This window comes from Aequorivita sp. CIP111184 (genome assembly GCF_900489465.1).
Taxonomy (GTDB): domain Bacteria; phylum Bacteroidota; class Bacteroidia; order Flavobacteriales; family Flavobacteriaceae; genus Aequorivita.
Genome location: NZ_UEFQ01000016.1, coordinates 115344 through 173014 on the forward strand (window position 1 = coordinate 115344; position 57671 = coordinate 173014).

Below are 57671 nucleotides of genomic sequence, written 5' to 3' on the forward strand. Positions count from 1 at the left end.
CTAAAACCTTGGCCGGAACGTACTTCACGCATTTGTGTGCCCCAATCGCCAACAATTTTTACCCTAGCACCAATTCCGTTTTTATTGCTTTCAACGCCTTCTAAACCTACTTTTACCCAGTTGTTGGAGTTGCCATCATTTATGTATAGGTTTCCATCGTTAACTACATCTAAAAAGCCATCATTATTAAAATCTCCAATTCCCCCTTCGTCAAAACTTAAGTCTTGGCCAGTAAAGGTCATGTCGCCATTATTTAGGTAAAGCTCTTTTGACATTTCGGAAAAAATATCTACAAAACCATCATTGTTGAAATCGGCAGATTGGTTTTCCCAAGCACCAAGATCGGTTGGGTTTATTCCTGATCCTGCAATAACATCAGTAAACATTCCTGTTCCATCATTTTCCATCAAACGATTTTGGAAATCGTGATTTACAATGAAAGCATCAAAATCGCCATCATTATCAAAGTCCTCAAATACGGTTGACCAGGATTGTGCATTGTCTCGCATTCCAATATCAAGACCATTTTCAGTAAAAGTGCCATCGCCATTATTGGTGTACATCGCATTGTCACGATTTTCATCACCAGGTAGCGCTCCACCACGACATTTGGTTAAATACATATCAATATCGCCATCATTATCGTAATCTACCCAAATGGCGGCGTAATTCCCTGGGCGGTCTAAAGTTACAATTAGCGTTTGGTCCAAAATCATATTTTGGCCTCCACCGTTTCGGTAGGGATGACTAAGATCAACATCGTGACACACAAAAGCATCGAGCAAGCCGTCATTGTTTATATCGGCAAGGGTTGATCTTTGCGAAAAGATATAGTCTGGTTTTGGCACTTCGGTATAGGCGGTTCCATCCGAATTCGCGAATAAAAAAGAAACACGAGAATTGTTTCCAAGAAGAAGGTCATTAAACCCATTGCCATCAATATCACCGGCGGCTACACTCCAGTCAGGAACATTTTGTATTGGCGTTGTAATAAATACAGAATTGAATGTATGGTCTGTAAGCTGATAATCTATTCCGACCCCATTTTCGGAAATACGTACATAATCATCAAGATAATCGCCGTTCATATCAACAGCAACTTCAGAATAGTCTGGGTAATTACCAATAAGGCCGCTTTGATTTGTGAATGTTACTTGGGCAATTAGGGATGCACTAAATAAAATGGTGCATAAGGAAAGTAATTTATTTATCATAATATCAATAATTTGGACTTTAAAAATAAAGCAAAATAATTGATAAATAAGGAGATAGAAGGAAAAAAATTAACCTTCTTTTAACTGGACACCACGTATTTTTTTGAAAAGATCTGAAGAATATACAAAATTGGTTACGTCTTCATTGTCAGTTTTAAAAATTTCTTGATTGTCACCCTGCCAAACCAATTTACCGTTTTTGAGCAAAACAACTTTTTCTCCAATCTCCATCACCGAGTTCATATCGTGGGTTACTACAACTGTTGTAATATCATATTCGTGGGTTATTTCCTGAATGAGGGTATCAATTAATGTTGCGGTTTTTGGATCAAGTCCAGAATTAGGTTCATCACAAAAAAGAAATTTAGGTTTGTTTACAATTGCCCTTGCAATGGAAACCCGCTTTTGCATACCACCAGAAATTTCAGCAGGGAATTTCTTATTTACATTTTCAAGATTTACCCGTTTCAGTACTTCGTTAACGCGAGCCACCATATCTGCTTTTTTCTGTTTGGTGAACATTCGTAATGGAAACATTACATTTTCTTCAATATTCATGGAATCAAACAATGCTCCGCCCTGAAATAGCATTCCAATTTCTTCACGAAGTTTGCGCTGTTCTTCGTCGTCCATATTTTGAATGGCCTTATCTTCGTAATATATTTTCCCCTGGTCTGGTTTAAAAAGCCCGATGAGACATTTGAGCAAAACGGTTTTTCCACTTCCACTTTGACCAATAATAAGGTTCGTTTTTCCTTTGTCAAATTCAGTAGTAATTCCTTTTAGGATTTCTTCATCTCCAAAACTTTTATGTACGTTTTCTACTTTTATCATGTGCTTAAAAGGAGTTGGGTTATAATATAATTTGCAGAGATAATCAACACACTCGTCCATACAAAAGAATTTGTGCTAGCCTTGCCCACTTCTAGCGCGCCACCTTTCATATAAAATCCTTGCCAAGAAGGAACGGTTGCCAAAATGAAGGCAAATACAAACGTTTTAAAGAATGCGTAAAATAGCTGATAGGGTATAAAACTATCCTGTAAGCCCGAAATAAAAGCTGTAGAACTAGAAAAACCTCCATAAACGCCAGCCACCCAGCCTCCTAAAATACCTAGAAACATTGCAATAACAATCACAAAAGGATAGAACATTAATGCAACTATTTTTGGAAAAACCAAGTAGTTTAGCGAATTGATTCCCATAACTTCTAGGGCGTCAATTTGTTCTGTAACCCGCATAGAGCCTATGCTGGAGGTAATAAAAGATCCAACTTTACCCGCCATAATTATTGAAATAAAGGTAGGGGCAAATTCCAATATAACCGATTGCCGTGTGGCAAAACCAATAAGGCTTTTCGGAATTAATGGATTGTTCATATTCAGAGCGGTTTGTATTGCTACAACACCTCCAACAAAGAAGGATATAAAAGCAACAATGCCCAAGGAACTAATAATAAGGTCGTTGATTTCCTTAAAAATGAGGTGTTTTAAAACAGATGTTTTGGTAAAACTACCAAACACCTTTTTAAGCATCAAAAAATAGGAACCAATATCTTGTAAATACTTCATAAAAAAGATAGCTACGGCTAAAGTACTAAAATTAGCGCAAGGTTTTTTTAAAAAGCTTTTTTTAGCTTTTATTTACCAAAAAGAGTCATCATTTTATGATAAATCTCGGTGCTTTCAAAAATTCCATTGAAAAAGGAAGCGCCAGGTCCTTCTGCAAAAACAGGAACCATCGTGCCTGAATGTCCGGGGGTAGAAAAACTAGGCTTAATTTTGTTGTAATCGTTACCATCTGAAGAAAGGGTATACCCACCCGTTTCGTGATCTGCAGTAACTATTACGAGCGTTTCGCCATTTTGTTTTGCAAAATCTAAAGCCACGCCCAAGGTTTTATCAAAATCCAAGAGTTCTTGAATCAGGTAATCGGCATCATTATTATGACCGCCCCAGTCTATTTGGCTTCCTTCAACCATTAGAAAAAACCCTTTTTCGTTTTTTGATAGTTTTTCCAAAGCTAGCTTTGTTGCATTTGGAAGAAAATCGCCGCGACCTTCGCTCATTTTTGGCATTCCATCATCTGCAAGCAGAATGATTTCATTGTTTTCACTTGGGGTGTTAGGAAGTTTGTCTGTAATTATATCATATCCTTTGGCTTTCATTTCTGCCAAAAGATCCTTTCCGTCTTTTCTGTTATTGAAAAATTTCAATCCTCCACCCGCAAAAAAGTTCACTCCGCTATTTGGGGCAAAAGTTGTAATATCTTCATAAAGACTTCTAGATTTTACATGCGCATAAAAACTTGCCGGCGTGGCGTGTTGAAGTGAAGATGTTGCAATAATCCCCGTAGCCAAGCCTCTTTTTGATAATTGCTCTACAATAGTTGGAAGGGGAATGGTGTCCATATTAACCGCAATGGCACCATTATAAGTTTTTTCGCCAGTAGAGAAAACGGTGGCTCCAGCAGCAGAATCAGTAATCAAATCGCTAGCGGAAGAAGTTTTGCTCAAACCAATAGTATGAAACCGTTCAAAGTTTGGTTTACCATCTTTGTAATAAATAGCTGTAGAAACTTGGCTAAGGCCCATTCCATCACCAATTAAAAGAATTATATTTTTAGGTTTTTTTACTTCGGAAGGAGCTGTGGAAATCGTATTTTCTTTAACTTGAACAGAAACACAGGAAGTTGAAATGAGTGAAAAGGAAAAAAGAAGAATGGGGAAGAAAAACTTGATTTTCATTGTAAAATTTTATTTGCAAAAATAAAGAACCTATATGCTTTTAAGTGTTAAGAAGACGTTGTGATTTAGGATTAAGTTCACAAAAAAAATTAATTTCAAATTATCCAACGCCAATTTTCTTTTTAATATTTTGCCACCGCAGTTTTCTTATGAATTTTCCTTCGCTTTCAGAAACTATAAAATCAATCTTTTCTTTTTTCGCTTTTGAATATCCTTTCAATGAATCCATAAAAAATTGAAGACTATTTTTCTTAGAAGAGAGTTTGGCGGAAGCAATTGTTGTGAGCCAAAAACCATAACGCATTTTGTAAAAAGCCTCGCCGTATCTGTATCGCGCAGCTTTCGCATAAAATTTCCCCGTGGGTTTTAAATGCTTTACATGAAGAGAATTATCTGTTATTATTTTCCAACCATGATATTGGGCGAGGGTTTCATCAACTGTGTCCCATCCTATTGCATTTTTTAAGCCATTTATTTGTTCAAAACATTTTTTTCTATATGCTTTTAAGGCTCCTCGAATGTGGTCTTTATTTGTAAGATTCTCCAAAATGTATTCCCCATCTTTTTCTATGTAGCAAAACCCTCCCACCATTCCCACAGAAGGATCATCTTGAAAAATTGCATCAATTTTTTCTAAATAGTTCTTCGGAAAAATTAAGTCGGCATCGTATTTACATATAATGTCGAAATTAGTATCGAGCTTCTCAAAACCATTGTAAAAAGCATTTATAACTTTGCTTCCGGGCTCATGCATTGCCTTCGAAATGTGAAGAACACCTTCAATAAAAGAGTATTTTTCTGAAAACTGATCAATTATTTTTTGTGTGCCATCTGTTGAGGCATCGTTTACAACAATTATTTTTTTGGGAAGAAAGGTTTGTTCCACCAAAGACTGCAAAGTTTTTGAAAGATAAGTTTCTTCGTTATGAGCTGGAATGACTATGTAGATATTCAAAGGAAAACTTGATTTAAATAAAAGTTTCTGCTTTTCGGTTTGGTCCACTAGGTTCAATTATGATTTAGTTAAATGGAAAAGATATTGTTTTTTAGGGACACCGAATCTTATTCTCCCCATTTCATTAAAATAATCTGAGGAGCTTACGGTTTTAACCTTAAATCCTGCATCTATAAAGCGATTTTCAATATCTGTCCCGTAATATCTAACATGGTCCCATTGCCCAAAATGTTGCTTACGCTCTTTAGGAGTCGTGATTGAATTATCTTCATAAGTAGGAGCATCATTTTCTAAAATGGGCACACTGATAATGGCCGTTCCATCTTTTTTTAAAACTTTGAATAAATTGGCAATTGCAACTTTATCATCTGTTATATGTTCTAAAACATGGTTGCATATAATAAAATCATATTGTTCCGCCAGTAGTCCGGTATTTAATAAATCAAAGTCTTTGGTTAAGGAAAGATAATCGTAACCTGGCTCAAATTTATCTACGGGGAAATATTGAATATTTTTTTTCTCTTTTAATTTTTCATAGAAACAATATTCTGGTGAAATATGTAATAGTTTTATTCCTTCTTCTGTAAATAATTTGGTGCGGGAAGCGATATAATGCCAAATAAATCTATGGCGCTCTCTTGCACCTAAATCAAGCGAAAGCAATAATTTTCCATCTTTTATGAATGTTCTGTATTTTTTATCATTTACCGGACAAAAGTATTTCTTATTAAACTTTAACCCGACCACAACTTGTGTGAAATATAATAACCAACGCCTTAATTTTCTCAGAATAAACCTCCATTTTTTTGGGGTATATTTCTTAATAATGGAAACAAATTTTCTATACATTTATTAATACGTTACTGAATGCATTTTATGAAGTGCTGTTTTTAATTTCTTCCCGAAATATGCATATTTAAAAAAAGTATGTGTTATAATCTTGTAGCATAAACCAAATAATAGCGTGGCGTAATCCTTCTGAGAATAGGTCGAATTCCCATCTTTTTTACTGGATTTGTAAATTTTTCACTTTTCACAATCCGCCAGCCTGCTTTTTCGAGTAGCCAATCAAATTGCCAATCCTCAAATTCGTGATAATGGCGATCCCATTTGTCTGTTTTGCTTCGATACGCTGAAGCAAACCATAATTTTAATGGAATGGAAGCGACCAATTTTTTGGCTCGAATATCATTCAAAACATTGAAGGGCGAAACCAAATGCTCAAAGATTTCAAAGGCGGTAACCACATCAAAATCCTCAGTTTTTACAACGTCGGTTTCAAGATCAAGATCTTCGCCTTTTGTATTAGTAACTTTATAGCCTTCTTTAATAATTATTTCAGAAAAAGGATTGGTAACGCCTAGATCGAGAATTTTTTCATCTTTGGAAATGACGTCGTTTAGAAAACTTAGGGTGTGCTTGTATCTTTTTTTCGGAAACTTGCCTTCGTACATATTTTTAATTCAGAATTCAGAATTTACAATTCTGAATTAATTTAAACCCTATAAACTATCGAATTAATATTCATGCCTGCGCCAACGCTTGCAAAAATAACCACATCACCTTTTTGGATGGAATGACCTTTTAACTCGCCATTCAATACCAAATCATAAAGTGTTGGAACAGTTGCCACACTACTATTTCCCAGTTTGTCAATGCTCATTGGCATAATATTTTCAGGAGCAGACTTGCCGTAAAGTTTATAAAAACGGTTGACGATAGCTTCATCCATTTTTTCGTTTGCTTGGTGGATAAATATTTTTTTCACTTCATCAATGCCTACCTCGCTTTTATCCAAGCATGTTTTCATCGCGTCCGGCACATTATTTAAAGCAAATTCATAAATCTTTCTACCGTACATTTTTATATAGCGACGATTGTCTTTAATCTCTAAATTGTTGCTTTCGCCAAAAAAGATGAAATGTGCTTCTTCAAAAGCATAGGTCGCACTAAAATGATTGAGAATGCCTCCATCTTCATCACTTACTTCAACCACAGCTGCGCCAGCGCCATCGCTATAAATCATAGAATCACGATCGTGCGGATCAACCACTCGCGAAAGAGCTTCTGCGCCAATCACCAAGCATTTTTTTGCCATTCCTGCTTTTATAAAAGCATAGGCTTGGATCATTCCCTCAATCCATCCTGGACAGCCAAAAAGCACATCATAACCCACACAGGTAGGATTTTGAATCTTTAGGTTGTGTTTAACACGGGTGGCAATACTGGGTACGGTATCACTTTGTACGGAACCGTCTTTTACATCACCGTAATTATGGGCAACAATAATATAATTTAACTCTTCTTTATTGATTCCAGAATTTTTAATAGCGTTTTCTGCTGCAAAAGAAGCTATATCTGAAGTAGCTAGTGTTTTTGGAATATACCGCCTTTCGTGAATGCCGGTAATAGCCTTAAACTTTTCAATAATAACCTCGTTTTCGTTGCCAAAACGGGTTCCATCTTCATTGTAAAAATGATGCTTGCCGAAGTGTTCGTTCTTTGCAATTTCACTCGGAATATAACTGCCTATACCGGTTATTTTGACATTCATGTTTTGAAAAATTTTATTAAAAATAAACAAAAGAGTTATTCTAATGACTCATAAAACACACAAATAATTTCTTTTTGAACTATTCTGAAATTAATTATTGTCTTTTTGATTTATTGCTATTTTTTCCTTTTTATTTTAGGATTTTCATAATTTTTAAAATCCTCATCATTTAAAAAACATTAAGCTTCCATGTAAGCTTCAATCGGATTGCAGGTGCAAATAAGGTTTCTGTCTCCATATGCATCGTCCACTCTTCTAATTGAAGGCCAGAATTTATTGTCTGAAATATATTCCATTGGAAATGCCGCCTTTTGTCTGCTATAAGGAAAATTCCAAGAATCTGCGGTCAACATTTGCAATGTGTGTGGCGAATTTTTCAAAACATTGTTTGGCTCATCTTTATCGGCATCTTCAATTTCTTTTCTTATAGAAATCATCGCGTCACAAAATTGGTCCAAAGACATCTTGCTTTCACTTTCCGTAGGTTCAATCATCAGCGTTCCTGCAATTGGAAAAGAAACCGTTGGCGCGTGGAAACCGTAGTCCATCAATCGTTTTGCGATGTCTGTTACTTCAATTCCTTTCACTTTAAACGGTCGGCAATCCACGATCATTTCATGTGCTGCCCTGCCGCGTTCGCCTGCGTAAAGCACTTCGTAATGGCCGTTCAATCTTTCTTTGATGTAATTGGCGTTCAGAATTGCAAATTGTGTTGCTTTCTTTAGGCCGTTAACGCCAAGCATACAGATATAGGCATAACTTATAAGACAAACCAATGAGCTCCCGTAAGGTGCCCCTGAAACTGCTGTAATAGCTTTTTCACCACCTGTATGAATTACTGGGTTTGAAGGCAAAAATGGAACCAACTGTTTTGCAACACAAATTGGGCCAACCCCCGGTCCACCACCTCCGTGAGGAATGGCGAAAGTTTTGTGAAGGTTCAAGTGGCAAACATCAGCGCCAATTGCTCCAGGATTGGTTAATCCAACCTGTGCATTCATGTTTGCGCCATCCATATAGACTTGGCCTCCATTTTCGTGAATGATACTGGTAATTTCACGAATTGCTGATTCATATACTCCGTGTGTTGATGGATAAGTAACCATCAAGCACGAAAGATTGTCTTTGTATTTTATTGCTTTTTCACGTAAATCATCTACATCAATGTTTCCTTCATCGTTAGCTTTGGTAACCACAACTTGCATTCCAGCCATAACGGCACTTGCAGGGTTTGTTCCGTGTGCTGAAGAAGGGATCAAACAAATATTTCTGTGGTTTTCACCGCGTGATTCGTGATAGGCGCGGATAACCATTAAACCGGCGTATTCACCTTGCGCACCACTGTTTGGTTGAAGTGAAGTTCCAGCGAATCCAGTAATTTCAGTAAGTTGTTTTTCAAGTTTCTTCAAAACAATTTGATAGCCTTCAGCTTGTTCCACCGGAACGAACGGATGCACATTGCCCCACATTGGATCGCTCAAAGGAAGCATCTCCGCAGCAGCATTCAATTTCATCGTGCAAGAACCTAACGAAATCATGGAATGGTTCAACGAAAGATCTTTACGCTCTAATTTTTTGATATAGCGCATCAAATCGGTTTCACTGTGGTATTTATTGAAAACTTCTTGTTGTAAAAATTCCGTTTTACGGGCAACTTCTTTTGGAATTTTATTGCCAGTTTCCAGTTCAGCAATCTTTTGAAAATCTTTTTTAATTGCTTCGGAAAAGATGGCGACTATTTTATTCAGATCTTTTACGGTAGTAGTTTCGTTTATTGATATGGAAACTGTTTCGGCATTTGGATAGTAGAAATTTACTTCTTTCGCTTCCGCCAAAAACTTGATTTTAGTAGCATCAGCCTTTATTGCTATGGTGTCAAAAAAGGTTTCGTTTATCTGCTCAAAGCCCAATTTTTCCAAAGCATTTGCAAGGGTTACAGCGCCGTTGTGTACTTTTCTAGCAATATATTTTAATCCTTCAGGACCGTGATAAACAGCGTACATACCAGCCATGACCGCTAATAAAACCTGAGCGGTACAAATGTTTGAAGTGGCTTTGTCGCGCTTAATGTGCTGTTCTCTTGTTTGAAGCGCCATTCGCAAAGCACGATTGCCGTCGGTATCTTTTGTAACTCCGATGATACGTCCTGGAATGCTTCGTTTATATTCGTCTTTTGTGGCGAAGAAAGCGGCGTGCGGTCCTCCATAACCCAATGGAATTCCAAAACGCTGCGTAGTCCCTACAACTACATCAACCCCAAATTGACCTGGAGATTCAAGCATTACAAGGCTCAAAATGTCTGCGGCAACTGCAACCTTTATTTGGTTCTCGTTCGCTTTTTCAATGAAACCTTTATAGTTGTAAACTTTACCAGTTCTGCTTGGGTATTGAACTATCGCTCCAAAGAATCCTTCTGAAAAGTCAAACTCTTCGTGATTGCCCACAACCAATTCGATTCCCAAAGGAATTGAACGTGTTTCAAGAACTGAAAGAGTTTGAGGCAACACTTCGTCTGAAACAAAAAATTTAGTTGCGTTATTTTTTTTCTTTTCCTTTTCGCGTACGTTGTATAAAAGAGCCATTGCTTCTGCTGCAGCGGTTGATTCGTCCAAAAGGGAAGCATTTGCAAGCTCCATTCCAGTTAAATCGCTTATCACAGTTTGAAAATTGAGCAATGCTTCAAGTCTGCCTTGAGCAATCTCTGCTTGATAAGGTGTGTAGGCAGTATACCATCCCGGAGTTTCAAGAATATTTCTTTGGATTACGGGAGGCGTAATGGACTGATGATAGCCCAAGCCAATGTATGTTTTAAAAAGCTTATTTTTTGTGGAAAGTTCGGTAATGTGCTCAAGATATTCCTGCTCACTCATTGCCGTATCCAGATCGAGTGCTTTTTTCAGCAGAATATCGTCTGGAACGGTTTCATAAATAAGTTGGTCAAGAGAGCTTGCGCCAATGGTTTTAAGCATTTCAGGAAGGTCATTTTCCCGGGGACCGATATGCCTTAAAGCAAAAGAATCTGTATTCATTAATTTGCGGTTGAAATTTAGGTGGCAAAATTACAATATTTAACCTAAAATAGTTCGCTTTTAAGTGCCTGATAAATTAAATTTTTCAACTAAATATTGAGGTTATCAACACTTTAATTATTTTTGGTATTATGAAGGTTTTAAGAGGGGTATTTGCTTTTTATATAAATAGTAGTATTCACGTTGCTTTGGCCGTGTTAGCCTTTTTGGCAATTACAGTTATGGAATACAATTTAACGATCCCCATTGAACTATGGGCATTCGTTTTTCTCGGGGCTTTAACGGGGTATAATTTTGTGAAATATGCCAAAGTTGCGGGTTTGCACCATCGACGCCTGACTAATTCCTTAAAAACCATTCAGGTTTTTTCTGCATTGTGTTTCGTTTTATTGGGGATAATTGCTTTTCAACTTTCCATTACTACTCTTTTGGCTGCAGCAGGTTTTGGATTGACAACTTTTTTTTATGCAGTTCCTTTTATAAAAAGTAAAAATTTAAGAAGACTTTCCGGTGTAAAGATTTTTGTGGTGGCTTTTGTTTGGGCTGGTGTTACGGTAATCGTTCCTGTAGTTGCTTCTGAAGTTTGTTTTTCTGGGGATTTAATGCTTACTTTTTTGCAACGTGTTTTAATAGTTATCGCCCTTATTCTGCCTTTTGAAATTCGCGATGTACCATATGATGCGCAAAATCTAAATACCGTGCCGCATAAAGTGGGTGTTAAAGCCACTAAACTGATTGGAGAAGGGGTGTTGTTGCTCTGTTTGGTTTTCGAATTTTTTAAGGAAGACTATCAAGTTTCTTATATTATAAGCTTGTTGTCTTTTTGTGTGGTGTTGGGGTGGCTTATTGTTGTTTCAAAAACCCAGCAGTCACGTTATTTTGCTTCCTTTTGGGTAGAAGGGCTCCCTATATTTTGGTTAGCGCTTTTCATTCTTTTTGAAAATCTTTAGGATTGTGGACTGTTATCTATTTCTTGCCGAAGTCTAGTTTTCAATTGCTGCTTTTCTTCAGGTCGAAGCGTTTTGATGTTGGCAGATTTTATAGTCTTGGTTAGCTTGCTGTTTCGTTTTGCATGGCCACGGCACAGTTTACACATAAGTATGTGCAACTTCAGCATCAACTTTTCGAGGAAGCTGGCTTCGTTATATTGACTTTTGTCGCACACGTGCACAGCTTTATCACACTCTAAAAAAAACTTCATATATTTTAATTAAACCAATTTTTCTCCAAACACTCAACCATTGATTTGCGTGCTCGATGAATTATTACCCAAAGGTTAGACGGCGTAATGTTGTATTCTTTACAAAGAGCATCGGTATCAAAATTTTCAATGGTTTTCTTTTTAAAGATAGTTGCCTGCTTTTCGCTCAATTTATCCAAACATTCTAGAATGGCAAGTCCCAACTCCTTGTTTTCCATTTTGTCCTCAGCATTCTTGTCAAAAGGGTCCGCAGCGTTTTCTTCCAACCAATCGCCTTCACTATCCTCGTCTCGATAGGAAATATGTACCTCGGCTTTTCCTTTTTTGGAATTTATCTTTCGGTAATAATCGATTATTTTTCGCTTTAAGATAGAAATAAGCCAAGTGCGCTCCGAAGCTTCACCCTTAAAGTTTTTTTTCGATTTTAGCCCTGCCAAAAAAGTTTCAGAAATTAGGTCTTGGGCAACAATATGGTCGTTTACCCGTACAATGGTATAATTGTAGAGGTAATCTGCATATTTTTCAACCCATTGGTCGGGATTCAGTAGTTCCAAAAGAATAATTTTTAGCCTATTTCAAAAATAGGGAAGTTTCTATAAACATATACGATAATGCCTGCCATTTAGTTTGATATACAAACCGCAAGTTCGTAAAGCAATAGAATTTAAAGAATTGAGGTGTTGCGTTTTCCTTCAAAAAATAAGTAGAAACAACAGATAAAATATATCTATTTTTTGAACTTATAAAAGCCCAGCTCTTTTTAAAAGCGCTTCTGGATCAGGTTTCTGTCCTCGAAATTTAATATAAAGTTCCATCGGGTCTATTGTTCCTCCTTGTGAAAGCACAAAGTTTTTAAACTTATCGGCAACTGTTTTATTGAAAATTCCTTCCATTTGAAAATATGCAAAGGCATCCGCATCCAGCACTTCTGCCCATTTATAGCTATAATATCCCGCTGAATAGCCACCTTGGAAAATATGCGAAAACGAAGTGCTCATGCAATTCTCTTTCACATCTGGATAAAGCTGTGTATCCTCAAAAGCTGCAACTTCAAAAGCTTTTACATCCTTGATTCCTGAAGGATCTTGGCCGTGCCAAGCCATATCCAACATTCCAAAACTTAATTGTCTAAGTGTTTGCATTCCTTCGTTGAACGTAGCGGAATCTTTTATCTTTTCAATGTATTCCATGGGGATTACTTCCCCCGTTTTGTAATGTGTCGCGAAGAGTTCTAAGGTTTCTTTTTCATAGCACCAATTCTCCAAAATCTGACTAGGCAATTCCACAAAATCCCAATAAACACTTGTTCCTGATAGGCTAGGATAGTGAGTGTTTGCAAGCATTCCGTGAAGTGCGTGACCGAATTCGTGGAAAAGAGTTGTAACCTCGTTAAAAGTTAAAAGTGAAGGCTTGCTCGTAGTTGGTTTGGTAAAATTGCAAACAATGGAAATATGCGGACGCTCGTTTTTGCCATCCTTTAGTTGTTGTGGTTTATAAGATGTCATCCACGCGCCATTTCGTTTTCCTGCGCGAGGGTGGAAATCTGCATAAAAGATTGCAACCAATTCGCCTTCGTCATCTTTTACTTCATATGTTTTTACATCGGCGTGGTATTTGTCGATGTTTTGTACTTCTTCAAAATGAAGGCTGTATAGTTTTTCGGCCACGGTGAAAACGCCATTTATAACGTTTTTTAATTCGAAGTATGGCTTCAGCTTTTCGTCATCCAGATTGAAAAGCTTTTGTTTTAGTTTTTCAGAATAATAAGCGCCATCCCATTTCTCCAAATGGTCAATGCCGTCCAATTCTTTTGCGAAAGTTGTTAACTCATTAAATTCTTTTTGAGCGGCGGGTTTTGCTTTTTCAAGCAATTCATTCAAAAAAGACTTTACTTTTTCGGGTGTTTCCGCCATACGCTCTTCAAGTACAAAGTGTGCATGGCTTTTATAGCCCAACAAATTTGCTCGTTTATGTCGAAGGTTGGCAATCTGTAAAACATTTTGTTGGTTGTCCAATGCGTCATTATGAAACCCTTTTGCGCCAAAGGCTATTGCCTTTTTTTTTCGAAGCTCGCGATTGTCGGCATAGGTTAAAAATGGTACGTAGCTTGGGTAATCCAATGTGAAAACCCAGCCCTCTTTTCCTTTTTCATCAGCGGTTTGTGCAGCAGCTTCAATTACGCCTTCGGGCAGGCCGGAAAGATCTTTTTCGTCGGTAATGTGAAGCTCAAATTTGTTGGTTTCGGCCAAAACGTTTTCACCGAAAGTGAGACTTAACTTTGAAAGTTCGGTATCAATCTTTCGCAGTTCTGTTTTCTTTTCTTCGGAAAGGTTAGCGCCATTTCTAGAAAAGGCTTTGTATTTTTTATCGAGCAGCATCTGCTGTTCTTCGGAAAGATTTAAAGTGTCTTTTTGATTATAAACCGTTTTTACCCTTTCAAATAAAGCTTCATTCAATAACATATCATTGCTGAATTCCGTAAGCATAGGCGAAACTTCCTGTGCTATTTTTTGGATTTCGTCATTGGTTTCAGCGCTATTTAAATTGAAGAAAATGCTTGTTGCGCGTTCTAAAAGTTCGCCAGTATTTTCCAAAACTTCAACTGTGTTTTTGAAAGTTGGTTTTTCAGAATTTGAAGTAATTGCATCAATTTCCGCTTTTGTTTCCTCAATCAGCTTGCTGATTGCGGGCAGGAAATGTGCGTTTTCTATTTTCGAAAAGGGAGCGGTTTTGTATTTTTTTAAAAGAGGATTGTTCATAGAAAGTTTAAATGTAAAATTCTAAATGTAAAATTTTCAAGTAAAAAGTATTCTTAATAGATGGATATTAACTTTAGCCTTTATTATTTTTCGGTTTTGTGGTTTTTCATTTGTTTGGCACCTTCTTCCACCTTTGTTTTAAGACTTTCTTTATAAGCAATAATTTTGTCCAAAACAGCTTTATCTGAAGAGCCTATAATTTGTGCAGCTAAGATACCTGCGTTTTTTGCGCCATTTAATGCAACCGTGGCAACGGGAACGCCGCCCGGCATTTGGAGGATTGAAAGGATGCTATCCCAACCATCAATGGAGTTGCTGGATTTTACGGGAACGCCAATAACTGGCAATGGTGACAACGAAGCAATCATCCCTGGAAGATGTGCCGCCCCGCCTGCTCCTGCTATTATTACTGAAATACCGCGTTTGTGTGCGTTTTTCCCATAATCAAAAAGTTTGTCGGGGGTGCGGTGGGCAGAAACGATATCCACTTCCACTTCAATATTGAATTCTTTTAGAATATCTGCTGCGTCCTGCATTACTGGCAGGTCGCTGGTGCTTCCCATTATTATTGCTACTTTGCTCATTGGTTTTAGGTTTCAAGTTTCAGGAAATTGTATGAAATTTAATATACCTGATTATTCTTTCATTAAATTCATAACGACGTTTATCATCATTTCTTTTTCTGCGGGATTGCTTTCCGCAATCATCAAAGTTAAGGCTACTAATGTATTATTGACGATTTTTTTTGTTCCATCTTCATTGTAAAGAAAGTGGTTTTTTGCTAAATACCAAATAAATAACCAAGCAGCTATCCTTTTGTTACCGTCAGTAAATGAATGGTTTTTTACAACTAAATATAGGAGGTTGGCAGCTTTTTCTTCCAAACTTGGATAGAGGTCATTGCCGTCAAAAGTTTGATCTATTACAGCAATGGAACTTTTAAAAGATTGATCTTTTTCATTGCCAAATAAACTTGAGCCGCCAAATTTTAACCTTAATTGTTCGATAGCCTTTTTCGCTTCAACATAATCAATGCTGAATAATACAGTTTTGTCTGTACCTGTTTTTAAGAGTTTTTGATGGTCGAAATCATCTAATATATCGAGCGCTCTTGAATAATCGGCAAGCACTTCCATCAAACCCTGTGCTTCGTCTGTATTTGAGATTTGTTTCGAGGCTCTGTTTACTAGATGAATGGTCTGTTGAAGTTGTTTTAGGCGTTTTTCGTTTAAAGTGTAACCTTTTATTAAATGCTCTTTTAACGTTTTTGTTGCCCAAATTCGAAATTCCGTAGCAACTTTTGATTTTACCCTGTAGCCTACAGAAATAATTACGTCCAAATTATAATGCTTAACCTTATAAGTTTTACCATCTGCAGCAGTATGTGCAAAATCTGCACATACTGAACTTTTATTTAATTCCTTTTCTTTGAATATGTTACTAAGGTGCCTACTTACAACCGTTCTGTCTCTTTTAAAGAATTCAGCAATTTGTTGCTCAGAAGCCCAAAATGTATCTTCGTTTTCGTCAAACAGCACCTGAAACTCCGCAGATTTATCATCGGATTTATAAACGACAATTTCACTTGTAGATATCTTATTGTGAAGTTTCATTATTGCTTTTGAACTACCGAGGTTTTACGGTAAATTACCAGTTTAAATATCAAAAATTCGAACTTGTACATTTTTTGCAATAGTTCATTTTTATTGCGAAATAACTTCAATCGTCTTCTTAACCTCCTCTGCAATTTTTCTCGCTTTGCTGAGGTCTTTGTTTACTATAGTTACGTGGCCCATTTTTCTAAAAGGGCGGGTTTCTTTTTTACCGTATATGTGCGGCGTTACGCCTTCCATCTTTAGAATTTTTTCAATGTTTTTATAGACTACCGGTCCTGTGTGTCCTTCTGCGCCAACTAAATTAACCATAATGCCGCCAACTTTACTGTCTGTATTGCCCAAAGGCAAATCTAATATGGCTCTTATTTGCTGTTCAAACTGGTTGGTGTAGCTGGCTTCTATGCTGTAGTGACCGCTATTATGAGGTCTTGGGGCTACTTCGTTTACTAATATTTCGTCATCTTCGGTTTGAAACATTTCTACGGCTAAAAGGCCTACGTGCTTAAATGCTTCGGAGACTTTAGTGGCTACAGCTCTTGCTTTGGCTGCAACGGCTTCGTCAATACGTGCTGGGCAGATTACGTATTCCACTTGATTGGCTTCGGGGTGGAATTCCATTTCCACAACTGGATAGGTAGTTACCTCTCCTGAAGGGTTGCGGGCAACAATTACCGCCAACTCGTTTTTAAAGGGAATCAATTTTTCTGCAATGCAAGCGCCTTCTGACAATGGAATCACATCTTCGGCTGCACGAATAATACTTACGCCTTTCCCGTCATAACCGCCGGTGCAACTTTTCCATACAAAGGGAAAGTGTAGTTCTTTGCGGACAATAGCTTCGTTTAAATCGTTTTTATCTTTAAAAACCTTAAAAGGTGAAGTAGGTATTTGATGGTCTTTGTAAAACTGTTTCTGCACGCCTTTATCCTGAATATTTCTGAGCGTCGCGGCACTGGGATATACTTTTATGCCTTCGCTTTCTAGCTTCTCCAAGGCTTCAATATTTACACCTTCAATCTCAAAAGTGAGGACGTCTACCTTTTTTCCGAAGTTATAAACAGTTTCAAAATCCATTAAATCGCCTTGCTCAAAAGTATCTGCTGAAATTCTGCAAGGAGCTTCGGCGCTTGGGTCTAGAACGCTGGTGCGGATGTCCCATTTGCGAGTTTCATAGAGCATCATTTTGCCCAATTGTCCTCCGCCGAGGATGCCAAGGGTGAAGTTGGTGGAGAAATAGTTCATTGCGGTTGTCAGTTATCTGTTATCAGTTTTCGCTTTTCGCTTTTTGTGAATGCAAAGATAGTAAAAGTGAGTAGGTGAGTTTGGGAATGGTTAAGTAAGTTTTTTTTGTTCGGGTTGAGTGAATTGCTTGTGAGGTTGTCCCTAAAATTGCTTTCTATTTTTGAAAATTACTTGTAGTAATCATTCAGTTAGGCTTATTGATTCTTAGCTTTTCATAATAATTTAGAATTCAAATAGTCTGAAAATGATATAAGAATATAACCTTTAATTGATTAATAACTATATTTAATGTTTTAACAAAGAAGTATTTATGATTACCGATTTTCTAATAAAATTAGTGCCTTTTACTTGCGAGGAACTCAATGACATTCTTCCTTATTTTGAAAAAGAAAACGTCAAAAAGAATGAGCTGTTAATAAAAGAAGGGCAAATGTGTAGTAAATTATATTTTGTAGGTCAGGGTATAGGAAGAAGTTATTACCTTACTAAAGACGGTAAGGATGTAACGCAATGGTTTTTTGGTGTTGATAATTTTATGTCGAGCGTAGACAGCTTTTTTCAACAAAGTCCAAGCTTTTATTATTTGGAGGTTTTAGAAGATTCTGTTTTGTATAGTATAACAAAGAAAAACATGGATATGTTATTAGCCAAATACCAAAACATGGAAAAATTTATTAGGTTATTAACCATAGAAACGCTTGCCAAATTTGTCCATAAATTAAACGCTATACAATTCCAGACAGCAAAAGAGCGGTATACTTATATGCTCGCAGAATTTCCAGACATTTCGCATCGTGTTCCTTTAGGCCATATTGCCTCTTATCTGGGAATAACACAAGAAACACTTAGCCGCATTAGAAAGAATCATTAACATAAAACATGAAGTTTGGTTTTTGATTTAGGTCAAAGGAAAATAATCTTAAAGCCAATAAATTTGTATTGTAATTGTAAATCATTCAAAATGAAAAACTACAACTCAAGGCTATATTTCTTTTTTATTTTCTCAGTATTTCTGGTTACATCAAGCGCTGTAGCGCAACAGTTGGATCCAGTTCTTGTGGATCTTATAAATAAAGGACTAAACAAAAGTCATAGTGTTCAAATTCAAAATTTCAATGCTGAACAGGCTAAAATTGACCAAAAGTTGGCAAAGTCAGTTTTTCTGCCCAAACTCACTTTTAATGGAAGTTACACGCGCCTGGATGATGACATTACTTTTGATGATGACACGCAAAACCTTTTAATAGCAACACAAAAGCTCCTCATTAAAGAGGCATCTGGTATTCCTTTTAATAGCCCTTTTCCTGAAGGGATTCCTTTAGAGCCTGTTCCATATTTACAAAGCAAGAACATTCTCAAATCTTCTATGGATTTAGATTGGGTGCTTTTTAGTGGGTTTGAAGCAAGTAATGCACTCAAGGCAAGTAAACATAAAGAGGCATCAATAAATTATTTAGCTATGGCCGAAAAAGATAAAATAGCTTTACAAATAATAGAGACCTATGATAAGCTTGCATTGGTATATGCTTCTGAACGTGTATTAAATACTTCAGAAAATTTCTTGAACGAACAAGAACACTATGTGAGAAAAGCCATAGAAAATGGTTTGGCAACACCCATTGGCCGTAAGAAAGTTGAACTAGCACAGCAACAATTGGCTGGTAAAATGCTGGAGTTTAATCAGAATAAAAAGTTGTTGATTGAAGTACTTCACCAACTCACTAATGAAAGTAAGGAGAGCTTGGCGCTTCTTAATCCTCAATTACAACCCTTAACTGCAAGCTCATTATCAAGGTCTGAAAAAAGAAACGAAATAAAAGCTCTTGAGGAAGCTGAAAAAGCGACACTTTATAAATCTAAAATGCAAAAAAACAACTTTATACCTAAGCTTGCCTTGAAAGGGCATTATGAATTTTTAGAAGAAGATTTATCGTTGTTAGATCCAAAATGGTATGTTGGTGTTGGTGTAAAATGGAATGTATTTGACGCTAACCAATCCCACTTAGAGAGTAAAAAAACTTTAATAGAAGGAAAAAAATACAGACAGCAGTTAGAAGAAGCTGATGAAATGATTGCGTTAAGCATTATAAAAGCTGAATTGGCATACGAAGCTTCATTACAAAATAGTGAAATGATACAGAAAGAAATTGAACTGGCCAATGACACCTATGAAATGATTGATAAGCAGTATAGAAATAATCTGGCGTCAATAAAAGAGGTGCTAGATGCTTTAAATGATTTAGAAAAAGCAAATTTTAAATTACAACAATCATATTTTGACCAGCGAAGGGCTGTTGCAAATCTGCTAAATGCTAATGGTACACTCAATTACTAATAACCTGATAAAATTTTTAAAATGAAATCAATAACAAACATAGGTATTCTTTCAATTCTAATGATGTCATTAATTTCTTGCGGAAATGATAATACAATTACAGATTACAGGGGAAAGGTAAAGTTTGAAACCATATCAGTAAGTAGTAAACTCGCAGGAAGAGTTAGCAAGATTTATGTTGAAGAAGGCCAAACTGTAAAAAAAGGAGATACGCTTGCCTACATTGATATCCCCGAGGTAAATGCTAAAATGATGCAGGCAGAAGGTGCAATAACATCTGCACAAGGTCAGCTAAATATGGCCAATAAAGGTGCCACAGCAGAGCAATTAAATCAAATTGACGGTCAAATTGATGCAAGCCGAGCGCAATTAAACTTTGCTCAAGAATCTTATAATAGAATGCAAGCTATGTACAAAGACTCTCTTATAAGTTTACAGCAATTTGATGAAGTTAAAATGAAGCTTGAAATAGCAAAGGCACAAGTGTCATCATTAGCTGCTAAACGCAAGGAGGTGAGTAGCAGCGCAAGAGTTGAACAAATTGATCAAGCTAAAGGCCAACTAGATCGAGCTGTTGGTGCTAAAGAAGAAGTGCTTTCAGCAGAAAATGAAAAATATCTGATAGCACCCGCAAGCATGACAATTGAGACTATAAGCCTTCAAGAAGGCGAATTATTAACACCTGGTTATGCATTGTTCAATGGTTATGAAAAGGGTAGTATGTATTTTCGATTTACAGTGCCAGAATCAAAAGTGTATGATTTTGAAGTTGGTAAAAAGATAACCTTAGTCAACCCATATACAAAGCAGGAGACTAGCGGTGAAATCTCCACGATAAAACAATTGGCAAATTATGCTGACATTACGAGCACAGCACCTTTGTATAACTTATCCGAATCTATCTATGAATTAAAAGTTGTTCCAATTTCAAATGAAGCGAATCAATCGTATTTTCTAAATGCAACTATTCTTATTAAGCAATAAACTTATGAAAGATTTTTTCAGATTGGTAAAAGTAGAGTTTAAACGTATTTTTTCGAATAATGTTTTACTTGCCATTTTTATAGGAGCACCTATTTTTTACGGACTCATATTCGGTTATGTCTATCAGCAAGGGAATGTTGTAAACTTGCCTATAGTAATAGTAGATCAAGATAACAGCCCTACTTCAGATAAGATAATTGATGCTTTTTCAGATAATGAAGTTTTATTGATAAGTGATGTTCGGTACACTCCAGGGAATATTTTGGCTGAAATGCCAAAAAAGCAATATGTAGCTGTTATAACACTGCCAACTAATTTTGAAGCGGACATTCTTCAAAAAAGACATCCCGAAATTAGAGTTGATTTAAATATGGCAAATATTGTGAATGCCAATACAGCTAGTAAAAGCATTCAGTCGGTTTTAATGACGCTTAATGCCGGAATTGAAATAGAAGGTCTAAAGAAAACTGGGCTACATCCAACTCAAGCAGCTGCAGCCTATGAAAGTTTTAAAATTAATTTTAATAAGCTTTACAATTCTACAGGAAACTATGTAACTTTTATGTTGCCGGGTATGCTCGCAGCAATAATGCAACAAATTATATTTTTAGCAATGGCTTTGGTGTTTGCTAGAGATTTTGAAGATGGGTATTTTGGAAAATTGGTTAAGGAAAGTAGGTTTTCCCTGTATCATATAGCCGTTAAATCTACACCGTTTTTGTTGATGATCCCCATAATGTGGGTAATTGTAAGCCTTTTTATACCCTACTTTCAGATTGAAGCAGCTATATTTAACTTTCCCATGCTTATTTTAGTAACGCTTTTAACGTTGGCATCTATGTTTATTGGGATGCTTTTTTCAATTGCAATTCCAAGTCAATTAAAAGCAACTGAACTTTTAATGGTAATTTCTACTCCAGCTTTTGTTCTTAGTGGATTTACTTGGCCAACATTAGCTTTTCCTGATGCTATTTCTAATGTAGCTCAATTTATACCATTAACACAGTTTTTAAGTGCTTTTAGAAAAATAGCTTTTTATGGGGGAGATGTAGCATCCATAGCTCCCGAAATCAAAATATTATTAACTATTGTTTTCGTCACATTTATAGCCATGGTACTGCTGCTTCAGTTTAAAATTTATAGATATCGAAAAAATCCAAAAGAACCATTGGCGCTACCAAAGGACTAATAACATTGAAAGAAAAGAAAACTGCGGGCGGTTTTTCTAAGGAATACAATCCAAATGTTCTGTGTGATTATGAGAGTGAGGTAATCGCAACTTTAATACTAAATCACTTTAAAGTATCGAACTAATGAAAGAAGATGTAAAAACAACACGTATTCAAAATATATTCAGAATTCTATTGGCGGTTTTTATGATTTATGCGGGGTTTAGCCACTTAACATTTAACAGGATAGATTTTCATGCTCAGGTTCCAGATTGGGTTCCGTTGAGCAAAGATCTGGTTGTGATAGTGTCGGGAATCGTAGAAATGGGCTTAGGCCTTGCCTTATTGTTATGGAAAAAACACCGTGTTAAAATTGGATGGACATTGGCGCTATTTTTTGTTCTTGTTTTTCCAGGAAATGTTGCCCAATATCTGGACGGAAAAGATGCTTTTGGAGCCCTAAATTCTGATACCGCTCGTTTAATTAGGCTTTTTTTTCAACCGGTACTTATAGCTTGGGCAATTTGGTCATCTGGCGCATGGCAAACTTGGAGGAATTCTAAAAAATAAATAAAAACTAAAATCATTATGAAAGCATTACAAATAGTAAAATACGGAGCAATTAAAGATAGTCTATCAATCAATGAGGTAAAAAAACCGGCTATTAAACCAAACGATATTTTAGTTGAGGTTAAAGCAGCTTCAATCAATCCTATTGACTACAAATTGGTGGAAGGACATTTAAAAGATATGATTTCTTTAAAATTTCCAAGTACAATTGGATACGACGTTAGCGGCGTGGTTGCTGAAAAAGGTACCGATGTTATAAATTTCGAAATAGGGGATGAAGTATATTCCAGAGTGCCACAAGAACAAATGGGTACCTTGGCAGAATATGTAGCGGTCAATTATAAGGTTGTTGCTAAAAAACCAAAAAACAGTTCTTTTGAAGAAGCAGCGGCATTGCCACTAACAGGTCTTACAGCAATGCAAGCCCTAGAAAGTGTTGGTATAAAAGAAAATGATAGGATTCTTATTCATGCAGGATCTGGTGGTGTGGGTAGCTTTGCCATTCAATATGCCAAAGCTAAAGGCGCTATAGTATACACTACTACCAGTAGTAAAAATGTAGATTGGGTTAAAGCTTTGGGTGCTGACCGAGTAATTGATTATAAAACTGAAGACTATAAAGAGGTTGCAAAAAATTTGGATATTGTTTTTGATACCTTAGGGAAAGATTACACTTTTGATGCCTTTGAAATCATTAAAGAAGGCGGAAGAGTTGCCACTATAGTAGGTCCTCCAGATGAAGAAACGGCAAAGCAAATGGGTATGTCAGATTATAAATTGCCCGAAAAATTATCAAAACTGATAGAAAAGAAATCAGCTACTTATAAATTAACCTGGATGCAGCCTAATGCTGAACAGCTGAACACTATTAAAACTTTGGTTGAAAATGGAGCTATTAAGCCCGTAATAGATTTTATTTATTCTCTCGAAGATGCGGTAGATGCTTACGAATATCTAGCAACAGGTAAAGCTAAGGGAAAAGTAATTATTAGTCTTTCCTAAATAATTTAGGGGTTGAACTAATCACTATCTAAAAATAACGAAATGAAGAATAATCCAAAATTACAGAAAAATGGATGAGTAGCGGGCGAACTAAAAATTAGAAAATCACGCAGGTATTTTTAAGGTATTGATGTGAAATTATATAATAATTAATTAAAAAATAAAATTATGAATATTAAAAATGTAACCATAGCAGGAAGCGGGGTTTTGGGATACCAAATTGCTTTTCAAACTGCATTTCACGGGTTTAATGTAACAGTATACGATATTAATGATGAAGTTTTGGAAAAAGCGAAATCAAGATTCAACACATTGAGTGAGGCATATAAAACAGATTTAAACGCTACTCAAGAACAGTTAGACCAAACATTTAAAAACTTGAGTTACACTTCAGACTTAAAAGAAGCTGTAAAAGATGCCGATTTAGTAATTGAATCTGTTCCTGAAAATCCATCTATTAAAATAGATTTTTATAAAAAACTAGCAGCTGTAGCTCCACAGAAAACGATTTTTGCCAGTAATTCATCTACAATGTTGCCTAGCAAGTTTGCAGAATCAACTGGGAGGCCAACTAAATTTGCAGCCCTGCATTTTGCCAATGAAATATGGAAACACAACACGGCTGAAATTATGGGGCATCCAGGAACAGATCCAGAAGTATTTGATACCCTTGTTGCGTTTGCAAAATCTATCGGAATGGTCGCTTTACCATTACAGAAAGAACAACCTGGGTATATTGTTAATTCATTACTTGTTCCTTTATTAGGTGCAGCGTTGGATTTATTGGTTAGAGGAGTGGCAGATGTTCAAACCATAGATAAAACTTGGATGGTGGCAACAGGCGCTCCCACTGGCCCTTTTGCTATTTTAGATGTCGTTGGAATCACCACTGCATATAACATCAATAAAATGGAAGCTGAAAAAACAGGAGACTCTGGGAAACAACAAGTGGTTAATTATCTAAAAGAAAATTTCATAGATAAAGGAAAGTTGGGCGTAGCTTCTGGTGAAGGTTTTTATACCTATCCAAATCCTTCGTTCAAAAAAGCTGACTTTCTAAAATAAGATCATAGCGATATTAGAAGATTTGTAGTGGCGTCTTGCTACAATAACATCAATCGCGTCAGTGATATATTGAGTTTAAAGACCAATTTTTAGATTAGAGAGGAACAAAAAAGCCCCAACAAGTAAACTTGTTCGGGCTTTTTTAAAATTAGCGGAATTTTCTAGAAAACCGTTTTATTTTTTATAATTAATCATCCAATTTATACCGTATTGGTCAGTGCACCGTCCGTAATGGGCACCCCAAGAAGTTTTTTGAAATGAAGTATGTACTTGGCCACGCTTTGAGAGTGATTCAAAAACCTCACGGCCTTCATCTTCCGAATCAACATCCACTCCTAACTGTAAAGTTGTTCCTTCACTTAATGGTGTGTCGGGAGCGGCATCATATCCTAAAAGAATAAAATTTTTATTTTTTAATTCTGCGTGCTGCCACTTTTTTCTATAATTCTCAGGAATGTCAATTTCTTTATTTTCATAGGTTTCTGTATTATGTATTTCGCCTCCAAAAATTTCTTGATAAAAATGAAATGCTTCTTTACAATTTCCTCGAAACGATAAATAGGGTTCAATTCTCATAGTGTTTTTTTTAATTATTGATAATAATACTGGATAGGGATGAGTATAAATAATTCCCTATCCAGGTAGGTATTGTTTGTGTAATGACTATTTTCTAAATAGACGGGAAAGTAATCCAAGTACTAATAGTACTAAGAAAATATAGAAAATAATTTGGGCAATGTCAGTTGCGCCTTCAGCAATTCCGCCAAATCCAAAAATGGCTGCGATAATAGCAATTACAAGAAAAATAATAATCCAACGTATCATAATGTGTAGTTTTTTGTTAGTATGTCAATAAAATTATAACAGATTTTGAAGGTTTAAAAGAATTTTTTAAGAATTTAACAGCGAAAGTTAAAGTTTTGAAAACTCAAAGTTTAACTTTCATTAATACAATTTATGAAATTGACATTCAACAAATAAAAAATTTAGAGTAGTAATGAGTACTGACAAAAGGTGTTTAACAATTTTACTTATTATTCCAAAAAGAGTATTTTGCGGAAGAGTGCATTATCTTAAAAAGTAAGAAAATTTTTCATCTTAATTATTTTGATTTGATCATTTAGCAAACTGCATATCGAAATTTTTAAGTTTAAGCATTTTTAATAGCTTTTGATTTAACCTTTAATAATCTATAAATTATGCAGACAATTACCTGCCATTCTATTCCATTTAAGGAAGTTCTTAATGATCTTGCAATTGAATTAGAAACTAGCTACACACAATCCTGCGAAGAATACACATTGATAATACCCGAAAAATATGGTAGCGGCAGCATTAAGGGAATAAATTTTAAAGAAGGTCTAGGGCTGCTTTTCTATAACTGTACCTTTAATGAAGATTTAGAAATCCATTTTATTGTTAATGAAGTCCATCCCTTAAAATTCTTATTTTGTGAAAAGGGCGGATTTTCCCATCATTTCCAAAATAAAGAAGAGCAACATAAAGTAAGAGTATTGGAGAATATTATAGTTGCCAGTAATAAAAAAAATGGACACGTTCTGCGTTTTAAAGCAGGTGTTCATACTATTATAAACAGTCTAGAAATAAATAGGGAGCTGTTTATTAAAACAATGGCTTGTCAAATCCAGAGCTTGGATAGCGTTCTTGAAAAGTTATTTTTAGATACAAAAGCAAGTGAGCAATTTTATTACCATGGAGATTACAGCGTTCAAATGGCAGATTTATTTGAGCGAATCAATTCCAATCAACTTAATAATTTTATAAGAACCATATTTTTACATGGAAGTGCTTATAAGTTGCTTACTATTCAAATTGTGGAATATCACGACTCAAAAAATTCGGAGGGAAATCAGTCATTGTTAAAAAGACGCGATCAGATTTTAATTATGGAGGCAGCGGCATTAATTGAGAATGATATCTTGGATTTTAAAACCATAAAAAAATTAGCTGATCATATAGGTCTTAACCCCACAAAACTTCAAAACGGATTTAAGCATATTTATGGCACTACTATTAATGAATTTGTGCAAAATAGAAGACTGGATTTGGCCAAGAATTTAATAAAAGGAACAGACCATTCCTTTTCTGAAATTGCATACATGGTAGGAATTTCAAGTAAAAGTTATTTTTCAAAAATGTTTAAGGACAAATATGGACTTACTCCCTCAGATATTCGAAAGAAAAAAAGTAAAGATTCTCAAAGATAATTTAATTACTCTCCAATAAAAGCCACTTAGCTCCTAATTAAAGGCCTATGCAAAAATGATTTAGCGCCCAATTTCTTGAGTTAATCTTCAGTTCCTTTGTTGGGCGGTTTTGGTAAATTTTTATTGTTTACTTTATCATTTTCATCCTTTTCTACTTCGCCGTATTGATTGTGGTCGCGTTCTTTTCCAAAGCCATCTTGTGTGTCTCCCATAATTATTTAGTTTTATAGTAATACAATTTTAAAATTCAATATTTTTTTAGCTACTGTCTTTTTATATTTACAACAGCAAACGCTATTAAATCATTTCTGATTTAGTCACATTTCTAATTAACCTTTTATAATTCTTAAAATTGAATTTTGAACATTCAAATTAATACAAATTTATTTTCCGAAAAAGATTTTATCTAAATTTTAGCAAATAGAAAACCGCTGAAGCTACTCTGGAAGATAAGAGGTTGATCTATTTTATAATTTTGAATAGGATATTCAATTAATAAAATAGAATTCTAGGATTCCGACTTATATAGAAACATTAAAACCAGCATAGAGAAGTTGAGAATAAACGATATTCCGTTTGTAACTATTATAGGAATATCTCCTTTCAATATTCCATACACAACCCATAAACCCACTCCCAATATTAAAATGGAGAACATAATGGGAGAAACATCCATAACTTTTTTTGAACGCCATGATTTTATTATTTGAGGTATTACAGCGAGTGTGGTGAACGTGCCGGCCAAAATTCCGATGATTGTTTCGAGTGTCATACTTATTTTAAAGCTACATCTTCCTTATTTTAAAGCTACATCTTCCATCAACCAATCCTCAATTGAAATCGCTTCATTATCCGTGTGAAGAACTACCATATCTCCAGTAGTTTCAAAAACTACTGCTCTTATCTGTGAAAGTTTTAAAACATTTGCCTCCCTTAATTTTGACCGTAAATCTCCCTCCGTTACGCGAGCTTTTTTAAGGTTTTCATAAAGGATGGTCGAATTACTCATTAATAATAAGGGGCGATTGTCTATTACTTCTCGAAAAATTTTGTAGCGTCTAAAGTAAGCTGCAATTAATTGTAAACAGTAAACCGCAAAAAGGCCAATAACTCCTTCGGCAAGAGAAACGGAACTAGAAAGTACGGTAGTAGCAATAATAGATCCTACGGCTACCGTCATCGCAAAATCAAAACTGGACATTTTGCTAAAGCTACGTTTGCCAAAAAGACGAGTAAATAAAATTACTGCTATATAAATACCAAGACAACTTAATATAATAGCGAGGGCTGCTGTGGGGGTAGTTTCAAACCATTTTTCCATAATCATTATTTAGAAAAAGGCCCGGTATATCGGGCCTTTTATAATTTATAATAGTGTTTAGATAGCTTTCTTGTTCAGACGTTTTTCTGCAAGATCATTTAAAGTTGTATCTGCTTTGTACTCCTCATCCAAAGTTTTTTGAAGTTTCGCGGCAATATCTTTATGGCCTAGTTCCTTCGCGTAACGAACCGCTGTACCGTAACCTGAAATTTCGTAGTGTTCCACACGTTGCGCTTCAGCTATCATGCCTGCATGCATTACATCTTCATCGTCCACTTCCTTCAAAAAGTCTTCAGCTTCTTTAATAAGTCCTTCCATGGCTTTACAAGTTTCCCCTTTGGCCTTTATGTCTAACTCATCACAAATTTCCTTTATTCGGGTTTTGTGTTCTTTGGTCTCTTCAAGATGATCTTCAAACGCTTTTTTAAGCTTTGCATCTTTCGCTTTTTTCGCCATTTTAGGCAAAGCCTTCGTTAATTGATCTTCAGCGCTGTAAAGATCCTGTAATTGGTGTTCAAATAATGCTTCTAAATTTTTCATAGTTGTAAGTTTTTTTTTGTTTTGAATTTTAAAATTATCAAAACAAAATTTACCTAAAACCACTTTTATAATTGCTTTAACAAGATTCTTTCTTTTGCGTTAAAAAAATAATTTTAGTGTTAGTAATTGGCTTAAAACCGCACTATAGTCTCAAATTTAGTTTTAAATATTTGAGCCAAAATCCTATTTTTTATCTGAGAAAAGATTCCGAAGCTTATACATAAACCCATTATTTTGCACTACAAATTGCTCCTCTTCATCTTCTTCTTCCTCCTTAAAAGCAAAGGCTCTTAGAAAATCACTATGCGATTTACTACTATCATATTTTTTGCGCTCCTTTCCAATTTTGTCCAATTGTTTTCCCTTCTCTTCTAAAATTTGAGTAAATAGAGGGAGTAACCTTTCGTTTAATTCATTAACGGGCTCTTTTAAAAAGAAACCAGATGCGCCAGCTTCCAATAATCGTTCTTTGTCATCCTCATTCTTTAGATGGGCCGTTATAACTACTACGGGTATTTTGTTGTTATAGTCTTTTGTAACTCTTATAACATCAAAAGCATTCATTCCTATCAAATTGAAATCGGTAATAACTATATCTGGAATATAAGTTTTTATCGCATTAATTAAACTTATTTCACTATCCACAAAGCGGATCTCGGGATGTAGGCATATTTTTTTTAATTGCCTTTGTATCAGAAACGAATCCGATACAAGATCCTCGACAATTAAAAAAGTTAGATTATCGGGTAAGTTCATTGGTCAGTGGTTTAAGGTTGTCTATAAAATTATTGAAAATTTTAATATGTTTTTAACGTTATTAAAATTATTTTTAATCCCATAAAACAATTAAAACTGTCTATGAAAAGAATTAAAAAAATTGGATTTACCAATTTTATTATTTTAATATCGTCCTTAATTCTCGTTATAGTTTTAATTGCCTTTTCTTTTAGTAGAAATGCAGCATCTGCTGAGCGAATAGCCCATACCTGGGAAGTAAAGAATACCATACGCAGTCTGTCTTCTTCCATTTCAGAAATGGAAAGTAGAAAACTCGCTTACATTTATACCAGCCAAATAAAATACAAACACGCCTTCCAGTCAGCAGAAGATGAATATGATTCTCTCCTTTTGGCACTCCACCTTTTGATCAATGACAACCAATCACAAATTGATAAATTACAACATGTTGAAGAAATTGTAAACACAAATTTTGGCACTTTCAATGAATCTATTTCCGAAGATAAATCGCAGATAATTATTAATCAGGAAAGCATAGATGAAATGGAATTTTCTGAAATTATCCATATCCGGTTGGAAGAAATGGTCCAACAGGAAGACCTACTTCTCGAAGAAAGAAATGCCAATTATGAAAGTTGGAAAATTATAATTCTTATTAGCCTGGGAATTGCAACCATTATTGTTTTTCTAAGCCTTTACAATCTCATTAACCGCATAAGGCCTTTGTTAGAGGAGCTTTTACAAACCAAGGAAAATTTAGAAGTAACAAATGCCAGTTTAAAAAATACATTGGGAGAGTTAAATTTATCTAACGTTGAAAAGGAACGGGAGATTAAAGCAAAGAAGAAAGCAATTGAGGAAAAGGAAAAACTGAACGAATCTCTAAGTGTGAAAAATCAGCAATTAGATCATTTTGCATATGTGGCTTCTCACGATCTTCAAGAACCACTGCGAACCGTTTCTAATTATTTGGAAATATTTCAGGAAGATTTTCCCGAGCGAGTGGAAGGCGAGGCAACCATGTATTTTCAATTTATTAATAGCGCAGTAGAACGCATGCGCAATTTAATAAGTGGTCTCTTGTCCTTTTCCCGCATTGGCACCAGTGGAGAAATGGAACAAATTGACCTGAATAAAACCATTGAGAAAATTAAGGCAGATTTTTCGGCTGTAATTGAAGAGCGTGAAATTTTAATAAAGTCTGACGCTCTTCCCACTGTTAGTGGATATAGAATTGAATTAAAACAGCTCTTTCAAAATTTAATAGCAAATGCTATAAAGTTTTCAAAAGCTGGGATAGCGCCTCATATTGAAATCTCCTATGAGGAAACCGATAACTTCTATAACTTTCACATAAAAGACAATGGAATAGGGATACCAGACAAGGATTTCTTGAAAATATTCGATATGTTCAGCAGACTTCATAGTACAAAGGATTTTGAAGGACAAGGCATAGGTCTCGCTTTTTGTAAAAAAATTGTAGAATTACATTATGGAAATATTTGGGTGACTTCCAATTTTGGAGTTGGAAGCACTATTCACTTTACGATAAAAAAATAGTAATGAAAAAGAAACTTAAGAACATACTACTAATTGATGACTCTGAGAGTGACAATTTTTATCATGCTCGGAAAATAAAAAAATTGGGAATAACAGATAATATTCACACCTGCTTTAGTGGGGCTGAAGCCTTAGAGTATTTAAGTAGCGAGCTGGATGGAATACACCCCCAACCCACCCTTATCTTTCTGGACATAAATATGCCCGGAATGAACGGTTGGGAATTTTTGGAGGAATATGAAAAGCTGGAACTGGCGAAGCAAGGGGAAATCGTTCTTACAATGCTAAGCAACTCCATTGATGAAAGAGATAAGCAAAAAGCACATGAATATAAAACCGTGCAAGGCTTCTATAGCAAACCTCTTAGTGAAGAATATTTATTTTCTATTCTTGAAAAACACTTTAAAGAATATATGTAAGATTGATAAAATTGAGTAGTTGAAAATGTAAACTCATTTTAAAGCAGTCTCCACTACCGTTAAAGTATCGTGAAATATTATAATCTTTCCTGACATTAGTTTTAATTTTATTTAAAAGAAAATTATGAGATCAATCTGGAACGGTTCAATCAGTTTTGGCCTAGTGTCAATTCCTATAAAAATGTATAGCGCCTCTGAAGATAGAAAACTCGATCTTGATATGTTGGACGTTCACGATAATGCCCGTATAAGATATAAACGAGTTAATGAAGATACAGGGAAAGAAGTAGAATGGAAGGATATTGTAAAAGGTTTTAAAAAGGACGACGCCTACGTAATCCTCGAAAAAGAGGATTTTGAAATGGCGAATATGAAGAAAAGCAAAACCATAGATATAGAAGAATTTGTGGAAGAAGATGAAGTGAGCGATCTACTCTTTAAAAGTCCGTATTTTTTGGAACCTCAAAAGGAAGGTGGAAAAAGTTACAACTTGCTAAGGGATGCCTTAAAGAAAACTGGCAAACTGGGTGTCGCAACCTTTGTTATGCGTCAAAAAGAAAATTTAAGTCTTATAGGGGTATATAAAAATGCATTGGTACTACACGTAATTAGATTTTCAGAAGAAATACGTGATCCAGCAGACCTAAAACTTCCCTCTACCAAGGTATCAAAGAAAGAGGTAGATATGGCACTTTCCCTTATTGAAAACTACACAACTCCCTTTAAGCTTGATAAGTATAAGGATGTTTATAATAAACAGTTGATGAAAATTATAAACAATAAAGCCAAAGGTAAAAAATCGCGCAGTAAAAAGGTGGATACTACACCTACTAAGGCAGACGATTTAATGGCAAAACTAAAAGCCAGCCTGGAAAAGAAAAAGAAAAAAAGTAAAGCCTCTTAGTTGTGGCTCTCGATGATTACATAAAAAAGCGCAAATTCAACAATACGCCGGAACCTAAAGGTGAATTTGATGAAAAAAATGCCAATCGTTTCGTAATACAACGCCATCAAGCGCGTAGATTGCATTACGACCTTCGTCTAGAAATGGAAGGGGTTTTAAAAAGTTGGGCGGTGCCAAAAGGTCCCTCAATGAATGCGTCAGATAAGCGTCTCGCTATTATGACCGAAGATCATCCAGTTAAATACCTCACTTTTCACGGCGTCATTCCTAAAGGAAACTATGGCGCGGGAGTTATGGATATCTGGGATGAAGGCACTTTTTCTGTTTTAGAAAGTGATGAGGGAACAGACCCTATTAAACAATTAGAAAAAGGCGACCTTAAAATTGAATTCTTCGGAAAAAAGATAAAGGGTGCTTTTGCACTAGTTCACACTAAAAGGGGGGAAGAAAAAAACCAATGGTTGCTCATCAAAAAGAAAGACGCGTATGCCACAGATTTGGAATACGATGCTGAGGTTTTTTCTTCTTCAACAAAACAAATTAAGGCTGGCAAAGTAAAAGCCCTAAACCCTAAAGAATTTATTAAGCCGATGCTCGCCAGTCCGGCAAAGAAAATTTTTAAGGATCCCGAATGGGTTTTTGAGTTGAAATGGGACGGATATCGAGTTATAACTAATATACTTAATGCCGAGGTAGAAATGTATTCGCGCAATGGGATATCTTATAACACGAAATTTGCATTACTAAAAAAAGAACTTGAAAGCATTCCCCATGACTGTATTCTGGATGGTGAGGTAGTTATTGTAGATTCAAATGGGAAACCAGATTTTCAAAAACTTCAAAAATACGATGCCGAAAAGACGGAAGGCCAACTCCGTTATTATGTTTTCGATCTACTTCACCTAAACGGGCACGATACTATTTCACTACCCTTATTGGAGCGTAAAAGTCTATTGCCACAAATTATAGAAGGTTTAGAAAATGTTGTTTTTTGCGATCATATTGAAGCTATGGGGCCAGCACTCTATAAACGAGCAATAGATGCAGGAATGGAAGGAGTGATTGCTAAAAAAGCCGATTCAGTATATGTTCCGGGTTATAGGAGTGAAAATTGGTTGAAAGTTAAAAGTAACACTACCGAAGAGACACTTATTTGCGGTTATACCGATTCTGTAGGAGGCGGAGCTATTTTTGGTTCGCTTATTCTCGGGCTTTACAAGGAAGAAGAGCTTGTGTATGTTGGCAACTGCGGTTCCGGATTTTCTAATGCAGAACAAAAAGAGTTGCTTAAAAAAATGCAAGCGTTGAAAATTGAAACCAATCCTTTTAATAAAAAACTGTCCCTAAAGGGTAGAAATCCACATTGGGTGGCGCCAAAACTTATCTGCGAGGTAAAATTCTCTGAATGGACTAAAAGCGGTTTGATGCGCCATCCTGTTTATAAGGGGCTGAGGTTTGATAAAGATGTAGATGAAGTTGTAAGTCCCACTCAAAACAAATCAATCTCAAAAAAAGGGAAGGATACTTCTTCCAACTTGGAGGTTGATGGTATTTCGGTACCTGTTTCAAACTTGGAAAAAATATATTGGCCCGAGGCTGGTTATACGAAATATGATCTACTTGATTATTATTTGAATATCTCAGAAATTATGTTGCCATATCTAATAGATCGGCCACAGAATTTACACAGGCATCCTAACGGAATCTCCAAACCTTCCTTCTATCAAAAAGATAATGAAACTTTGCCCGATTGGGTGGAAACGGTAAAAATTCATTCCAAATCTTCCAAAAAAGATATTGACTATCTGCTCTGCCAGAATGAAGCTACACTCCTTTATATGGCAAATTTGGGGTGTATAGAGATAAACCCATGGAACTCCACCATTAAACAATTAGAAAATCCCACTTATACTGTTATAGATTTAGATCCTTCAGATAAAAACACTTTTGAACAGGTTATTGAAGTAGCTTTGGCAGCAAAAGAGGTTTTAGATTTGGCGAAAATAAAAGGATACTGTAAAACTTCAGGTTCAACCGGACTGCATATTTATCTTCCTTTAAACGAAAAATACAGTTATGAAGAGGCAAGAGATTTTACCAAATTGCTCTGCTATTATATCCATGAGAAACTTCCAAAGTTAACCAGTATGGAGCGAGCGGTAAAGAACCGTAAAGGCAAGATTTATTTAGACTACCTTCAAAACCGCCGCGGTCAAACATTAGCAGCGCCCTACTGCGCAAGGCCGAAAGTTGGAGCTTCCGTTTCTGCACCATTATCCTGGAAGGAAGTAAAACCAGGCTTGGAAATTTTAGATTTCACCATTAAAAATATGCCCGAGCGTATAGCCCTAACTGGAGATTGGTTTAAGCCTGTGCTTAAAAAGGGAATTGATATGGAAAAGGCAATAGAAGCTTTGGGGTCTTGAGCCATTTTGGAGCTTGAGTGTCAAATTTTCCTAGCATTCTTCCTGTTTCTTTATACTTCTTCCTTTTTATTCTACATAATTTCAAAATCTGCGTATTTAATTTGCTTTATTGAGTAAACAGTTAACGGTATTGTATTAAGATTCTTAAAGGGCTATTAAATCTGTGTCAAAGCCTTATTAAAAAAAGTGTCTAACTGCGGTTTTCATTTTATTTTCATAAAAAAAATTATGAAAGCAACTGCCAACTCTAATCAAAAGAAGTATATCTCTGAATCTATTGAAGAGGAATTCAAGGAATTTATTATTGACAAAAATCATCCATGCATAATGGCAAATACCGTTTTTAGTATGAATGATTATGAACTTCATGTCCACGATGGCTTTAGCACTAAAACTACTGCAGCCAATTTATTGGAACAATTAAAAATGTATGTTGATAATTATGACTTTTCCGACAATAAATTTAAAACCTTTATAGCAGTTTTTCCAGATGCCGAAATAGTTTCCGAAGTAGAGTTTGAAAATCTTTTATGGAGACAATTGCAATTTATACACGAGAAGGATACCGAAGCCTGGGATCCACGAGTAAGCAAAAATCCTGAAGACAGTAATTTTAGTTTCAGTATAGGAGGGCGTGCTTTTTATGTAGTGGGTATGCACCCCAAAAGTTCACGCATGGCTAGAAGAGCCCCGTATCCTACATTAGTTTTTAATTTACATTGGCAATTTGAAAAACTTCGAGAAATGGGGGCCTATCAAAAAGTGCGCGACAAAATAAGAGAAAGGGATACAGCTTTACAGGGAAATATAAATCCAGTTTTAGAAGATTTTGGTCAAAGTAGTGAAGCCCGTCAATACAGTGGGAGAAGTGTGGGGAAGGCGTGGAAATGTCCATTTCATTCTCAAAAATAATTTCTGGAAATAATTTTTACAACCTCAATAAGTTTAATAGAAAAAATTAGCTTGAAAATACCAATACCTTAAAAATGAAATATAAAATAGAAAAACAATCTGGAGCCGCTTTTAAATTGAAAAAAGGACAAAAATTAAAAGTTATTGATCCTTCGGGAGAACAGGTGAGCGACATGGTTTTGTTTAATGCCCACGACATTCGCGAAAAAATATCTTCTGGAAAAACCATGGATTTTGAGGAAACCATCCTTATTACAACTGGAAATTATCTGTGGAGCAACAGAAGTAGACAAATGATGAAAATAGTGGAAGACACCAATGGAAGAAATGATTTTTTATTGGCGCCCTGTAGCCCCGAGACTTTTAAGATAATGTATAATCATGACGGATATCATCCCAGCTGTTTCGAAAATTTATATACCAATCTTCGTCCCTTTGATATCCATCCAGACGATGTGCCTACTGCTTTTAATATTTTTATGAATGTGCAATTTGCGGCAAATGGGAAATTAAGTGTATTGCCCCCATTGAGCAAAGCGGGAGATTTTGTATTATTTGAAGCAGAAATGGATCTTATTGTGGCATTAACTGCGTGCTCTGCCGAAGATAGTAATGGAGGGACTTTTAAGCCTATCCATTATGAAATTCTTGAGGAAATTGAATAGCGGTTTATGCTAAAATTTATACAAACCTATGGGTAGTCAGGATAGAATGAAATAACTTTAAAATAAAAATATGAAAAAGAAAACAATAATGATAACAGGCGCTGGTTCTGGATTAGGAAAAGGAACAGCGCTTGGCTTGGCGGAACAAGGACATAAAATAATTGCTGCAGTTCATACCTGGGAACAGATAAGCCGTTTACTAAACGAAATTAAGGGAAAGAAATTTGAAAAGAATATTGAAATTATTAAACTCGATATTCTAGATATAATGGATTGTGAAAAAGCGTGGGAATATGATATTGATATTCTTGTTAATAATGCCGGAATGGGGCAAACGGGCCCTGTGGCTGAGATGCCTGTAGGTTTAATACGAGAGGTTATGGAAACAAATGTATTTTCAACCTTGGAATTTTCGCAGCCTATTATTAGAAAAATGGTGGAAAAAGGAGAGGGGAAAATCTTTTTTGTTTCTTCAATTGCAGGGCTTACTACTACACAATATTTAGGTGCCTATAATGCTTCAAAACACGCGTTGGAAGCTATTGCCCAATGTTTAAGGGATGAACTAAAACCATTAGGGATTACAGTAGCAACCATTAATCCAGGTCCGTTTGAAACAGGATTTAATGACAGAATGTATGATTCCTATGAGCAATGGTTTGATGAAGATTTACACTTTACGCCTAAAAAATCAATAGAAAAGGCCCGAAAAAGTATGGCAGAAAATCAATTTAACCCACAATCAATGATTGATAAAATGATAGCCGTAATTCCACAGGAAAAACACAATTTTAGAACTGTCCATCCAGAGGAGTTTGTAGAGAAATGTCAAGAATATCAAGACAGACAATACACCCTTCAAACTGATACTGTAGATAAATCAAAAAAATAAGGAAATCTTTTTTATTAAGCCAAAAGCCAAATTTGAAAAATTTGGCTTTTGTTATTTTTAATACAAGCAAACATCAAAATAGACTCCTAATTAAATTTCACTAGTTAGAACAACCCTTCAATAATGCCACTCTCATCAATAGTTATCTTTTCGGCAGCAGGAGTAGCGGGTAATCCGGGCATTCGTAAAATATTTCCGGCAATGGGAATAATAAACCCAGCCCCAGTTGCTATTTCAAACTCCCTAATATGAATATCAAAGTGCTGCGGACGGCCCAATCGTTTCTGGTCATCACTAAAACTTTTTTCGGTTTTTGCCATGCACACAGGTAGATTTCCATAGCCCATTGCTTCATATTTGCGTAATTGCGATTTAGCTATATCACTTAACACAACGTTTTCCCCACCATAAATAGTTTGGCAAATCTTTTCCAATTTGGTGCGCACATTGTCATTGATACTGTAGGTAGGATGAAATTGTACAGTACAAGATTTTGCTGCTTTAATTACTTCTTCGGCAAGATCTACACAGCCTTTACCACCCTTCTCCCAGCCATAACTCAAGGCTACGGGAATGTCCATTTTTTTGCAATAATCCATAACTACTTGCATTTCAGCTTTCGTATCTGTTTTAAAGGCGTTTAATGACACCACGATAGGAATTCCAAAACTTTTTAGACTGGCAATATGCCCTTCCAAATTGGGAAGTCCTTTTTTAACCGCTTCAGTATCTTCTTGAGTAATTTCCTTTAACGGCTTACCTCCGTGGTATTTTAAAGCCCGTATTGTAGCAACCAAGACAATAGTTTTAGGAGAGATTCCAGCTGCGCGACACTTGATATTCATGAATTTTTCAGCACCCAAATCGGCGCCAAAGCCAGCTTCCGTTACTGTATAATCGCTTAAGGTCATCCCCATTTTCGTTGCTATAATAGAATTGGTTCCTTGTGCAATATTTGCAAAAGGCCCTCCGTGAATAAGGGCAGGATTTCCTTCTAGGGTTTGCACTAAATTAGGTTTTATAGCATCTTTTAATAGCACAGCCATGGCGCCATTCGCATTTAAATCTTTTGCATACACAGGCTTCCCATCCCACGTATCTGCTACATAAATATTGCCGCATCGCTCTTTTAGGTCTTCTAAATCTGAAGCCATACACAATATTGCCATAATCTCGGAAGCCGCCGTAATATTAAAACCCGTTTCTCGGGGAATGCCGCCCGCTTTTCCGCCAAGGGCCGCAATAATATTCCGCAAACCGCGATCATTCATATCCATACACCTTTTCCAGACTACAGTTCTGGAATCAATACCAAGACTTCTGGATTTACTTTGAATATTGTTTTCTACAAGAGCAGAAAGCAGGTTGTTGGCTTTTTCAATAGCGTGAAAATCACCCGTAAAATGCAGATTTATGTCCACCATAGGAATAACTTGACTCCAACCTCCGCCGGCAGCACCGCCTTTAATTCCAAATACAGGGCCTAAACTTGGTTCCCTTATTACCACAACAGCTTTCTTTTTTAAATAATTGATCGCATCGCCCAACCCTATGCAGGTTGTTGTTTTCCCTTCGCCAGCGGGAGTGGGTGTGATTGCAGTAACCAAAATAAGATTGCTTTCCTTTAATTTGGCTTCATCAATAATATGTAGCGGAATTTTAGCCTTGTCGTTACCGTAATACTCCAACTTATCTTCGGGAATTGACAATTTTGCAGCTATTTCTTTAATATGCCTAGGGGTTACGCTTTGCGCAATCTGTATATCGGTCATAAAATTATATCTTTTAAGAAATGGAATAAACTTTAGTTCTATTTACTGAAAAGGGGTTTATACTTTTCCTTTTCAAAAAGTAATAGGGTGAAATTTAGTATTGCAACAAACAACGCCGGCCAAGCATCTGAAAGGTCTTGGTTTGAAATACTAAAAATTAAAAACGCTATTGATAATGGGAAAAGCACCAGCAATAAAAAGGGTGTCCATTTATTAAGTACTAGTAATATTCCTAAAATGATTTCAAAAATGTAGAGTATTGGGAGGTATATTACCACCGAATCTATAAAATTCTTGGCGTCCGTTGGCATCTCACCATAGCTTGTGGGTAGAAAATGGAAAAATTGATTCAATGCGTAAACTATTAAAAATACACCTAGAAAAACTCTTAGCCAGTTTTTAGGTAATTGGTTGTTTTCCATTTTGTACTATTTTTAAAAAGGTTAATTTGAAATAAAAGTAGGGTTTCAATAAAAGAATATATATGACAATGGTCATAAGCTACATAAACTCCCAAATTCACGAACTCACAAACTCACAAACTCACAAACTCACCAACTAACGTCTGATTTATATTTACATTTGAAGATATATAAAAACAACATCACACCCACCGAAACCCATATTGTTCCCAAGCTAGAAAACCCTATTCGACTTCAAGAATATGGGGTAGGTATTTTTCAGGCAGCTCTAACAAAATCAGCATTAAAAAAAGCACTGAAGAAAAAGTATATTACGGTTAATGGAGTTATTGCTACTTCGGCTACGTTTATAAATGGGGGAGAACGCATTTGTTTATCCATTTCAGAAGAAGTGATTCCGAAAAGAAAACTTGTCTTTCCGCTTGAAGTATTGTTGGAAGACGAGCACTTAGCTGCAATTCATAAACCTGCCGGTATTTTGGTTAGCGGTAATAGTTTTAAAACTATTGCAAATGCGCTAGATCAAAACTTAAAACGAAGCAAACTCCCCGATGCAACACCACCACAGCCTGTTCACCGATTGGACTATGCTACCACAGGAATTTTATTGGTTGGCAAAACAAGCAGTTGCATTCGTGCGTTAAATAAATTATTTGAAAATAGAGCTGTAACCAAAACCTATTTTGCAGTAACTATTGGGGAAATGGAAGAGCAGGGGGAAATCACTTCAGAGGTTGATTATAAAGAAGCACAATCAAATTATACGCTCTGTGAAACTGTACTTTCAGAAAGATTCGGGAAACTCAATTTGGTAAAATTAGAACCCCAAACCGGAAGAAGACATCAGTTGCGGAAACACCTCGCTGCTATCGGAAACCCCATATTAGGTGATAAAGAATACGGCATTGAAAACTTAATTTTAAACGGGAAAGGCTTGTATTTGCACGCTTATTCTTTAAAATTCACCCATCCTTTTACAAAGAAAGAAGTTTTTTTAAAAGATGAACTTCCACAACGGTTTAAAAAGATATTTTATAAAGCGTAGTTACAATAACCCCTTTCCCATCCTCCAAAACAACAGCCGATAACTGTATTGCTTCTGCAACCTTAAAATTAAAAGGCGCCGCCAATAGGTTTACGCCACTTTGTACTTTTAGCCTATTTCCCTGTCCGGAAATAATGTCTTTATTGGGTGTAAAATCCCCTTCAGGTATATGTTCTGTTAGAATAATGTATTTGTAAGCAGCCAACTTGCTTAAGATGCTTTCTATTTCGGCATTAGATAAATGTTGGAGCACCTGCCGCAGTATGGCACAATCCCCAGTTGGCAAATCGGCTACTGCGATGTCCAAACATTGGAATTCTAAATTGGATGCTTTAAAGGTTTCTTTATTTCGGGCTATCAGGCTTGGCACGATATCTACTGCAACGTATTTCTCAGTATGGGTTACCAATGCTTTCCCTACATTAAAATCGCCACAACCTAAATCGCATACCGTTAGTGGATTTTTAAACGAAGTTATAAATGCGGTCACCGCAGCTATATACGGATTTACTATTTCTGGACGGTGCGACCCCTCGCCAGAATAGAAATCAGTTTGGTTACCACCCCAAAGTTTCTTTTCATAAACCTGCTCCATTGCAGCCTTAGTGGGCCAGGGGGTTTTTGTTTTTTTGGGTTGGTTTTCTTTTTTGTTCACGGTGAATTATTGGTATTCAAATGTACTATAAATAAAAAACCTCTGACCTCCAACCCACAATCATCAACTAACAATTCCTCATTCACAAACTCACTTATTCACCCATTCACAAAAGCCTAAAGCTTACAGCCTAAAGCCTACAGCCTACAGCTATTAAAAAAAACCCTATATTTGAAACTCTCCCCGATTAAATAAGCCCCCTTTACGGTTTTCCGTAAAGGGTTGGTTTGAATTGTTGTTACATTTGAAAATGTAAGAATGAAGTGTCCTTGTGTTGTTTATGCGTAAGCGGCTAAGGCGAATATGCGTCATGACAAAATACTAAAGAACCTGAACTAAATAAAGTTATGAAATTAGAAAAAATACTAGATAAACTGGGTTCCTTAGAAAAGAACTCTTTTATAAAGATTATAGACCATATCATTACAAAAAATCCAAAAAATTCAAAGGAAATTGAGAAAATATTAAGTTCATCTGACAAAGGGCTTAAATCGGTTGATAGCCAAAATGTGTCGAATATATTTGGTTTGATTTCAACGGAGTTTACGGAGCACTTAAAGTGTGAATTCCAAGAAGCCAATTCACAATTGGACATTTTAATTGACATTATAATTCGAGATGGAAATTGTTTGATGAAGCAAGATTGGTTTTCAAGATTATACGAAACTGAAATAAAGAATCTGAAAGGAAAGATTAAAACGCTGACAGCAGAATTGGAAAGCGATAAATCGGAATTGAGTGAATCTCGAAAAAGAGATTATCGCATTTATAAAGCTTGTTTATCTACTGCATATACAAATGATATTGCAAATAATCGCGATGCAAAAATAACTTCTGATGAGTTATCAATTATCTTAACGCTATCAAAACAACTTGGACTTTCGCAAGAAGACGTTAAGTTGATTAATTATTCGATTTTGCCAATTAAGAAAGTAGATATTCAAGATGTAATTAATAGCTTAAAAAACCTTGGTGTTGTTTTCTTTTCGAAAAAGGAAAATACAATTTACGTAGCTGATGAAATGGTTAGACTCTTAAGAAAAGTCAGAGAAAAAGAAGTAGCTGAAAAGTTTTACAGGCGGACATTGAAATTATTGAGAGAACCAATTATTAATCAAATTGCTAAAGAGCATAATATTGATAGAAAATTAAATAACTCCCAGAAGATAGAGCAGATAATCAAAGAAGGTATTTCTTTTACAGATTTACTTATAAATGAAATATACAAGCCAGGAACAAATCTAACCGAGAAGAAAAAGACCTTAAATGAGCTTTGCGAAAAAGGATTAAATATAAAAAACCTAAAGGGCAGTACATTAGAAGACAAAATTGCCAGTCTAATTGAGCATTTTGATAACGTTGAAAAAGACGAAAAAGTTGGGATATCAATCGATGGTTTTGACAAGATGCTATTGGAGCTAAATCAATCACTTCCTAAACTAAATAAAGAACTCAAAGATCAGTTCGAGTTACAAGATGAAAATGTTTTAATTGCGGATTATCTACTTGACTATAATATAAAACCAAGAGATATTTTAGATTTAATTACCAAACCAGATTTGTCTAAATTTATTAAAGACAACGGTATCAAACAGCGCGGGGATGATATTTTAAATATTCTAGAACATTACAAAGATGTTGAGAATTTATATCTCGAAAATTATGCTAATGTTGGATATCGAAACTTAAACTTATTAAAGGAAAATGGCATTTCGGTTAAAGAAAGTGAATTAGGGCTAAAATTTGAAGAGCTTACTAAAATCATATTTAAAGGGCTAGGATTTAATGTAGATGATAAGTTTAAAAATCAACTAAATACTCAAAAGGATATGATGGATATTCTTTTGAATTTGGGTAATGATGAAATAATCATCGTAGAGTGTAAGACAGTAAAAGAAAAGGGCTATAATAAATTTAGTACTGTTTCAAGACAATTAAAATCATATCAGAATCTAGCCCTTAAAAATAATCTGAGAATTGTCAAGATTCTACTTGTCGGACCTGAATTCAGTGATGATTTTGTCTATGATTGTGAAATGGACACTGAAATGAATTTATCGCTTATTACGGCTTCTTCACTTTCTAAAATATTTGAGACATTTAAGGATTCCAAATATCAAGAATTTCCGCACGTATTATTTAGAGATATAGTTATAAACGAAGAACGGATTATTAAGGCATTGAGTAAATAAAGAGATTTAGCTCCCTTTACGGTTTCCCGTAATTGGTTGGTTTATATTGTTGTTACATTTGGAAATACATTAAAATAGGAACCCGTGTAGATAATGCGAACATCCAATATTGTTAGTACATCATAAACGAACAATTAAAACAATGATGGTTGAAATAAGCCGAAAAAAAACCCTAAACAGAAGTAGGCAAAAATTTGAATTATATAAAAATGAAAAAAGTATTGATTATTACAACTTTAATAGCTGGCTTTGCTGTATTATCAGCTTTCAATTCAACAAATAATACAGAATTAACAAAAATCGAAACGCTTTCAGTAGGTGATTTTTGCGACGGTTGGGAAGATGGATATTGTGAAGGTTGGAAAGACGTTAAAGGATCACTTTCTTTATGTCCACTCACTCCTTTGTGTCCATTACCTGAGCTAGGTCAAGATTCATACAGAGGTGGATATAATAGAGGTTTTAAAGCAGGTATGAGAGCTGCAAATAATGATTAAACCGATTAGAATAAATTTACTAATACATTAAAAATATCTCAGCTTGGTTATTTAAAAAGTTTATTGCTAAGGTTTTCCTTACTTGGTGGGATTGTATTGTTGTTACATTTGAAAAATATATTGGAATACTTGAGATTGTTAATTTTAAAAAAGAATTATTCATTTTGATTAATGGAAAATAGAAAAATCACAAAATAAATATGAAAAATAAATTTGACATTGGAGATATTGTAACACTTAAATCACATCCATTAGCATATCAAGAAGACGGGGAAATAGATGCATATGTAAATCAAATCCCGCCATTTATGTGCGTTAAGGAAATTCACATTGAAAAAAAGAAACAAATTTTTAGTAGTGAAATGCCAAGTGCTAAAATTGCAGATAATATTAAATACCTATGCGTGTATTTTAATCAGCATCGAATGATATTTGAAGAAGGATATGTATATCAAGATACTATTGTATTATTGTCTGATGTTACTTTTCATAATGAACAAAAAGAGTTGAAAGAGGGTCATAAAAAATTAGTTGAAGAAACTCTAGATTATAAAAACTCAAGTTATGAATTTGGTAAAAGAATATTCTTTAAAACCTACAAACTTGAAAAAAGGAAAAAATTTAGAAGTGCAGGGCAAGATTCAAATTCAACAACAAAAACTATATTGACGCATACATCTCCAGCATTTATTTTAAATGGCTTTAAACTAAATAATCAAAAATCAATTTATAATGCAAAGAACGGAGAATTACAGCGTAAATGTTCTGAAGAATTGTTTAAGGTTTTATGGTATAATGCATTCCAAGAAAAGTTTTCCGAAGAATATTTGCCAAAAGAATTTTTTACGGATGACAAGAGAATTTATAAACCTTTGAAGAAGATAGATTCTATTTCTAAGCGTAGGGGTATTGACCAAAAAAAAGATTAAGTTTGAAAGATAATTAGGAAGTCCTTTACATTTAAAAATGACATCTACTGTATCATGGTGGGTTAATGCCCCAGTCAATCAGACCTTTAAAATTTAGAGGGATAAATCATACGTAGATTGATATTTTGGTAGCCCAGAAATAAGCACCTTCCTCGAGGAACGCACTTATTTCTTGGCACACGACTAAGGTCACCGTATATATTAGACGAATCAAAACGTCATTTGTTACATTTGAGGTATTTCTTTGCTTCATAACTTCATTGAATATTTGGTTTATTATATATAAGGTCAATCTTATTAACGTAAAACTAAAAAGTGAACCGAGAATTCGGTTAGTGGTACAACTAAGTTTCTTTAGTGTTAAGCATTTTTAGGTAACTAGCTTTGAGGGCTTCCTTTTTTTTAAACATGCAAAATTCTTCCTTAAATAAAAAAGATTGGTTTAAAGATAGGGGTTACCTCCATTTGACGAATAGAATTAATAAGGTTGATAAAACCAATGTGCTACATTATGTTTCAAATTTTAAAAAAGTACAAAATCATAGATTTTCCCCATTTATCCTAAAACAGACCAATGACAGGCGCTACAAATTTTCAAAAGATTTAAATAGGCGTTCGCATAAAGCAGTAAATGATAAAGGTGAAATTATTACAAATTCCAAAATGAGACCGATTATGTATTCTACGCATATCGACTCTCATATTTATTCATATTACTCTCACAAAATTATTCAACCGAATTATGAAAATTATTTAAAAACTGATAAGGCTTTAAATGATTGTATTACTGCTTACAGACAAATCGTAAATGACGATGGAATCCGTTTTAAATATAATGTTGATTTTGCGAAGGAAGTTTTTGAAGTAATTAAACAAAAGGAAAACTGCGCTGTATTAGCTTTTGACATTAAGAATTTCTTTCCTACCTTAAATCATTTACAGTTAAAGAAAATATGGAGTAAAATATTAGGGACTAAAAGTTTACCTAAGGATCATTATGCCGTGTTTAAATCAATAACCAATTATAGCTATTTTTATTATGATGATTTGCGAGTAGGAGTAAATGGAAATTTAAATGAAAAAAAAATAGCCAATCTAAAAAATCAAGGGAAATTTCAATTATTTGAGAACTATCAAGATTTTAAAGATTCAGAAATTCAGGTTTATAAAAATCAAAAGAAGAAAGATGGAGTTATTTCGGGGATTCCACAAGGACTGCCAATAAGTGCTATGCTTGCCAATTTATATATGCTACCGTTTGATGAAAATATTGTTCAAAAATTGGTTAAATCGAAAGACTGCTATTATCGAAGATATTCAGATGATTTAGTTGTCATTTGTGACGTTGAAGATATTGATGAGACTCAAAAGATTATAAAAGAAGAAATAGAAAAGATAAAATTGACCATTTCTACAGATAAAACTGAAAAATTTATATTTAAAAGAGTTGATAATAAACTTGAATGCTTTAAAATCAAAAATGATAAGTTAATTTCAAATTCATACTTACAATATTTAGGATTTGATTTCTACGGTTATAAAACTTTAATAAAATCTGCTAATGTTTCAAGATTTTATCGGGAGATGAAGGAAAGCATAGCAATGAAAGCGAAGCGAGTGGATAAAATTCAAAGTAAATGTTTGACAAATGACGCTATTATTTTTAAGCGAAAAATTTACAGGTTATATAGTTTTAGAGGAATAAAATCTAGAGAATTACCTGGCTCTAAAGTTGTGTATTTAAAAGGCAAGCTTATAAAAAAAGACTTTACAAGAAAGTATAGAGGTAACTTTATTAAATATGCGTACAGAGCATCTGATATTATGGAAGCGCCGGAAATTAGAAGGCAATTAAGAAGGCATATGATTATATTAAAAAGATATATGAATAAATTCAATTTTGATAATATTCCATAAAAAAATATCAATAACCATATTGTGCATTTGGAATGCGACCCAGCCTGATTTAATTTCATTAAGTCAAATCAACGGTCAATTTTGTCGTAATTGGTGGGGTTAATTATTTTTTATATTTACTAAATAAAAGACCTGACCAATCTTTCTGCTACATTTAATACAACAATCATGAACGAAATAAAATGTCCAAACTGCAAAAAAGCCTTCAAAGTAGATGAAGCTGGATTTGCAGATATACTTAAACAAGTTCGCGACCATCAATTTGAGGAAGAGTTAAACAATAGGCTTACGCTTGCGGAGCGGGAAAAGGATAGTGCGGTGAAGCTTGCAGAAGCTAACATAAGAAATTCGCTGCAAGAACAACTTGCCAAAAAAGATAATGAGCTAACGCAATTAAAAGCAAACAGCGCTGCCGATCTTGCCAATAAACTGTCAAAAAAAGAAGCGGAACTTGCTGAGCTAAAATCTAGAAAGGAAACAGAAATCGCGGAAATGAATTCCAGAATCCAAAATGCGGAAATGGATAAAAGACTGTCGGTTTCAGAGGCAGTGAAGCTCATTGAAAAGGAACGCGATACGCTTGCCAATAATTTAAGGGTAAAAGAAACTGAAACACAGTTGCTCGAAAAATCCATAAAAGAGCAGTTTAATAATACCCTAATGGTGAAGGAGGAAACCATTAAAATGAAAGACGATGAAATTGCGCGTCTAAAAGACTATAAGCAAAAACTCTCCACAAAAATGGTTGGGGAAACCTTGGAGCAACATTGTGAATCTGAGTTTAATAAACTGCGGGCCACGGCTTTTCAGAATGCCTATTTTGAAAAAGACAACGACTCCAGCGGTGGGAGCAAAGGCGATTTTGTTTATAAGGAAACCGATGAAGCGGGAAATGAAATCATTTCAATCATGTTTGAAATGAAAAACGAAAATGACGAAACCGCTACCAAAAAAAGAAATGAGGATTTCTTTGCCAAACTGGATAAGGACCGGAAAGATAAAAAATGTGAATACGCTGTTTTGGTTTCGCTGTTGGAGTCGGAAAGTGAGTTTTACAATACGGGGATCGTTGATGTTTCGCATAAGTTTCCAAAAATGTACGTGGTGCGGCCTCAGTTTTTTATTCCTATTATCACGCTACTAAGAAACGCAGCGATGAATTCCATGAAATACAAAGCGGAACTGAATTTGATGCGGAACCAAAATATTGATATTACCAATTTTGAAGATAAGATTGACGCTTTTAGAAAAGGGTTTGCATACAATTATGATTTAGCGAGCCGAAAGTTTAAAACCGCGATTGACGAAATAGATAAAACCATAAGTCATCTGCAAAAAACAAAAGATGCTTTGTTATCCTCGGAAAACAATTTGCGACTGGCCAATAATAAAGCAGATGATTTAACCATTCAGAAATTAACTTATGGCAATCCTACTATGAAGGCTAAGTTTGATGGACTAGATTAGGAATTAGATTGTTGGATTGTTGGATTGTTGGATTGTTGGATGGTTGGATGGTTGGATTGTTGGATTGTTGGATGGTTGGTTCTTACTTAAAGCTTAAAGCCTATAGCCTATAGTCTATAGCCTACAGCCCATAACTCTTTATTTACTTACTCACAAACTCACATATTCACCCATTTCCCTCACCCTCTGGCGCGCTTTTGAAAAAGCGTGCCTATTTAAATTAAGCATTTGTAATGCACCTACCCCTTCCGTCCCCGACAAAAAAGTCGGGGCCACCTTCCCCTTTAATGATGTTCTCGTTTTTTATTTGGGTTTTGGATTAGGGGAAGGAGCCTAATAGGGTGGCGTTGTTTTTTAAAATTAATTTCCATTGATGGTTTTCCGTACTTGCTGGGTTTAATTATTTTTATATTTGGTTCGTAAAATACCTAACGTGTATATGTTAGATATTCAATACTGTTGTGTTGTGAACAACCACAGAAAAACCAAATAATCATGAAAGATAATACCAACTCAACCTGGATGTGGCCTGACGAATTAGATGCTTTAATTGCTTCCCCACAGCATCATAAAATATTATTAGAGAATGAAACAGTACGGGTAATTGACACGCTTATTCCTCCAAATGAAACAACAGAGCTTCATACCCATAAATGGCCAGCAACACTTTATATATTGAGCTGGTCAGATTTCGTGCGCTATGATGATAAAAATAATATTGAAGTTGATTCAAGAAATTTTGACAAAGCTCCTTTACCATCTACTTCCGTTTGGACAGAACCACTAACACCCCATAGATTAAAAAATGTAGGTGAAAATGATATACATATTATAAGTGTTGAAATTAAAAACAAATAAACCCTCCAGCTGGTATAAACTTCGTGAGTCGTGATTCGTGAGTCGTGAGTTGTGAGTCGTGAGTCGTGAGTTGTGAGTCGTGAGTCGTGAATCGTGAATCGTGAATCGAATTTCGTCGCTCGTCGCTCGCACTTCGTATTTTGCACTTCGTATTTCCTCCTTCATCCCTTGTAAGTCTTTATGTATTATCGTGGTCTAAAAGCTTGTATGTAAACAAACTATAGCGTAGTTTTAACTCAACTAAAAATCAACGCACCAACCAAAACCATTTCAATTATGTCTTTCATTCTTAAAACACCAACCCTCCAAAAACTAAAACCCTACTATCTCCTTTTTGCACTGCTACTGCTAGTGAGCCAAGGCTGTAAAGAAAAAACAGAGAAGGTATCTTCACAAGCAGATTTGCCCGAAAAAGAAACTTTTTCCGTGATTACTGGCGGTATAAAAGTGGGCCATTTAAACGTTACGCGTGCTGGCGATTCGGTTGCTATAGATTATGATTATAAAAACAATGGCAGAGGCCCAACTATAAAGGAAGCCGTAGTGCTTAATGCCGATGGGTTTCCGGTGCAATGGGATATTGCCGGTAGTTCTACTTTTGGCAACACTATAGACGAACATTTTAAGCTGGACGGAAAAAACGCAAGTTGGAAAGACGCTTCTGGCAAAGCTACTGCAACTGTGGAAAAACCTTCCTTTTATGTAAACCAGTCCGGCAGTCCATATTCGCTGTTTATGACAGCGCGAGTGCTGTTAAATTCAAAAGATCAATCGGTTTCTGCACTTCCTGCTGGAGATTTGAAACTGACAGAGTTAGAAAGTATAGAATCGAAGACAGGCGATAGTCCATTAAAGCTGAAAACCTATGCTTTGTCTGGCGTAAATCTTAATCCTTCTTATTTTATTTTGGATGCTAACAACCAGTTTTTCGCCATGATTGATGCTCGGTTTATCATAATAAGAGAGGGTTATGAGAGCGAAGAAAAAGAAATGCGGATGCTTGCCGAGAAGTATTCGGCAGCACGTTTTGAAGATTTGCAAAAGCGATTTGCACACAACTACGATAAAAATATTCGCATTCGCAACGTTAAGATATTCGATCCAAAAACTTTAGCGCTTACTGATTTGGCTTCTGTATTGGTGAGTGGCAATAAGATACAAAGCATAGATGCGGCAGATGCCACAGCTGGTGAAAACGAAATAGAAATAGATGGCGCTGGTGGAACCATAGTGGCAGGACTTTATGATATGCACGGCCATATGGGCGAAGATGATGCCATTCTAAATGTTTTGGCGGGGGTTACTTCAGTTCGCGATATGGGAAATAACAACGATGTGCTGGATAGTCTTGTTCAAAAGATAAAATCTGGAACTTTAGCAGGCCCAAACATCACTCGAATGGGCTTTATAGAGGGTAAAAGTCCGTTTAGTGCCAATCTGGGGATTCTTGTTGATAGTGAAGAAGAAGCGATTGCAGCGGTTCAGACTTATGCCGATAAAGGGTTTTACGGGATAAAATTATACAACAGTATGACTGGGGCTTGGGCGCCTGCCATTGTTAAAAAAGCGCACGAATTGAATATGCCTGTTATGGGGCACGTGCCTGCTTTTTCCACTGCAAACGATATGCTGAATGCAGGTTTTGATGAATTGACCCACATTAACCAAACGATGTTGGGTTGGGTGCTGGAACCCGGGGAAGATACCCGTTCTTTATTGCGATTAACGGCTTTGCAACGTTTGCCAGATTTGGATTTAAACAGTGCGCCCGTTCAAAAAACCTTGGATTTAATGGTGAAGAATAAAGTAGCCATGGACCCAACGCTGGCTATTCACGAACTTTTATTGCTTTCCCGCAATGGGGAAACGCAGGTGGGTACTTTAGACTATATAGACCATATGCCCGCTAGTAGACAACGTGACGCTAAAGAGGCTATGGCAAGTATAGCCGATGAAAAGGAAGATAAAGCGTATCGAGGGGCGTATGATAAAATTGTAGAGACCTTAAAAATGATGAAAGCGCGTGGTCTTTTAATCGTGCCAGGCACCGATTTGGGTGGCGCTTTTACCCTACATAGGGAATTGGAACTCTACCAGCAAATTGGCTACACTCCAGCAGAACTATTGAAATTGGGCAGTTATGATATGGCCAACTATCTTGGACAAAAAGATAGAGGCATTATTGAACCAGGAATGCTGGCTGATTTCTTTTTAATTCCAGGCGATCCAACTAAAGATATTAAGGCTATTAAAAAGATTTCCATGGTATCTCGTGGGGGAGTAATTTATTTCCCGAGTGAAGTATATCCAGAATTTGGTATTAAACCCTTTGTTGAAAAACCAGCGGTTAAAGAGAATTAGTGTCTATATATTGAAAATATTGATATATTATCGAAACTGTATTTCTAGCTTTGGATAAATACGAATAATCATACTATGAAAACCTCAAACAAAATAGTACTTCTACTAACAATAATTTCAGCAATTTTTTTTACTTCTTGTAATGAAAACAAACCCAAAGAAAAGGAAGTAGTAAAGAAAGAAGCAGATTTTTCAATGATGGAAAATTCCACAATGGGAGATGATAATAGAGTATCTTTAAAGCTAAACCCAATGCAAAAGGAACATCAATTGATGAATATGAGAGATCATTTAGATGCAGTTCAAAATATTGTTCTTCTTTTATCTGAAGAAAAATATGATGAAGCTTCAAAAATTGCCTATACTAGATTAGGTTCAACCACTGAAATGAAATTAATGTGTGCATCATTTGGCAATAAGGATTTTGAAAATTTAGGATTAAAATTCCATGAAAGTGCAGACAAAATGAGCGAAGTTTTTAAAAGTGGCGATAAAAACAAATCATTAAAAGCATTGTCAAATACAATGAATCTTTGCGTGCAATGTCACGCCACATATCGTCAATAAAAACAGGGTAGAAAAAATCTAAAAATGAAACTTTACACTTCACTTCCAAAAGAGCTAAAACCCTTTTACGAAATAGAACTAGAAAAGTACCGAACGGAATACACAGACGGAAATTTAAAAGCTGCTTGGCACCATTTGGAAAGAGCCCATATACTCGGACAAAAATATCCGTTCGCCCATACTTTTGTGCATTGGAAAATGTTGCAATTTGGGTTTGCAATTAAAAGTGTAAAGGAAATAGTAGGGCAAATACCGCGTTTTCTTTTTGGGGGTGTGAAGTCCTTTGTTGGAAAAGTTCCCGTTGGAAATCCCGGTGGTGCAAACGTACCTCCCTTAAAGCCATTTCCATTAGAAAAAGAGTTACAGGATATTTTCATAAAAACGGACATTAGCACCGTCCCTGCCTAAACGCAAACCTACAACTGTCACACTGAGCGCAGTCGAAGTGCACAACCCACAACTGACAATCCAAAACTGATAACCATACATGAACTACACTGTAAAAGCCGAAGCCTCCTCAAAAAGTAAGGCTTCCATTCACATTAAGCAATCGGAGATAAGTTTTGGCATTACTCCCAAAACTGCTGATACCTTGGCTAATCCAGCTGAAATATTTTTAGGCTCTCTTTCGTCCTGTATTCTTAAAAACGTGGAACGCTTTTCAGAATTTATGAATTTTGAATACACCCGTGCCGAAATAACAATCAATGCTACCCGATTGGAGAAACCGCCGCGAATGGATGAAATAAATTACGAGCTGCTTATTTATAGCCCAGACAATAATTTAAATCTTGATCTGCTGAAAAAGAATATCGAAAAGTTTGGTACTATTTACAATACAGTCAAGATTTCTTGTGCTATCAATGGCACTATTAAACAGATAACTAAATAAATAACTCGTTTGGAAGCGCATAGTGATTATTTTTTCTAGACTGAAATTATAATGAAACTGCTCCGACCAAGACAAATTAATTCTTTGAAAAAAATCTATTATGAAATTTAGCCTACTAACAGCAATACTACTAAGCATCCTCTTTATCTCCTGTAAAGATAAACCTCAGGCAGATGTGCCTCAAGCAACCACACTTCAAGAAACTACTCCTACTTTTCAAAACAAAGGGCATGAGTTAGTTTATACAATGGTGCAAAAAGTTGGCAATTATGATTCGCTAGCCAAAAAGAAGGATGTTGTATATACCTATAAATATCAAACTCCAGATGGGAAAGCTGATGTTTCAACAGAGAAATACCTTTTTGATGGGGAGCTTTCCTATGGCGTATACCATCAACACGAGCGTACTTTATCTGAACTTGATGGAGCAATTGAGCAGGGATATAACGGAAGAGAATATTGGCTAAGAAACAAGGGAAAATTATTAAGTGATACCACACAATTGAAACGTGTTGCCTTTAATAGACCCACCAACTTTTATTGGTTTACTATGTTTCAAAAATTATTGGATCCAGGGGTGAATTATGAATATTTGGGTGAAAAAACTATAGCTGAAAAGGCCTATGATGTGGTGAAGATTAGCTTTACTACCTCAGATGAAAAGCCTACAGATGTGTATCAATTATATATAAATAAGAATACTTCCTTGGTGGATCAATTTCTATTTAGTGTAGTCGATTTTGGCGTTATGGAAACACCTTATTTAATGCATCTTCAATATGAAGAAGTAGATGGCATGTTGATTCCCACAAAGCGATTGTATAAAAAATCTACTTGGAATGCAGATCTTAGTGAGGAACCTTGGATAGAAGTAACTTGGACTGATATTAAATTCAATAATGGTTTGAGTAAGGCAGATTTTGAGAGCTAAGTGATAAGCTGATGAAATTTTACTTGTAACACTATTGCTCTAAATGCGTCCTATTTACAATCAAAATAATTCATCAATCAAAATCAATCAAATCATGAAATCTCAAAAAACATCTTTCCGCAGAACAACCTTTGTTGCGGTTATTGCCTTTGTGGCAACCGTTGCTATTAGCTTTGCACAAACAAAAACAGCACAGCTAGATGATCTTTTAAACAAATATACCGAATACGGTCAGTTTAGTGGCTCAGTACTAGTTGCCGAAAAAGGAAAGGTTATTTATAAAAAAGGCTTCGGGATGGCAAATCTGGAATGGGACATTCCCAATGCGCCCGATACCAAGCACCGTTTGGGGAGTATTACCAAACAATTTACCGCCATGCTAATTATGCAATTGGTAGCTGAAGGAAAGTTAGATTTGCAAGCCACTGTTTCAAAATATCTTCCAGATTATTCCAAAACCAATGGAGATAAAATCACCATCCACCAATTATTGACGCATACTTCGGGCACGCCTAATTATACTTCATTTCCTAACTTCTTTAAAGAACTTAGTCGCAATCCATACACGCCCACCGAAATGCTAGAAATGTTTGCAGATTCTACCTTAACATTTAAGCCAGGAACACAGTTTGCCTACAGTAATTCTGGATATATTTTATTAGGCGCAATCATTGAAAAAGTTACAGGTAAAACCTATGAAGCCGTTTTGCAAGAGAAAATATTCGACCCCCAAAATATGAAAAATTCTGGCTATGACCACCACAGCACTATCTTAAAAAAGCGTGCTACAGGTTATGAAATGAAAGGCAGCCAGCCTGAAAATTCGCCTTATATAGATATGTCTACACCTTATGCCGCAGGCTCGTTGTATTCCACTGTGGAAGATTTGTACGTGTGGGATCAGGCATTGTATACTGAAAAGTTACTTCCAAAGAAATATATGGATATGATGTATCAAAAATACATTCCAGCTTTTGGAAATTTTTACGGCTATGGTTGGATGATTGGCATAATGACCATTGGTAATACAAAGGACAGTACACAAATAATTGGTCACGGCGGCGGCATAAATGGTTTTAATACTTTGATTACACGAATACCGAAAGAAAAATCGACCATTATTTTACTTAATAATACTGGCGGCGCACCTTTGGAAGCTATTACTATAGCTATAAACGGAATATTGCACGACGCAACCTACGCCCTCCCGAAACAGTCTTTGGCCAAATCAGTGTACAATGTAATTATTGATAAAGATTTAAAAACAGGTCTTGCGTTTTATGAAAAAAACAAAGAATCAAAGGAATATTCATTAAGCGAAAGCGCAATGAACAGTATGGGTTACAGCTTGCTACAAGCTGGAAAGAAAGACGAAGCGGAAGCTTTTTTTAAACTAAATGTAGAAGCATTTCCAAAATCTTCAAATGTGTATGACAGTTACGGCGAAGTTTTGATGGAGCAAGGAAAAAACGAAATGGCGATTGTAAATTATAAGAAATCGGTCGAGTTGAATCCTGCTAACCAAAACGGGATTGATATGCTGAAAAAAATGGGTGTGGAAACCGAAGGAATGGTAAAGGATGCAACCGTACCTGAGGCTATTTTGGCAAGCTATGTGGGCAAATATGAATTGCAGCCCGGTTTTATTCTTACAATAACAAAAGAAGGCAATCAACTAAAAGCACAAGCAACCGGCCAGCCTTCTTTTGAAATATTTCCCAAAAATGATACTGAGTTTTATGTGAAAGTGGTTGCGGCGCAAATCACTTTTAATAAAAACGAAAGTGGTAGTATTGAGAGCTTGACCTTATTTCAAGGCGGGCAGGAAATTCTTGGGAAGCGGGTAGAATAGTTTGTAAACGGTTTTCAGTTTTCAGTTTTAGGTTATGCCTGACTCTTGAATGTTATATTAGCTTACGGGTTCATTTATTGAATCTGTAAGCTTTTTTGTTTCTAATTGGTAGTTTGTAATTGGATTCCATTGTGTATTTTTATTGGCTAGTAGTCAAATATTCAATGGCTTAAAAAAATTTAACTAAGAACTCCAACCCCAAATTTAACATTATGAAGAAATCATTACTTCTTATTGCCTGCTGCATTTTCGCAATAGCTTGCGGAAACTCTGAAACTTCCAAAGCAGAAACCACCCAAACCGAAGCAATAACAAATGAAAAAGAGGCAGCCCCTGAATTAATTGAAAGTGCTTCATCTCCCTGTAGTTTCCTAACAGAGGAAAAAATAAAGGAAGTATTGGGTATACCAGCTGATGATCTTGCCGAAATAAAAGATGTGATGCGAACATATCCCACATGTTTTTACAAATGGAAGACAACTGCATTTTCCACAACAAAAAGTATTGCAGGGCAAGAGGTAATTCTTAATTATCCAGCTGAAGCGAGCATCGTATTGGTTAAAGATGCTACAGATAAAATGTTTGAAACTTCTACTAAGGTTTATAGAGATGGAGTGACCGTAGACGGCGTTGGCGATATGGCGATGTGGGGTTCAACGTTGTCGCAGCTTACCTTTTTGGCAAAGGGAACGATGATTCATCTACATGTAAGAATCTCTGATGATGCCGAAGCTAATAAAGAAAAGGCTAGGGAGTTGGCAGCTTTAATTATTCAGAAATTATAAGTAGTACTTTGAAAAAATGACTAAGCTTTTACTCTGTTTTTAGAGTTTTGACATCTGTAATCAATTGCACAATTGAAGCTCTGTTTAGGCCATTATAGATACCTCTAATATGTTTTTTTTTATCGATAAGCAAAAAGTTTTCGGTGTGTAGAAAATCGTCTATACCTTTTGGAACCCCTAAATCATTTTCAACAAAATATTGATCTCTGCCCAACGAATAAATTTCTTTTTTATCACCAGTAACTAGATGCCATTTATTAGCTTTCGCACCATGGGTTTCAGCATACTCTTTCAAAACTTCTACCGTATCTGTAGATGGCATTACCGAGTGTGAAAGCAGAAGTACATCATCATCCTCTTTAAATTCATCTTGTAACTGAATCATACTTTCCGCCAACTGCGGACAAATGCCGGGGCAAATTGTAAAGAAGAAATCTGTAACATAGATTTTATCTTCAAAAGTCTTTTGGGTAATCGTGTCTCCTAATTGATTAATCAATTTAAAATCAGGAATTTTATGAAAACTCTTTTCTTCCGGAGAACCGGGAGTTAACCAATTTGGCGTGAATGATTCATCATTATAATAGGGTAGGTGATCCACTCTGCTGGTTTCAACAGTTTTGATGTCTTCTTTTTTGAGCTCATTTTTACAACTCGTACCTAATAGTACCAGCATTAAAATTAAAAAAGGGCTATATTTTTTTATCTCTAACAACAACTTCATTTTCTAGTTTATAACATGAATTAGCTTTCCGCATTCCAAAAATGCGTCCGTTTTTGGCTTCGTAATTAACATATAAGGTGCCATTTTGCAGCCAAGCTTTTTGCAAGCCCTGTTCTTGCCCATCAACAAGTTGCCGCTGTTTGGCTATCTGTCCTGTGGGATACCATTCTTCTTCAACGCCTAGTTTTATGCCAGCTACATAGTTTGATTGTGCAGATAACTCTTCATTATCCCACCAGGTTTTATAAACGCTATCTAAACGGTTTTCTTTGTAATAAGATTCTAAACGAAGAATTCCCTTGTCTGACCACTGTCTAGCAATCCCTTCTCTTTTGCCATTGACGTAACCAAGTCTTTCAGCTAAAGTATCATTCGCATAGCGCTTGATAGAATAGCCAGAAAAGGGTTCATTCCTGTAATACCATTTTCCCTCTATTTGGTTTAGAACCAATTCTTCTTTTAATACCTCAATATTTTCAATAACTAATGCTTCTTTAGTAGCAACAGCCATATCAACTTCCTTATTATTACAATTTATAAATAAGAATAGTGCGAAGGGTATTAAAAGAAGTGGTTTCATAAAAAATTTTGGTTCTATTTCAAATGTTATGGAGATAATTTGATATTAATGTATAAAGACTGACATAAGACTGTATGACATAAGACGTAAGACTAAAAAAATATAAAAATGAGCAGATTATTAGTCCTATGTCTTACGTCCAATTTAAAAAAACTTCATTTCCTTCCTAACAAATAATG

General features: G+C 35.5%; 57 protein-coding genes (1 of these 57 only partly in view). 30 read left to right on the forward strand and 27 right to left on the reverse strand.

Going from position 1 to position 57671, the window contains the following annotated elements; genetic code table 11:
* From AEQU1_RS06375 to gcvP, 9 genes are all read right to left on the reverse strand, one after another.
* On the reverse strand, nt 1–1214 hold the 5' portion of the coding sequence (locus tag AEQU1_RS06375; protein ID WP_111879723.1) for an FG-GAP-like repeat-containing protein. Its footprint begins 400 nt before the window's first position; only the first 1214 of its 1614 coding nucleotides appear in the window; it begins with the start codon at nt 1212–1214; the stop codon falls past the left edge of the window.
* 69 nt (nt 1215–1283) lie between these two features.
* Nucleotides 1284–2048, reverse strand: coding sequence for an ABC transporter ATP-binding protein (locus AEQU1_RS06380; RefSeq protein WP_111879725.1), 765 nt, complete (start codon nt 2046–2048; stop codon nt 1284–1286).
* Nucleotides 2045–2785, reverse strand: coding sequence for an ABC transporter permease (locus AEQU1_RS06385; protein ID WP_111879727.1), 741 nt, complete (start codon nt 2783–2785; stop codon nt 2045–2047). Before AEQU1_RS06385 ends, AEQU1_RS06380 begins: the two co-directional genes overlap by 4 nt.
* Nucleotides 2786–2853: 68 nt before the next feature.
* Nucleotides 2854–3960, reverse strand: coding sequence for an alkaline phosphatase (locus tag AEQU1_RS06390; protein WP_111879728.1), 1107 nt, complete (start codon nt 3958–3960; stop codon nt 2854–2856).
* 100 nt (nt 3961–4060) lie between these two features.
* Nucleotides 4061–4915 carry a glycosyltransferase family 2 protein gene (locus tag AEQU1_RS06395; RefSeq protein ID WP_111880010.1) on the reverse strand — a complete coding sequence of 285 codons (855 nt, stop codon included), beginning with the start codon at nt 4913–4915 and terminating at the stop codon, nt 4061–4063.
* 57 nt (nt 4916–4972) lie between these two features.
* Nucleotides 4973–5764 carry a methyltransferase domain-containing protein gene (locus AEQU1_RS06400; RefSeq protein ID WP_111879730.1) on the reverse strand — a complete coding sequence of 264 codons (792 nt, stop codon included), beginning with the start codon at nt 5762–5764 and terminating at the stop codon, nt 4973–4975.
* An 83-nt stretch (nt 5765–5847) separates the two neighbouring features.
* Nucleotides 5848–6369, reverse strand: a complete 522-nt coding sequence (locus tag AEQU1_RS06405) for a methyltransferase (RefSeq protein WP_111879732.1) — start codon at nt 6367–6369, stop codon at nt 5848–5850.
* Between the two features lie 41 nt (nt 6370–6410).
* A complete protein-coding gene (locus tag AEQU1_RS06410; protein ID WP_111880012.1) occupies nt 6411–7469 on the reverse strand; it encodes a 3-oxoacyl-ACP synthase III family protein in 1059 nt (352 codons plus the stop codon).
* Nucleotides 7470–7648: 179 nt separating this feature from the next.
* Complete coding sequence (gene gcvP, locus AEQU1_RS06415) at nt 7649–10498, reverse strand: aminomethyl-transferring glycine dehydrogenase (protein ID WP_111879733.1); 2850 nt, start codon at nt 10496–10498, stop codon at nt 7649–7651.
* Between the two features lie 131 nt (nt 10499–10629).
* Here gcvP and AEQU1_RS06420 point away from each other — a divergent pair, with 131 nt between their 5' ends.
* Nucleotides 10630–11448: a hypothetical protein gene (locus tag AEQU1_RS06420; RefSeq protein ID WP_111879735.1), complete on the forward strand. Its 819-nt coding sequence runs from the start codon at nt 10630–10632 to the stop codon at nt 11446–11448.
* Here the strand turns inward: AEQU1_RS06420 and AEQU1_RS06425 are convergent.
* The 6 genes from AEQU1_RS06425 to purK all read right to left on the reverse strand — a co-directional run bounded on the left by AEQU1_RS06425 (nt 11445) and on the right by purK (nt 17316).
* A complete protein-coding gene (locus AEQU1_RS06425) occupies nt 11445–11699 on the reverse strand; it encodes a hypothetical protein (protein WP_111879737.1) in 255 nt (84 codons plus the stop codon). The genes AEQU1_RS06420 and AEQU1_RS06425 overlap by 4 nt on opposite strands.
* Before the next feature lie 5 nt (nt 11700–11704).
* Nucleotides 11705–12253, reverse strand: a complete 549-nt coding sequence (locus tag AEQU1_RS06430) for a sigma-70 family RNA polymerase sigma factor (RefSeq protein WP_111879738.1) — start codon at nt 12251–12253, stop codon at nt 11705–11707.
* Between the two features lie 186 nt (nt 12254–12439).
* Nucleotides 12440–14458, reverse strand: coding sequence for a M3 family metallopeptidase (locus AEQU1_RS06435; RefSeq protein ID WP_111879740.1), 2019 nt, complete (start codon nt 14456–14458; stop codon nt 12440–12442).
* A gap of 83 nt (nt 14459–14541) precedes the next feature.
* Entirely contained in the window at nt 14542–15042 is a 501-nt protein-coding gene (gene purE, locus AEQU1_RS06440) for a 5-(carboxyamino)imidazole ribonucleotide mutase (RefSeq protein ID WP_111879741.1), read from the reverse strand.
* Nucleotides 15043–15093: 51 nt separating this feature from the next.
* Nucleotides 15094–16071: a virulence protein RhuM/Fic/DOC family protein gene (gene rhuM, locus AEQU1_RS06445; RefSeq protein WP_111879743.1), complete on the reverse strand. Its 978-nt coding sequence runs from the start codon at nt 16069–16071 to the stop codon at nt 15094–15096.
* Nucleotides 16072–16161: 90 nt separating this feature from the next.
* On the reverse strand, nt 16162–17316 hold the full coding sequence (gene purK, locus AEQU1_RS06450) for a 5-(carboxyamino)imidazole ribonucleotide synthase (protein WP_111879744.1): 1155 nt from the start codon (nt 17314–17316) through the stop codon (nt 16162–16164).
* Between the two features lie 310 nt (nt 17317–17626).
* Here purK and AEQU1_RS06455 point away from each other — a divergent pair, with 310 nt between their 5' ends.
* The 7 genes from AEQU1_RS06455 to AEQU1_RS06485 all read left to right on the forward strand — a co-directional run bounded on the left by AEQU1_RS06455 (nt 17627) and on the right by AEQU1_RS06485 (nt 24441).
* Nucleotides 17627–18187, forward strand: coding sequence for a Crp/Fnr family transcriptional regulator (locus tag AEQU1_RS06455; RefSeq protein ID WP_111879746.1), 561 nt, complete (start codon nt 17627–17629; stop codon nt 18185–18187).
* A 90-nt stretch (nt 18188–18277) separates the two neighbouring features.
* On the forward strand, nt 18278–19651 hold the full coding sequence (locus tag AEQU1_RS06460) for a TolC family protein (protein WP_111879748.1): 1374 nt from the start codon (nt 18278–18280) through the stop codon (nt 19649–19651).
* 21 nt (nt 19652–19672) lie between these two features.
* Nucleotides 19673–20635, forward strand: coding sequence for an HlyD family secretion protein (locus AEQU1_RS06465; protein WP_111879749.1), 963 nt, complete (start codon nt 19673–19675; stop codon nt 20633–20635).
* 4 nt (nt 20636–20639) lie between these two features.
* Complete coding sequence (locus AEQU1_RS06470) at nt 20640–21824, forward strand: ABC transporter permease (RefSeq protein ID WP_111880013.1); 1185 nt, start codon at nt 20640–20642, stop codon at nt 21822–21824.
* A gap of 124 nt (nt 21825–21948) precedes the next feature.
* A complete protein-coding gene (locus AEQU1_RS06475) occupies nt 21949–22374 on the forward strand; it encodes a DoxX family membrane protein (RefSeq protein ID WP_111879751.1) in 426 nt (141 codons plus the stop codon).
* Nucleotides 22375–22392: 18 nt separating this feature from the next.
* Nucleotides 22393–23376: an NADP-dependent oxidoreductase gene (locus AEQU1_RS06480; RefSeq protein WP_111879752.1), complete on the forward strand. Its 984-nt coding sequence runs from the start codon at nt 22393–22395 to the stop codon at nt 23374–23376.
* Nucleotides 23377–23544: 168 nt separating this feature from the next.
* Nucleotides 23545–24441 carry a 3-hydroxyacyl-CoA dehydrogenase gene (locus AEQU1_RS06485; RefSeq protein WP_111879754.1) on the forward strand — a complete coding sequence of 299 codons (897 nt, stop codon included), beginning with the start codon at nt 23545–23547 and terminating at the stop codon, nt 24439–24441.
* Between the two features lie 174 nt (nt 24442–24615).
* Here AEQU1_RS06485 and AEQU1_RS06490 read toward each other — a convergent pair whose 3' ends face one another.
* Together AEQU1_RS06490 and AEQU1_RS06495 are read right to left on the reverse strand one after the other, a co-directional pair.
* Complete coding sequence (locus AEQU1_RS06490; protein WP_111879755.1) at nt 24616–25017, reverse strand: VOC family protein; 402 nt, start codon at nt 25015–25017, stop codon at nt 24616–24618.
* Nucleotides 25018–25104: 87 nt separating this feature from the next.
* Nucleotides 25105–25266, reverse strand: coding sequence for a DUF1328 family protein (locus tag AEQU1_RS06495; RefSeq protein ID WP_111879757.1), 162 nt, complete (start codon nt 25264–25266; stop codon nt 25105–25107).
* Between the two features lie 374 nt (nt 25267–25640).
* On the opposite strand from AEQU1_RS06495, the gene AEQU1_RS06500 reads away from it, so the two are divergent.
* Nucleotides 25641–26669, forward strand: a complete 1029-nt coding sequence (locus AEQU1_RS06500) for an AraC family transcriptional regulator (protein WP_111879758.1) — start codon at nt 25641–25643, stop codon at nt 26667–26669.
* A gap of 80 nt (nt 26670–26749) precedes the next feature.
* Here the strand turns inward: AEQU1_RS06500 and AEQU1_RS16295 are convergent, their stop codons facing one another.
* From AEQU1_RS16295 to AEQU1_RS06520, 5 genes are all read right to left on the reverse strand, one after another.
* The gene (locus AEQU1_RS16295; protein WP_258455174.1) at nt 26750–26881 is read right to left on the reverse strand and encodes a hypothetical protein; all 132 of its coding nucleotides are present in this window, start codon (nt 26879–26881) and stop codon (nt 26750–26752) included.
* 296 nt (nt 26882–27177) lie between these two features.
* On the reverse strand, nt 27178–27441 hold the full coding sequence (locus AEQU1_RS06505; protein ID WP_111879760.1) for a SemiSWEET transporter: 264 nt from the start codon (nt 27439–27441) through the stop codon (nt 27178–27180).
* A 24-nt stretch (nt 27442–27465) separates the two neighbouring features.
* Nucleotides 27466–27990, reverse strand: a complete 525-nt coding sequence (locus tag AEQU1_RS06510; protein WP_111880015.1) for a DUF421 domain-containing protein — start codon at nt 27988–27990, stop codon at nt 27466–27468.
* A 57-nt stretch (nt 27991–28047) separates the two neighbouring features.
* Complete coding sequence (locus AEQU1_RS06515) at nt 28048–28530, reverse strand: ferritin-like domain-containing protein (RefSeq protein WP_111880017.1); 483 nt, start codon at nt 28528–28530, stop codon at nt 28048–28050.
* Between the two features lie 183 nt (nt 28531–28713).
* Complete coding sequence (locus AEQU1_RS06520; protein ID WP_111879761.1) at nt 28714–29286, reverse strand: two-component system response regulator; 573 nt, start codon at nt 29284–29286, stop codon at nt 28714–28716.
* 102 nt (nt 29287–29388) lie between these two features.
* Here AEQU1_RS06520 and AEQU1_RS06525 point away from each other — a divergent pair, with 102 nt between their 5' ends.
* From AEQU1_RS06525 to AEQU1_RS06555, 7 genes are all read left to right on the forward strand, one after another.
* Nucleotides 29389–30828 carry an ATP-binding protein gene (locus AEQU1_RS06525; RefSeq protein WP_111879763.1) on the forward strand — a complete coding sequence of 480 codons (1440 nt, stop codon included), beginning with the start codon at nt 29389–29391 and terminating at the stop codon, nt 30826–30828.
* 2 nt (nt 30829–30830) lie between these two features.
* Complete coding sequence (locus tag AEQU1_RS06530) at nt 30831–31247, forward strand: response regulator (RefSeq protein ID WP_111879765.1); 417 nt, start codon at nt 30831–30833, stop codon at nt 31245–31247.
* A 124-nt stretch (nt 31248–31371) separates the two neighbouring features.
* Nucleotides 31372–32151, forward strand: a complete 780-nt coding sequence (locus tag AEQU1_RS06535; protein WP_111879766.1) for a Ku protein — start codon at nt 31372–31374, stop codon at nt 32149–32151.
* A 2-nt stretch (nt 32152–32153) separates the two neighbouring features.
* On the forward strand, nt 32154–34577 hold the full coding sequence (gene ligD / locus AEQU1_RS06540) for a DNA ligase D (protein WP_111879768.1): 2424 nt from the start codon (nt 32154–32156) through the stop codon (nt 34575–34577).
* Nucleotides 34578–34805: 228 nt separating this feature from the next.
* Complete coding sequence (gene gntA / locus AEQU1_RS06545) at nt 34806–35489, forward strand: guanitoxin biosynthesis heme-dependent pre-guanitoxin N-hydroxylase GntA (protein ID WP_111879769.1); 684 nt, start codon at nt 34806–34808, stop codon at nt 35487–35489.
* Between the two features lie 74 nt (nt 35490–35563).
* Nucleotides 35564–36154 carry a DUF1989 domain-containing protein gene (locus tag AEQU1_RS06550; RefSeq protein ID WP_111879771.1) on the forward strand — a complete coding sequence of 197 codons (591 nt, stop codon included), beginning with the start codon at nt 35564–35566 and terminating at the stop codon, nt 36152–36154.
* 70 nt (nt 36155–36224) lie between these two features.
* The gene (locus tag AEQU1_RS06555; protein WP_111879772.1) at nt 36225–37046 is read left to right on the forward strand and encodes an SDR family oxidoreductase; all 822 of its coding nucleotides are present in this window, start codon (nt 36225–36227) and stop codon (nt 37044–37046) included.
* Nucleotides 37047–37150: 104 nt separating this feature from the next.
* On the opposite strand, the gene AEQU1_RS06560 is transcribed toward AEQU1_RS06555, so the two are convergent.
* Both AEQU1_RS06560 and AEQU1_RS06565 read right to left on the reverse strand, forming a co-directional pair.
* Entirely contained in the window at nt 37151–38818 is a 1668-nt protein-coding gene (locus tag AEQU1_RS06560) for a formate--tetrahydrofolate ligase (RefSeq protein WP_111879773.1), read from the reverse strand.
* Nucleotides 38819–38856: 38 nt separating this feature from the next.
* Nucleotides 38857–39240, reverse strand: a complete 384-nt coding sequence (locus tag AEQU1_RS06565) for a DoxX family membrane protein (protein ID WP_111879775.1) — start codon at nt 39238–39240, stop codon at nt 38857–38859.
* Between the two features lie 166 nt (nt 39241–39406).
* Between AEQU1_RS06565 and AEQU1_RS06570 the strand changes: the two genes are divergently transcribed.
* Nucleotides 39407–40285, forward strand: coding sequence for an RluA family pseudouridine synthase (locus AEQU1_RS06570; protein ID WP_408730901.1), 879 nt, complete (start codon nt 39407–39409; stop codon nt 40283–40285).
* Here the strand turns inward: AEQU1_RS06570 and AEQU1_RS06575 are convergent.
* Nucleotides 40260–40940, reverse strand: coding sequence for a class I SAM-dependent methyltransferase (locus AEQU1_RS06575; RefSeq protein WP_258455175.1), 681 nt, complete (start codon nt 40938–40940; stop codon nt 40260–40262). The two genes, AEQU1_RS06570 and AEQU1_RS06575, sit on opposite strands and share 26 nt — an antisense overlap.
* A 347-nt stretch (nt 40941–41287) precedes the next feature.
* Between AEQU1_RS06575 and AEQU1_RS06580 the strand changes: the two genes are divergently transcribed.
* The 13 genes from AEQU1_RS06580 to AEQU1_RS06640 all read left to right on the forward strand — a co-directional run bounded on the left by AEQU1_RS06580 (nt 41288) and on the right by AEQU1_RS06640 (nt 56188).
* Entirely contained in the window at nt 41288–43132 is a 1845-nt protein-coding gene (locus AEQU1_RS06580) for a hypothetical protein (RefSeq protein WP_111879776.1), read from the forward strand.
* Between the two features lie 209 nt (nt 43133–43341).
* Nucleotides 43342–43629 carry a hypothetical protein gene (locus tag AEQU1_RS06585; RefSeq protein WP_111879778.1) on the forward strand — a complete coding sequence of 96 codons (288 nt, stop codon included), beginning with the start codon at nt 43342–43344 and terminating at the stop codon, nt 43627–43629.
* Nucleotides 43630–43829: 200 nt separating this feature from the next.
* Nucleotides 43830–44558 (forward strand): hypothetical protein, encoded by a 729-nt coding sequence (locus AEQU1_RS06590; RefSeq protein WP_111879779.1) that lies wholly within the window; start codon nt 43830–43832, stop codon nt 44556–44558.
* Between the two features lie 408 nt (nt 44559–44966).
* Complete coding sequence (locus AEQU1_RS06595) at nt 44967–46475, forward strand: reverse transcriptase domain-containing protein (protein ID WP_111879781.1); 1509 nt, start codon at nt 44967–44969, stop codon at nt 46473–46475.
* 168 nt (nt 46476–46643) lie between these two features.
* Nucleotides 46644–47942, forward strand: a complete 1299-nt coding sequence (locus AEQU1_RS06600; protein ID WP_111879783.1) for a DUF2130 domain-containing protein — start codon at nt 46644–46646, stop codon at nt 47940–47942.
* A 495-nt stretch (nt 47943–48437) separates the two neighbouring features.
* Nucleotides 48438–48800, forward strand: coding sequence for a hypothetical protein (locus AEQU1_RS06605; RefSeq protein WP_181566723.1), 363 nt, complete (start codon nt 48438–48440; stop codon nt 48798–48800).
* A gap of 276 nt (nt 48801–49076) precedes the next feature.
* Nucleotides 49077–51161, forward strand: coding sequence for an amidohydrolase family protein (locus AEQU1_RS06610; RefSeq protein ID WP_111879786.1), 2085 nt, complete (start codon nt 49077–49079; stop codon nt 51159–51161).
* Nucleotides 51162–51236: 75 nt separating this feature from the next.
* Nucleotides 51237–51728: a cytochrome c gene (locus AEQU1_RS06615; RefSeq protein ID WP_111879788.1), complete on the forward strand. Its 492-nt coding sequence runs from the start codon at nt 51237–51239 to the stop codon at nt 51726–51728.
* 24 nt (nt 51729–51752) lie between these two features.
* Entirely contained in the window at nt 51753–52136 is a 384-nt protein-coding gene (locus AEQU1_RS06620; protein WP_111879789.1) for a DUF3703 domain-containing protein, read from the forward strand.
* Nucleotides 52137–52215: 79 nt separating this feature from the next.
* Nucleotides 52216–52620 carry an OsmC family protein gene (locus AEQU1_RS06625; protein ID WP_111879791.1) on the forward strand — a complete coding sequence of 135 codons (405 nt, stop codon included), beginning with the start codon at nt 52216–52218 and terminating at the stop codon, nt 52618–52620.
* Nucleotides 52621–52720: 100 nt separating this feature from the next.
* Nucleotides 52721–53551 (forward strand): DUF6503 family protein, encoded by an 831-nt coding sequence (locus AEQU1_RS06630; RefSeq protein WP_111879792.1) that lies wholly within the window; start codon nt 52721–52723, stop codon nt 53549–53551.
* A 94-nt stretch (nt 53552–53645) separates the two neighbouring features.
* Nucleotides 53646–55403, forward strand: coding sequence for a serine hydrolase (locus AEQU1_RS06635; RefSeq protein WP_111880021.1), 1758 nt, complete (start codon nt 53646–53648; stop codon nt 55401–55403).
* 212 nt (nt 55404–55615) lie between these two features.
* On the forward strand, nt 55616–56188 hold the full coding sequence (locus AEQU1_RS06640) for a hypothetical protein (protein WP_111879794.1): 573 nt from the start codon (nt 55616–55618) through the stop codon (nt 56186–56188).
* A gap of 28 nt (nt 56189–56216) precedes the next feature.
* Here AEQU1_RS06640 and AEQU1_RS06645 read toward each other — a convergent pair whose 3' ends face one another.
* Entirely contained in the window at nt 56217–56864 is a 648-nt protein-coding gene (locus AEQU1_RS06645) for an SCO family protein (protein WP_258455177.1), read from the reverse strand.
* A gap of 16 nt (nt 56865–56880) precedes the next feature.
* Nucleotides 56881–57492, reverse strand: a complete 612-nt coding sequence (locus AEQU1_RS06650) for a toxin-antitoxin system YwqK family antitoxin (protein WP_258455178.1) — start codon at nt 57490–57492, stop codon at nt 56881–56883.
* Between the last annotated feature and the right edge of the window lie 179 nt (nt 57493–57671).

What these genes read in the sequence shown, in the direction of transcription:
- rhuM (WP_111879743.1), bottom strand. Translation starts at nt 16,071, where the DNA reads ATGAAACTTCACAATAAGATATCTACAAGTGAAATTGTCGTTTATAAA.
- AEQU1_RS06480 (WP_111879752.1), top strand. Translation starts at nt 22,393, where the DNA reads ATGAAAGCATTACAAATAGTAAAATACGGAGCAATTAAAGATAGTCTA.
- purK (WP_111879744.1), bottom strand. Translation starts at nt 17,316, where the DNA reads ATGAACTATTTCTCCACCAACTTCACCCTTGGCATCCTCGGCGGAGGA.
- AEQU1_RS06380 (WP_111879725.1), bottom strand. Translation starts at nt 2,048, where the DNA reads ATGATAAAAGTAGAAAACGTACATAAAAGTTTTGGAGATGAAGAAATC.
- AEQU1_RS06595 (WP_111879781.1), top strand. Translation starts at nt 44,967, where the DNA reads ATGCAAAATTCTTCCTTAAATAAAAAAGATTGGTTTAAAGATAGGGGT.
- AEQU1_RS06585 (WP_111879778.1), top strand. Translation starts at nt 43,342, where the DNA reads ATGAAAAAAGTATTGATTATTACAACTTTAATAGCTGGCTTTGCTGTA.
- AEQU1_RS06485 (WP_111879754.1), top strand. Translation starts at nt 23,545, where the DNA reads ATGAATATTAAAAATGTAACCATAGCAGGAAGCGGGGTTTTGGGATAC.
- AEQU1_RS06500 (WP_111879758.1), top strand. Translation starts at nt 25,641, where the DNA reads ATGCAGACAATTACCTGCCATTCTATTCCATTTAAGGAAGTTCTTAAT.
- AEQU1_RS06560 (WP_111879773.1), bottom strand. Translation starts at nt 38,818, where the DNA reads ATGACCGATATACAGATTGCGCAAAGCGTAACCCCTAGGCATATTAAA.
- AEQU1_RS06620 (WP_111879789.1), top strand. Translation starts at nt 51,753, where the DNA reads ATGAAACTTTACACTTCACTTCCAAAAGAGCTAAAACCCTTTTACGAA.
- AEQU1_RS06625 (WP_111879791.1), top strand. Translation starts at nt 52,216, where the DNA reads ATGAACTACACTGTAAAAGCCGAAGCCTCCTCAAAAAGTAAGGCTTCC.
- AEQU1_RS06600 (WP_111879783.1), top strand. Translation starts at nt 46,644, where the DNA reads ATGAACGAAATAAAATGTCCAAACTGCAAAAAAGCCTTCAAAGTAGAT.
- AEQU1_RS06555 (WP_111879772.1), top strand. Translation starts at nt 36,225, where the DNA reads ATGAAAAAGAAAACAATAATGATAACAGGCGCTGGTTCTGGATTAGGA.
- AEQU1_RS06640 (WP_111879794.1), top strand. Translation starts at nt 55,616, where the DNA reads ATGAAGAAATCATTACTTCTTATTGCCTGCTGCATTTTCGCAATAGCT.
- AEQU1_RS06630 (WP_111879792.1), top strand. Translation starts at nt 52,721, where the DNA reads ATGAAATTTAGCCTACTAACAGCAATACTACTAAGCATCCTCTTTATC.
- AEQU1_RS06385 (WP_111879727.1), bottom strand. Translation starts at nt 2,785, where the DNA reads ATGAAGTATTTACAAGATATTGGTTCCTATTTTTTGATGCTTAAAAAG.
- AEQU1_RS06645 (WP_258455177.1), bottom strand. Translation starts at nt 56,864, where the DNA reads ATGCTGGTACTATTAGGTACGAGTTGTAAAAATGAGCTCAAAAAAGAA.
- AEQU1_RS06535 (WP_111879766.1), top strand. Translation starts at nt 31,372, where the DNA reads ATGAGATCAATCTGGAACGGTTCAATCAGTTTTGGCCTAGTGTCAATT.
- AEQU1_RS06635 (WP_111880021.1), top strand. Translation starts at nt 53,646, where the DNA reads ATGAAATCTCAAAAAACATCTTTCCGCAGAACAACCTTTGTTGCGGTT.
- AEQU1_RS06615 (WP_111879788.1), top strand. Translation starts at nt 51,237, where the DNA reads ATGAAAACCTCAAACAAAATAGTACTTCTACTAACAATAATTTCAGCA.
- AEQU1_RS06435 (WP_111879740.1), bottom strand. Translation starts at nt 14,458, where the DNA reads ATGAACAATCCTCTTTTAAAAAAATACAAAACCGCTCCCTTTTCGAAA.
- AEQU1_RS06400 (WP_111879730.1), bottom strand. Translation starts at nt 5,764, where the DNA reads ATGTATAGAAAATTTGTTTCCATTATTAAGAAATATACCCCAAAAAAA.
- AEQU1_RS06505 (WP_111879760.1), bottom strand. Translation starts at nt 27,441, where the DNA reads ATGACACTCGAAACAATCATCGGAATTTTGGCCGGCACGTTCACCACA.
- AEQU1_RS06580 (WP_111879776.1), top strand. Translation starts at nt 41,288, where the DNA reads ATGAAATTAGAAAAAATACTAGATAAACTGGGTTCCTTAGAAAAGAAC.
- AEQU1_RS06455 (WP_111879746.1), top strand. Translation starts at nt 17,627, where the DNA reads ATGATTACCGATTTTCTAATAAAATTAGTGCCTTTTACTTGCGAGGAA.
- AEQU1_RS06520 (WP_111879761.1), bottom strand. Translation starts at nt 29,286, where the DNA reads ATGAACTTACCCGATAATCTAACTTTTTTAATTGTCGAGGATCTTGTA.
- gntA (WP_111879769.1), top strand. Translation starts at nt 34,806, where the DNA reads ATGAAAGCAACTGCCAACTCTAATCAAAAGAAGTATATCTCTGAATCT.
- AEQU1_RS06475 (WP_111879751.1), top strand. Translation starts at nt 21,949, where the DNA reads ATGAAAGAAGATGTAAAAACAACACGTATTCAAAATATATTCAGAATT.
- gcvP (WP_111879733.1), bottom strand. Translation starts at nt 10,498, where the DNA reads ATGAATACAGATTCTTTTGCTTTAAGGCATATCGGTCCCCGGGAAAAT.
- AEQU1_RS06460 (WP_111879748.1), top strand. Translation starts at nt 18,278, where the DNA reads ATGAAAAACTACAACTCAAGGCTATATTTCTTTTTTATTTTCTCAGTA.
- AEQU1_RS06530 (WP_111879765.1), top strand. Translation starts at nt 30,831, where the DNA reads ATGAAAAAGAAACTTAAGAACATACTACTAATTGATGACTCTGAGAGT.
- AEQU1_RS06410 (WP_111880012.1), bottom strand. Translation starts at nt 7,469, where the DNA reads ATGAATGTCAAAATAACCGGTATAGGCAGTTATATTCCGAGTGAAATT.
- AEQU1_RS06610 (WP_111879786.1), top strand. Translation starts at nt 49,077, where the DNA reads ATGTCTTTCATTCTTAAAACACCAACCCTCCAAAAACTAAAACCCTAC.
- purE (WP_111879741.1), bottom strand. Translation starts at nt 15,042, where the DNA reads ATGAGCAAAGTAGCAATAATAATGGGAAGCACCAGCGACCTGCCAGTA.
- AEQU1_RS16295 (WP_258455174.1), bottom strand. Translation starts at nt 26,881, where the DNA reads ATGGGAGACACACAAGATGGCTTTGGAAAAGAACGCGACCACAATCAA.
- AEQU1_RS06525 (WP_111879763.1), top strand. Translation starts at nt 29,389, where the DNA reads ATGAAAAGAATTAAAAAAATTGGATTTACCAATTTTATTATTTTAATA.
- AEQU1_RS06490 (WP_111879755.1), bottom strand. Translation starts at nt 25,017, where the DNA reads ATGAGAATTGAACCCTATTTATCGTTTCGAGGAAATTGTAAAGAAGCA.
- AEQU1_RS06605 (WP_181566723.1), top strand. Translation starts at nt 48,438, where the DNA reads ATGAAAGATAATACCAACTCAACCTGGATGTGGCCTGACGAATTAGAT.
- AEQU1_RS06470 (WP_111880013.1), top strand. Translation starts at nt 20,640, where the DNA reads ATGAAAGATTTTTTCAGATTGGTAAAAGTAGAGTTTAAACGTATTTTT.
- AEQU1_RS06390 (WP_111879728.1), bottom strand. Translation starts at nt 3,960, where the DNA reads ATGAAAATCAAGTTTTTCTTCCCCATTCTTCTTTTTTCCTTTTCACTC.
- AEQU1_RS06510 (WP_111880015.1), bottom strand. Translation starts at nt 27,990, where the DNA reads ATGGAAAAATGGTTTGAAACTACCCCCACAGCAGCCCTCGCTATTATA.
- AEQU1_RS06565 (WP_111879775.1), bottom strand. Translation starts at nt 39,240, where the DNA reads ATGGAAAACAACCAATTACCTAAAAACTGGCTAAGAGTTTTTCTAGGT.
- AEQU1_RS06550 (WP_111879771.1), top strand. Translation starts at nt 35,564, where the DNA reads ATGAAATATAAAATAGAAAAACAATCTGGAGCCGCTTTTAAATTGAAA.
- AEQU1_RS06590 (WP_111879779.1), top strand. Translation starts at nt 43,830, where the DNA reads ATGAAAAATAAATTTGACATTGGAGATATTGTAACACTTAAATCACAT.
- AEQU1_RS06515 (WP_111880017.1), bottom strand. Translation starts at nt 28,530, where the DNA reads ATGAAAAATTTAGAAGCATTATTTGAACACCAATTACAGGATCTTTAC.
- AEQU1_RS06495 (WP_111879757.1), bottom strand. Translation starts at nt 25,266, where the DNA reads ATGATACGTTGGATTATTATTTTTCTTGTAATTGCTATTATCGCAGCC.
- AEQU1_RS06650 (WP_258455178.1), bottom strand. Translation starts at nt 57,492, where the DNA reads ATGAAACCACTTCTTTTAATACCCTTCGCACTATTCTTATTTATAAAT.
- AEQU1_RS06420 (WP_111879735.1), top strand. Translation starts at nt 10,630, where the DNA reads ATGAAGGTTTTAAGAGGGGTATTTGCTTTTTATATAAATAGTAGTATT.
- AEQU1_RS06405 (WP_111879732.1), bottom strand. Translation starts at nt 6,369, where the DNA reads ATGTACGAAGGCAAGTTTCCGAAAAAAAGATACAAGCACACCCTAAGT.
- AEQU1_RS06465 (WP_111879749.1), top strand. Translation starts at nt 19,673, where the DNA reads ATGAAATCAATAACAAACATAGGTATTCTTTCAATTCTAATGATGTCA.
- AEQU1_RS06425 (WP_111879737.1), bottom strand. Translation starts at nt 11,699, where the DNA reads ATGAAGTTTTTTTTAGAGTGTGATAAAGCTGTGCACGTGTGCGACAAA.